Source organism: Enterobacter sp. RIT637 (assembly GCF_019718755.1).
Lineage (GTDB): Bacteria > Pseudomonadota > Gammaproteobacteria > Enterobacterales > Enterobacteriaceae > Enterobacter.
Genome location: NZ_JAIHAZ010000003.1, coordinates 172,089 through 212,667, shown reverse-complemented (window position 1 = coordinate 212,667; position 40,579 = coordinate 172,089). Strand labels below are relative to the sequence as shown.

Here is a 40,579-nt window from a genome sequence, read left to right as displayed (position 1 = left end):
TGGTGGGTCGTGCAGGATTCGAACCTGCGACCAATTGATTAAAAGTCAACTGCTCTACCAACTGAGCTAACGACCCGAGTGGTGGGTGATGACGGGCTCGAACCGCCGACCCCCTCCGTGTAAAGGAGATGCTCTACCAACTGAGCTAATCACCCACTCTGTACTACTGGTTTTGCGTTAAGTGGTGGGTCGTGCAGGATTCGAACCTGCGACCAATTGATTAAAAGTCAACTGCTCTACCAACTGAGCTAACGACCCACTTTTACGCTGTTTTCACGTTGTTTGATATCCCGTGGCAACGGCGGCATATATTACTGATTTAAGAATTCTGCGCAACAAAAATTTCGATGAAGATCACTTAACTGCTTACGAATCATGCTGCACGACCAGAAATAACACGATTTCTGGTCATGCGATAATCATCCCATCGAACTCAGACGTTTTTGCGCCTGTTTAGCACCTTCGGTACCTGGGAATTTTGTGACAACCTGCTGGTAAACCGCTTTGGCCTTCGCGGTGTCACCTTTGTCCTGCATGATTACGCCGACCTTATACATCGCATCCGGCGCTTTTGGCGATTTCGGGTAATTTTTCACCACTGAGGCAAAATAAAACGCCGCATCGTCCTTTTTACCCTTGTTGTAATTCAGCTGACCGAGCCAGTAGTTCGCATTTGGCTGGTAAGTGGAATCAGGGTACTTCTTCACGAAGTTCTGAAACGCAACGATAGCGTCGTCCTGGCGAGATTTGTCCTGCACCAGGGCGATAGCCGCGTTGTAGTCAGTATTCGCGTCACCGCTCTGTACAGGCGCGCCTGATGAGGCTGACGTATCTCCTGTCGGAGCAGGTGTCGCTGTTGCTGCACCGCTTTGGTCGCCCGCTGCAGGCTGTGCTGCTGCACCACCGCTACTCAGGCTATCCATCTGCAGCAAGATCTGCTTCTGGCGTTCCACAACCTGGTTCAACTGATACTGGCTTTCCTGGATCTGGCCGCGGAGGGAGTCAATATCGTTTTGGTTATCGGAAAGCTGCTGCTGGAGTTGGGTTAAAAGCTGACTGTGAGCGTTAGAAATACGCTCGAGTTGAGTGACCCGGTCTTCTACCGAGCCTGAGCCGACACTACTGATTGGTGCCTGAGCAAAAGCGGCCCAGGGGGCCGCTATTCCAACCAGTAACGACAGACTCATGAGATGATGTCTGAAGTTACTGCTCATGCCATTCTCTTAGTAAACCAGTACGGCACGACGGTTTTTGGAGTAAGCCGCTTCGTCGTGACCCAGTACTGCAGGTTTTTCTTTACCGTAAGAAACGATGGAGATCTGGTCAGCAGAAACGCCTTTACCCTGCAGGTACATTTTAACAGCGTTAGCACGACGTTCACCCAGGGAGATGTTGTACTCTGGAGTACCACGTTCGTCCGCGTGACCTTCTACGGTGACTTTGTAAGACGGGTTGCTACGCAGGAAGTTAGCGTGAGCATCCAGCATCGCAGCGAAGTCAGAACGGATGTCGTATTTATCCAGATCGAAGTAAACGATGTTGTTCTGCTGCAGCTGCTGCATCTGAAGACGCGCTTGCTCTTCAGAAGACATGTTGCCATTGCCGTTAGCGTCCATACCGGTGCCGGCACCCATCATGCCTTCACCGCTCTGGTCATTGCTTGCGTTCTTGTTAGAAGAACACGCTGCGATTGCCATTACAGGCAGAGCGATCATCAGCCCCTTCAGCACTTTGTTCAGTTGCATTTCTAAGATTCCTTTAGTAATCAATTAATTATTATTTACAGATACGGCGACCAGGCAGGTGATTTTACCTGTCCATCAGTTGCCGGAATACGCGCTTTGAAACGCCCATCTGTAGAAACCAGATTCAGCACAGATCCCATCCCCTGAGAAGAGCTGTAGATTACCATCGTGCCGTTAGGTGCCAGACTTGGCGTTTCATCCAGGAACGTTGACGAGAGAACTTGCACGCCACCCGTTACCAGATCTTGTTTGGCAATGTGCTGCTGCCCACCGTTGGAGCTGACCATTACCATCGTTTTACCATCGGCACTGACGTCAGCATCCTGGTTCTGAGAACCTTCCCAGGTAATACGCTGCGGCGCTCCGCCGTTGATATTCACTTTATAAACTTGTGGACGACCGGCCTGGTCGGACGTGAAGGCCAGGTTCTGGCTGTCCGGGAACCAGGTTGGTTCGGTGTTGTTGCTACGGCCATCCGTCACCTGGCGGATTTGACCAGAGCCGATATCCATCACGTACAGGTTCAGGCTACCGGTTTTAGACAGGGCAAAGGCCAGTTTTGAGCCATCCGGAGAGAACGCAGGTGCACCGTTGTGACGCGGGAACGACGCAACCTGACGCACGGCACCGTTAGACAGCGTCTGGATAACCAGCGCAGAACGACCGCTTTCGAAGGTTACGTAGGCCAGTTTGGAACCGTCAGGAGACCACGCCGGAGACATCAGCGGCTGTGGAGAACGGTGAACGGTGAACTGGTTGTAGCCGTCGTAGTCAGAGACGCGCAGCTCATACGGGAACTGACCGCCGTTGGTCTGAACCACGTAAGCGATACGGGTACGGAACGCACCTTTAATACCGGTCAGCTTCTCAAACACTTCGTCACTTGCGGTGTGACCCGCATAGCGCAGCCACTGCTTGTTCACTTTATAGGTGTTCTGAGCCAGAACGGTACCTGGCGCACCGCCGGTATCGACCAGCTGATAAGCCACGTTATAGCCACCGTCCGGGGCAGGCGTTACCTGACCAACCACGACCGCATCAATACCCAGCGCAGACCACGCCGCAGGCTGTACTTCCTGCGCTGTGCCCGGCTGCTGTGGCAGGCGAGAACGATCTAATGGGTTGAATTTGCCGCTGTTACGCAGGTCAGCGGCTACAATGCCGCCGATGTCTTCAGGCGCCGCACCCGGGCCAGCCCACTGGAACGGAACAACGCCGATTGGGCGCGCCGAGTCCACCCCCTGGGTGATCTCGATACGTACTTCTGCATGCAGCACAGCTGCCCACAGCATTAAAAAACTAAATGCTACACGTAATGCCTGCTTCATCATATCTCCCTTATCTGGGTAACCTTACCCACGATAATTTAGCAGAATGTTAACAAACTCAAATAGACAAAACTACCTGAACCCTGTGACTAAACCTGGTCTATTTTCTCCCGTTTGCACGGGAAAACTGTAACTTAAGGTTTGAAGTCCAGTGGCGCATTTTTAAAGACTTCATACACGGCCTGAGAAGGCGGTTTTGGCATCTTCGCCTGACGCGCTGCAGCCAGTGCAGCAGTACATAAGGCTGGATCGCCACCTTCAGACTGAATATCGAGCAGCATCCCATCCGGCGCCAGTTTTATACGCAGCGTACACGTTTTACCGGTGTAGGAAGACGCATCATAAAATCGGCTTTCGATAGCGGATTTAATCTGCGCGGCATAGCCGTTGATTTCAGCGCCTGATGCACCGTTACTCTTAGTGTTACCACTTCCAGACGGCGCTGCGTTGTTTCCTTTCGCTCCGCCACCCGTTTTCGGTGCATTCTTACCTGAACTGAGATCGCCCAGCAGATCGTCAACGCCTGCAGCAGCGGCAGCTTTTTCAGCGGCAGCAGCCTTTTTCGCCGCGGCTTTTTCGGCGGCTGCTTTCTTATCGGCAGCGGCCTTCGCGGCTGCAGCTTTTTTATCAGCTGCGGCTTTTTCTGCAGCAGCCGCTTTTTCAGCTGCGGCTTTCTCGGCGGCCGCCGCTTTCTTCGCAGCCTCGGCAGCAGCTTTCTTCTCTGCTTCCTGAGCGGCTTTCTTCGCGGCTTCCGCTTCTGCTTTCTTCTGAGCATCAGCAGCGGCTTTCTTCGCGGCTTCCGCTTCAGCTTTCTTCTGAGCATCGGCAGCGGCTTTCTTCGCGGCTTCCGCTTCAGCTTTTTTCTGGGCGTCAGCAGCGGCTTTCTTCGCGGCGTCTGCAGCTAATTTAGCCTGTGCATCTGCCTGTGCTTTCGCATCCGCAGCGGCTTTGGCCGCAGCCTCCTCCGCCTGTTTCTGCTGTTCTTGCGCTTTCTTCGCTGCTGCTTCAGCCTGTTTCTGCTGCTCAGCCTGCTCTTTCGCCGCTTCCTGAGCCTGCAAACGCTCTTTCTCAAGCTGTTTCAGACGCTCCTGCTCCGCGGCCTGCTTTTCACGCAGTTCTTCCGCTTGCTGTTGCGCCTGTTTTTCACGCTGCTCTTCAGCACGTTTTGCACTCGCCTGCTGCTGTTGCTGGCGATTATAGTTCTGCACTACCGCACCGGGATCCACCATGACGGCATCGATGGAAGATCCCCCACCGCCGCCAGCTGATGCATCAATGTGCTCGTCGAACGAACTCCAGATCAGCGCTGCAAAAAGAATAACGTGCAGCACTGCGGAGACGATTATCGCTCGCTTAAGCTTGTCGTTCTGTTCGGTTGCCTTTGACACTATCGGTTCCCAAAAACTACGCAGATGATCAAATAGGCTGAGTCATTAAGCCAACAGACTTAACGCCCGCACTATGTAGCAAGTTCAGCGCTTTAATAATTTCATCGTAAGGCACGTCTTTCGCGCCACCGATTAAGAAGACCGTTTTCGGATTTGACTCCAGGCGTCGTTGCGCTTCAGCAATAACCTGCTCGGGTGGCAGTTGATCCATACGATCTTTCTCTACCACGACGCTGTACTGCCCTACACCGGAAACCTCAATGATGACCGGAGGATCGTCATTGGTGCTTACCGCCTGTGATTCTGTCGCATCCGGCAGATCAACTTCCACGCTCTGGGTAATAATGGGCGCTGTCGCCATAAAGATCAGCAGCAGTACCAGCAGTACGTCCAGTAGTGGAACGATATTGATTTCGGACTTGAGCTCGCGACGACCTCGTCCACGCGATCTGGCCATGGTTTACCCCTTGTTGCTCTCGGTACTGGTAAACGCCTGACGGTGCAGAATCGCGGTGAACTCTTCCATAAAGTTGTCGTAGTTCAGTTCCAGTTTGTTCACGCGCTGGTTCAGACGGTTGTAAGCCATAACCGCCGGGATCGCCGCAAACAGACCGATAGCGGTCGCAATCAGTGCTTCAGCGATCCCCGGTGCAACCATCTGCAACGTCGCCTGCTTCACCGCGCCTAACGCGATAAAGGCGTGCATGATCCCCCACACGGTACCAAACAGACCGATATACGGGCTGATGGAACCTACTGTGCCGAGGAACGGAATGTGCGTCTCAAGGGTTTCCAGTTCGCGGTTCATGGAAATGCGCATCGCACGCGACGCACCTTCCACTACCGCTTCCGGCGCATGATTGTTTGCGCGATGTAAGCGGGCAAACTCTTTGAATCCGCTATAGAAAATTTGTTCGGAGCCTGAAAGATTATCACGGCGCCCCTGGCTTTCCTGGTACAGACGAGAAAGTTCGATACCAGACCAGAACTTGTCTTCAAACGCTTCGGCTTCACGGCCAGCGGCATTAAGAATACGCGTTCTCTGGATGATGATGGCCCAGGATGCGATTGAAAAACCAATCAAAATCAACATGATAAGTTTAACCAGAAGGCTAGCCTTCAGGAACAAATCAAGGATATTCATGTCAGTCACTGCTTAAACTCCGCGACAATAGACTTAGGAAGCGCACGAGGCTTCATTATGGTTGGATCAACACAGACAATCAGTACTTCAGCTGAGTTCAGTACGGTGTTCTCTGCATTGACTATCCGCTGCGTGAAAACCAGTGAGGTTCCGCGCATTGATGTAATTTCAGTTTGGACTTCGAGCATATCGTCGAGTCTGGCAGGCGCAAAATACTCAAGCGTCATCTTGCGTACCACGAAGGCAACTCGCTCAGCCAACAGCACCTGTTGACTAAAGTGATGATGGCGCAGCATCTCTGTGCGTGCCCGTTCATAAAAAGCAACGTAGCTGGCGTGGTAGACCACACCACCGGCATCGGTATCTTCGTAGTAGACACGAACCGGCCATCGAAACAGCGTTGTATTCACTTTACATCCCAGTAATGCAACAAAAGTTAGAGCTTTTAAACTTCGCTACTATACGCGCGGGAATGATGGTTTGGAATGGGAGAAAGTAAACGGAGAGTAAATTTTTATGGGCTCGGGTAAGCCCATATCGTTATAGGACATTTCTTATTCAGAAGAAGAAGAAAATCAAACCAGCGATGAGAACCAAATCGGCAATCAGCGGGCAGAAAATGCCCTGCCAGTGAACGGCTTTCGGACGAAAGCCCACGCCGTGGATCACACCTGCGCACACCGCCCACATGATGAGGAAGCCGTGCCAGATCTCGAGTTCGCTGGTCTTTGCCGCGAAGCGCGACGGGTCCCAGAAGATGCAGCCCGCCAGCAGTAATGCCATCACTAAAGAAAGCGCCCGTAACGGGCGCTTATCCATTACCGCATATAACGTTGCGATAATATTCATTAGTGTTTTTCTTCACCCGCTTTGGTCGCTTCGACGTGCTCCAGCGCCAGGGCAGTGATGACACCAAATGCACAGGCAAGAAGCGTCCCTAAAATCCATGCGAAATACCACATATTCAGCTCCTTACTTAGTACATAGATTGGGTGTTGCTTTCGATATGTTCTTTGGTGATACGACCGAACATTTTCCAGTAACACCAGGCGGTGTAGAGCAGAATAATCGGTACGAACACACAGGCAACATAGGTCATCAGGTTCAGCGTCAGCTGGCTGGAGGTTGCATCCCACATGGTCAGGCTAGCATTCAGCATGGTGCTGGACGGCATGACGAATGGGAACATCGCAATACCCGCCGTCAGGATGATGCACGCCAGGGTCAGTGAAGAGAACACAAACGCCAGAGCGCCTTTTTCCAGACGAGAGGTCAGCACGGTCAACAGTGGCAACAGTACGCCCAGCGCCGGGATAGCCCACAGAGCAGGGATATTGTTGAAGTTCACCAGCCAGGCACCCGCCTGACGCGCGACTTCTTTCGTCAGCGGGTTAGACGGCGCAACATGGTTGATCGCGGACGTCACCACGTAACCATCGATACCGTACACCACCCACACACCGGCCAGAGCGAAGCAAACCAGCGTGACCAGCGCCGCGACCTGAGCCGTTGCACGGGAACGCAGGTGCAGTTCACCCACGGTACGCATCTGCAGATAGGTCGCGCCCTGAGTAATGATCATCGCCACGCTCACAACGCCTGCCAGCAGACCAAACGGATTCAGCAGCTGGAAGAAGTTACCGGTGTAGTAAAGACGCATGTACTCATCAATGTGGAACGGTACGCCCTGCAGCAGGTTACCGAATGCCACGCCAATCACCAGCGGTGGAACGAAGCTACCGATAAAGATGCCCCAGTCCCACATGTTACGCCAGCGGGTGTCTTCAATCTTGGAACGGTAGTCGAAGCCTACCGGACGGAAGAATAAAGATGCCAACACCAGAATCATCGCCACGTAGAAGCCGGAGAACGCAGCCGCGTAGACCATCGGCCAGGCAGCGAACAGCGCGCCACCTGCGGTGATCAGCCACACCTGGTTACCGTCCCAGTGAGGGGCGATGGAGTTGATCATGATTCGACGCTCGGTGTCATTACGACCGAGGAAACGGGTGAGCATCCCCACCCCCATGTCGAAACCATCAGTGACCGCAAAACCGATCAGCAGAACGCCGATCAACAGCCACCAGATAAAACGCAATACTTCATAATCGATCATTTGATGACTCCTGTCTTAGCGTGCCGGCTGAGTAGTCGCGGTGGACTGCTCGTAGTGATAGCGACCGGTTTTCAGGCTGCTTGGGCCAAGGCGCGCGAACTTGAACATCAGGAACAGTTCAGCCACCAGGAACAGGGTGTACAGACCGCAAATCAGCAGCATGGAGAAGATCAGGTCACCCGCGGTCAGGGACGAGTTCGCTACTGCCGTTGGCAGCACCTCACCGATTGCCCATGGCTGACGGCCATACTCCGCAACAAACCAGCCGGACTCGATAGCGATCCACGGCAGTGGAATACCGTACAGCGCGGTGCGCAGCAGCCATTTTTTCTCACCGATACGGTTGCGAATCACGGACCAGAAGGACGCCGCGATAATCAGCAGCATGATGATGCCGCAGCCCACCATGATACGGAACGCGAAGTACAGCGGTGCAACGCGTGGAATCGAGTCTTTGGTTGCCATCTGAATCTGCGCTTCCGTCGCGTCGGAGACGTTCGGGGTATAGCGTTTCAGCAGGAGGCCGTAACCCAGGTCTTTCTTCACGTCGTTAAACTGATCGCGAACGGCCTGATCGGTTGAACCGGCACGCAGCTGTTCCAGCAGCGAGTAAGCTTTCATCCCGTTACGGATACGCTCTTCGTGCTGCACCATCAGATCTTTCAGGCCAGTCACCTGTTTGTCGACGGAGCGAGTGGCGATGATGCCCAGAGCATAAGGAATCTGAATGGCGAAGCGGTTTTCCTGCGCTTCCTGATCAGGAACACCGAACAGGGTAAATGCCGCCGGAGCCGGTTGGGTTTCCCATTCTGCTTCAATAGCGGCCAGCTTGGTTTTCTGCACGTCGCCCATTTCGTAACCGGATTCATCACCCAGAACAATAACAGACAGAATTGCCGCCATACCGAAGCTTGCTGCGATAGCAAAGGAGCGTTTTGCGAAGGCGAAGTCACGACCACGGAGCATGTAGTAAGAGCTGATGCCCAGTACGAACATCGCACCGCACACATAGCCAGATGCCACGGTGTGAACGAATTTAACCTGAGCAACCGGGTTCAGGACCAGCTCAGCAAAGCTGACCATCTCCATTCGCATGGTTTCGAAGTTGAAATCGGACGCGATTGGGTTCTGCATCCAGCCGTTCGCCACCAGGATCCACAGCGCGGACAGGTTAGAGCCTAATGCCACCAGCCAGGTTACCGCCATATGCTGGACTTTACCCAGACGGTCCCAACCGAAGAAGAACAGACCTACAAAGGTGGATTCGAGGAAGAAGGCCATCAGACCTTCAATGGCCAGCGGCGCACCGAAGATATCCCCTACATAGTGGGAATAGTAAGACCAGTTAGTCCCGAACTGGAACTCCATGGTCAGACCGGTTGCCACGCCCAGTGCAAAGTTGATACCAAACAACTTGCCCCAGAACTTGGTCATATCTTTATAAATCTGTTTGCCGGAGAGGACGTAAACCGTTTCCATGATGGCCAGCAGGAACGCCATACCGAGCGTCAGTGGCACAAACAGGAAGTGGTACATCGCGGTCAAGGCAAACTGTAAGCGCGACAGTTCGACTACGTCTAACATTATGACTCCTTGCTCATCGCATGAAGACTCCGAGAGTGAACCCCGTCAGAGAGAGATCCACACGCATGCCCCAATACAAATTATTCGCATCCTTGTCGTCGTTATTACCCTGAAGTAGGATAAAAACGATGACGTCAGGTTACAAATAGGTTAATAAAAAACTCAAATTGATCCCGCAAATATAATACGCTGCAAAACCCTTACAATAAACAGGTTTTTATTGAATCACATTTACGTTTTTCGACGACGATCAATTTATAGCAAAATTACCACTTTTCGGCCATTTTGATCCGGGACAATTTAGCGCCTTTTGATGGGTTTTTCCAAGGATTAAACTTTGATTTAAATCAAAAACAATCAGTGATGTTAACCATGTTTAATCATGGTGAGAATGGTAAAAACCATGTTAATGATATGTGCATGCAAAGATGAGATTGGTTATCGAAGACGGGAAAAAATATAAACAGAAGTGATTTTAATTAACGCGGAAGAAAGCGACATTTCAATGAGGGACAAACAATAAAGCGTAGTCGGGCCAGGTTATTTTTCCATTGCATTTATGCAACCCTTCGAAATTACATTTAATTTACTTTTAATGCCTCATAAGTTAACACCGCTGTGTGACTATTTAATGAAAAAAAGGCTGCCCTGACTGCAGCCTTTTTTCGTATCACAGTGCTCAGGCGATAAGAATGCTAAAGGTGCGCGACTGCCCCGGCCTGAATGCCCCGACAATGCCCTCTTCTTCACTCCGATCCATTATCCGTTCATTCATGTCCGTTTCGCGCCACCGTTTCACCGCCGGATTCATAGACACCGTTGTGTCACATGCGCTGGACGCCGAAGGGTTGAACAGGCGGAGAATGAGCTCATCACGATCTTCAGCCTTTTTGAGCGTACTGAGCACGCATCCCGTTGGTGAAAGCGCTAACAGACTGTAACTTTCCGGCGTGATAAACGACGCGCGATTCAGCTTCATCGCATCCCAGGGAATTTTGTTGTAGCACTGCACCGGCGTTAACCACGATTTAGCCTGCTGTGCGACGCCCGCGTTTTCTGGCGTACCGCTGAAGCTGAAGAGGCTAAAGCGACAGGCTAACGGCCCGCGCACCTGAGAGTCAGGAACAGGCATTTTGATCCCCGAAGGCCTGCCTGGACGCAACAGCAAATCTTCTTTCCCGAGCAGCCCCACGCCGCGCAGCAAGGTTAAGGCGAATGCTTTTTTGTCATCGCCCACCACTTCAAACTCACGCAGTCCCTCGGTGAAGAGCGCCAGTCCGTTGCGCTTTTCCTGCAGGACGGCATAGTTGAGTAAATTCCAGACGGGAACCGGCGCTTCTTTCCAGCCCTCCTCATGCCAGGTCGCCATCGCCGCGTCCTGCACCGGGCGAGTGAGCGAGCCAAACTGCGTATCCGCTAACACTTCCTCTGTCATAAACGGCGTAGGGATCAGCACGCGCACGCGGTGGTCGTCAGCCTGGTTATCCAGACGCACGGCCACATCAATACGCCTGCTGTTATGGCTAAGCGTGACGTCAAACTCCACGTTGAGTGAGCCGTTTCGCTGGCGCGCCGCGCGTTCGGCCAGATTTGCCGGAACGGCGATCCGATGGCGGATAGCCGCCCTGCTCTGCCAGCCTTCGTGCGTGACCTCAACCTCATGTTCGCCCTGAGCTGAAGTGAGTCTCCACTCTTCCCGGGAAGGCGAATAGTCGTACTCATCGCCATCGTCCGAACTCTCTTCGATTTCCAGTACGCGGTCATAAATAAGCCCGGTCTCTTTGTCGCGCAGGCGCAGCGTGCCGTCGCCATTTAAATCAATCTGCCAGAAGGCATTTTCAAGCAGGGATTCGGTGTTTTTCACCGCCGGGAGCACCTTCCCGGCCACGTTCGGTTCGATATACAGCGTACGGTAGCCCATCGACGGCAGTATCTGGCTGAGCTGAATATCAAACTCCATAAACGGCTCGTAATTGCCGTAATGGACAATCTGCCGGTCAATAAGACCAGGGTCGAGTTCGCGCGCACTGCGAATGAAATAGGGGATCTCGTTGCCTTTTTCATCCCGCAGTCTGAACTGGCTGGCCCGTAGCCGAATCGTGGTGTTCATCACCTCTTCGCGCGGCCAGGGCATCAGGTTGAACATCACCAGCTTATCGGCGTCGCTTTGCGGCATGTTGTCGACAATCTTGCGCATGTAGAAACGCACCAGGTTGTCAGCCATGTCCTCCGCCAGCTCAAAGCGGGAGACAATCTCGCGGTGCACCTTATCGCTGCAGCAGCAACCGATGCTGTCGTGAGCGTGGTTCTTGAGGATCTCTTTCCACATCTTCTCCAGCAGGCCGTGGTGGTAGTCGAAGCCCAGCGTCCAGGCAAGCGCTGCCAGCGGCTCGAGGATATTGACAATTTTGTTCTCGATACGCGCGTGGGCGATTTTAATGTCCATGCGCGTGGAGCCGATGGTCCGGTGAACGCGCATGTATTTCCCGTCGATAAACTCCCCTTTTAGCGTCGCCAGCTCATCGCGGTGCGCGTCGATATAATCAAACACCTCTTCGAACCGACTCATCACAAATTGACGCTGGGGATAGATTTCACGAAGCTTATCCATCACCGCGAAAATGTTCTGCTGCAGCGGCATCTGATCGTGGCCGTTGGGCAGCAAAATCTCTTTGGTGACGGAGGCGTTTTCCAGGACCTCGAAATAGCTGTCGAGCCGTTTTCGCAGCCCTGCTTCGTCCTCCGGTAAGTACTTACCAATCGCGTAGCCCAGCGGCAGTACCTGCGCCGTCACTTCACTGCCGTCCTGGCTCTGCCACAGAAACTCGGTTTTGTCGGTCCCGTGTCGTTCCGAGCAGCCGCGCCAGAACATCGTGCGGGTAATGCCAAACCCGTTATAGATATGCGGAAGCTGGCCGGACATACCAAACGAATCCGGCAGATAGCCGATCTTCATCGGCTCGCCGAACGCCATACAGTCACGCATACCGTACATCAGGTTGCGGACAATCGACTCGCCGCTCACAATCGTGGTATCGGTCTGGGTATACCAGGGGCCGATAATCAGCTTTCCGCGCTCTACAAGCGCTTTCACCCGCGAGCGGTTTTCAGGCACGACGGCAAAATAATCCTCCAGCACCGCCGTCTGTCCATCGAGGACATAATATTTATACTCGTCATCCTGCTCCAGACGGGTCAGGATCTCTTCCATATTATTGACCAGAAGAATACGCGACTCTTCGGTGGTGAAGTACCACTCACGGTCCCAGTGCATATGCGGCGTGATATGAACGCGAGATACAGCTTTCATCTTCGTTTCCTGTTTGTGCGTTGTTACGGTATGGCGTCTTCAGTGACGTAATTGCCCTTTTTCACCGCCTGGCGTCGCCAGAGCAGCAGAATGAAGGTGGAGATAGCGGTTCCCACCAGCGCCGCGCCAAACCAGCCCGCCGCCGCAACCACACCGCTCAACCCGGCATCGTGAAGTAAAAAGAGAGAGAAAATACCGGCCCCCGGCGTGGACAACCCGATCCCCATCGCGCCGACAATCGCGCCTGTTACCATAGAGCCGAGCACGAATGAACCAATGACGCGAAGCGGATCTTCAATCGCCATCGGAATCGCCCCTTCGGTGATGCCCGCGAGTCCAAGCAGCCAGGTGGATTTACCGGTTTCAATTTCAAACGGTTTAAACAGTTTCGGTGCCAGCAACGTTGACGCCGTAACGGTGAAGGCCGACACCATTTTGACGGAGGCAAAGATGGCATAGGGACCGTATACCCCGTTAGCCATCGCTCCCAGACAGAAAGCGTAAGAGGCTTTATTGACCGGGCCACCCAAATCGAATGAGCACATAAAGCCGAGGATCGCCCCCAGAAGCAGCGCATTCGCACCGGACAAACCGTTAAGCCAGGCAGTGAGCGTAGTATTAAGCCAGGCCACCGGCTCACCGACCACGAACAGCATCAGGCTGCCCGCCCCCAGCACACCAATAACCGGATAGAGATAAAAGGTTAAAAAGCCGTTGAAGCGGCTACTCAGGCGAATGTGATTTTTCACCCAGCGCATCAGGTAACCCGCGATCAGCCCGCCGATGATAGCCCCCAGAAAACCGGAGCCGATCATATTGGCCGCAAGACCGGCCGCAAAGCCCGGGGTCAGCGCGGGTTTATCCGCCAGCGAGTAAGCGGTATAGGCCGCCAGAACGGGGACCATCAGAATGCCGAGCATGCCGCCGCCAAGCTTGCGGTACATCCACAGCCATGAATTTTCCTGGTCGAACAGATGCTGCAGGCCGAGGATTTGCGCCAGCAGTACCGACACGGCGAGCACCGTCCCGCCGGCGACGATCAGCGGCACCGCAAAGGAGATACCGCTAAGGAGCGCCTGCTTTAGCTCAGTTTTAACGCTCTTTTTTTCTGCCTGTCCGGGCTGCGCTTCAGACGAAGACGGTAATGCCAGTGCACGCTCAATTAACGCTTCGGCATGGCGCAGCGGTTCCGCAACCGGTACCGAAAGTGTTGGAATGCCCTCGAATCGCTCGCTCTCTTTGATCGCCACTTCTGCCGCAAAGATGCACGCTTTGGCCTCCTGCAACTGCTGCGCGGTGATGCGCCCCTCAATGCCATTCGCCCCCTGCTTTTCGACCACAACGTTGATGCCCAGCTTACGTCCCGCTTTTTCCAGGTACTCAGCTGCCATATAGGTATGGGCAATTCCGGCCGGACAGGCGGTGACGCAGACAACCGTTGGCGCATTCACCAGGACGGTAACCTCTTCCTGCTGGGGCGCATCCTCCAGCGCAGCAAGCAGCCCCTCCGCTGTGGTTGCCGCCATCACGCGTGCCCGAAGGGCGTCATCCGCCAGGCGAGACGTCAGCTCTGTTAATATCTGAATATGCGTGGATCCTGCTTCGGCAGGTGGAATGGCAAGCAGGAAAATGAGTTCAACATTTTCCGGGCCGTCCACGCCCTCCCACTCCAGCGGTTTGCTCAATGTGGCCACCGCAAAAGCCGCTTCTTTCACTACGGTCGATTTACCATGCGGGACAGCCAGCCCTTCGCCCAGCGCGGTAGGCCCGAGAGATTCACGGTGGAAAACTTCCGTTAAAAATGCATCGCCGTCTGTGATGTTACCCAGCGCCACCAGCCGCATCGTAAGCTGGCGAATTGCCTCATCACGACTGGCATAGTGCGCCTGCACGCAGACAGCACTGGAGTGGGTCAGAGTCGTCAGGTTCATAAGATCCTCACACGTAAGTTGTTATTGTCTGGCGGCAATTGTGGCAGGCAATACAATACATTTATGTGATCATTTTCACTAACAATGTAAATTTGTATCTAAATTGTATTGTTTACAAATTTTACGCTGAAGGCATAATTCCGTGAAAAGGTATTAGAAAGGCAGATTCTATGGGTAACAAACCGATGTACCGGCAGATAGCCGATGCGCTTCGCGAGAAAATCAATGCCGGTGAGTTAAAACCCGGCGATGCGCTACCGACGGAATCCAGCCTTCAGGAGGCGTTCAACGTTAGCCGTGTAACGGTGAGACAGGCGCTGAAGCTGCTTACGGAAGAGCAGATCGTCGAGAGCATTCAGGGCAGCGGCACCTACGTAAAAGAAGAGCGCGTTAACTACGACATTTACCAGCTCACCGGCTTTTACGAAAAGCTGGCCGACCGAAACGTCGACACGCACAGCGACGTCAGCGTCTTCGAAGTGGTGAAAGCCGATGAAAGGCTCGCAGCAAGGCTGGCAATCAACCCGGAAGATAAAGTCTGGCACGTCAAACGCGTCCGCTTTATCAAACAAAAACCGGTGAATCTGGAAGAAACGTGGATGCCGCTGGCGATGTTCCCCGACCTCACCTGGGAAGTGATGGAGAATTCGAAATACCACTACGTTGAGCAGATCAAGAAGCTGGTTATCGATCGCAGCGAGCAGGAGCTGGTGCCGATCATGCCATCAGAAGAGGCGATTGCCGCGCTGTCGCTCGATCCGGCGAAACCGATCCTGGAAAAAGTCTCCCGCGGGTTTCTGAAGGACGGACGGGTATTTGAATACAGCCGCAACGTGTTCAATACCGACGATTACAAGTTCACTCTCGTTGCCAAACGCAGGCAATAAAAAAGGCCGCTTTACAGCGGCCAACCATGTCGAAACGGACATTTTTTTATTTCAACGCGCCCCATCCAGGGCGCAGAGAGGACTTACTTAATGATGGATTTCAGTGCTTCGCCGATATCCGCCAGGCTGCGAACGGTTTTCACGCCTGCGGCTTCCAGCGCTGCGAATTTCTCATCAGCCGTACCTTTACCACCGGCGATGATCGCGCCTGCGTGACCCATACGCTTGCCTTTCGGCGCGGTCACACCTGCGATATAGCCCACAACCGGCTTGGTCACGTGCTCTTTGATATAAGCAGCCGCTTCTTCTTCCGCGCTACCGCCGATCTCACCGATCATGACAATCGCTTCGGTCTGCGGATCTTCCTGGAACAGCTTCAGGATGTCGATGAAGTTAGAGCCCGGGATCGGGTCACCGCCGATGCCCACACAGGTGGACTGGCCGAAACCGTAGTCGGTGGTCTGCTTAACGGCTTCATAGGTCAGGGTACCGGAACGGGACACGATGCCCACTTTACCCGGCTTGTGAATATGGCCCGGCATGATGCCGATTTTGCACTCGCCCGGGGTGATAACACCTGGGCAGTTCGGGCCGATCATGCGCACGCCTGCTTCATCCAGCTTCACCTTCACGGTCAGCATATCCAGCGTCGGGATACCTTCGGTAATGGTGATGATCAGTTTGATGCCTGCGTCGATCGCTTCCAGAATGGAGTCTTTGCAGAACGGCGCTGGAACGTAGATCACGGTCGCGGTTGCGCCCGTCGCTTCTACCGCTTCACGCACGGTGTTGAACACCGGCAGGCCCAGGTGCGTGGTGCCGCCTTTACCTGGCGTTACGCCGCCAACCATCTGCGTACCGTAGGCAATCGCCTGTTCGGAGTGGAATGTCCCCTGGCTACCGGTGAAGCCCTGGCAGATAACCTTGGTATCTTTATTAATTAAAACTGACATTATTTCCCCTCCACTGCGGCAACAACCTGCTGAGCTGCATCCGTCAGACTTTTCGCTGCAATAATATTCAGGCCGCTGTCAGCCAGTTTTTTCGCGCCGAGTTCAGCGTTGTTACCTTCCAGACGCACAACCACCGGAACGTTAACACCCACTTCTTCTACCGCACCGATGATGCCGTCGGCAATCAGGTCGCAACGGACGATGCCGCCGAAGATGTTCACCAGAACAGCTTTTACGTTGTCGTCAGAGAGGATGATTTTGAACGCTTCAGTTACGCGCTCTTTGGTTGCGCCACCGCCTACGTCGAGGAAGTTTGCTGGCTCACCGCCGTGCAGCTTAACGATGTCCATGGTACCCATTGCCAGGCCCGCGCCGTTAACCATGCAGCCGATGTTGCCATCCAGCGCCACGTAGTTCAGTTCCCACTGTGCAGCCTGCGCTTCACGCGGGTCTTCCTGAGACTGGTCGCGCATTTCACGCAGATCGGACTGGCGGAACAGCGCGTTGCCGTCAGCGCCCAGCTTGCCGTCGAGGCAGATCAGGTCGCCCTGGGTGGTGATCACCAGCGGGTTGATCTCGATCAGCGCCAGATCGCGCTCCAGGAAGATGTTCGCCAGGCCCATGAAGATCTTGGTGAACTGCTGTACCAGCTTGCCTTCCAGACCCAGTTTGAACGCCAGCTCACGACCCTGGTAAGGCATTGGGCCCGCCAGCGGATCGATTGCCACTTTGTGGATCAGGTGCGGGGTCTCTTCCGCCACTTTTTCGATTTCCACGCCGCCTTCGGTAGACGCCATGAACACCACGCGACGGGAGCTACGGTCAACAACCGCGCCCAGGTACAGTTCTTTTGCGATGTCGGTTGCCGCTTCCACCAGGATCTGGTTAACCGGCTGGCCGTTTGCATCTGTCTGGTAGGTTACCAGACGCTTACCGAGCCAATGTTCAGCAAACGCACGAATCTCTTCTTTGCTCTTAACAACCTTCACACCGCCCGCTTTACCACGGCCACCAGCGTGAACCTGACACTTAACTACCCACGGGCCGGCACCGATTTTAGATGCAGCTTCTTCTGCTTCACGCGGGGTAGTACAGGCATAACCCACCGGAGCCGGTAAGCCATACCGGGCAAACAGCTGTTTGGCCTGATATTCATGTAAGTTCATGTGTTCTATCCATCCTTCAGGGTAATCGTTATCTTCAAACCTGTAGACCGGCGCGGTGTGTGCCGGATGGCGCTACGCTTATCCGGCCTACAGGGCAGGTGACGCTAAAACGTTACTAGACGTCCAGCAGCAGACGCGTTGGATCTTCCAGCAGCTCTTTAATCGCGACCAGGAAGCCCACGGACTCGCGGCCGTCGATCAGGCGGTGATCGTAAGAGAGCGCCAGATACATCATTGGCAGGATCTCAACTTTACCGTCTACCGCCATCGGGCGATCTTTAATGGCATGCATACCCAGGATCGCGCTCTGCGGCGGGTTAATGATCGGGGTAGACATCAGCGAACCGAATACGCCGCCGTTGGTAATGGTGAAGTTACCGCCGGTCAGGTCGTCTACGGTCAGCTTGCCGTCGCGGCCTTTCACAGCCAGTTCTTTGATGTTTTTCTCGATGTCAGCCATGCCCAGGGTGTCTACGTCACGCAGAACCGGGGTCACCAGGCCACGCGGGGTAGAAACCGCCATGCTGACGTCGAAGTAGTTGTGGTAAACCACGTCATCGCCGTCAATAGACGCGTTCACTTCCGGGTAGCGTTTCAGCGCTTCAACAACCGCTTTCACGTAGAAGGACATAAAGCCCAGACGGATACCGTGACGTTTTTCAAACGCGTCACCGTACTGCTTACGCAGGTCCATGATTGGCTTCATGTTCACTTCGTTGAAGGTGGTCAGCATCGCGGTGGAGTTTTTCGCTTCCAGCAGACGCTCGGCCACACGCTTACGCAGGCGAGTCATCGGCACGCGTTTTTCGCTGCGTGCGCCCAGAGCAGGCTGCGCTGCCGGTGCTGCCGCAGGGGCTTTGGCTTCTGCTTTCGCAGGCGCTTTCGCCAGGTGCTTCTCGATATCTTCGCGCGTCAGACGACCGCCCACACCGGTGCCTTTAATGGCTGCCGCGTCCAGGTTGTGCTCAGCCAGCAGACGGCGGATCGCCGGGCTCAGTGCGTCGTTGGTTTGCTCTTCCAGAGACGCCTGCTGGCGCTGCGCTGGGGTAGAGGCTTTCTCATCAGACTTGGCGCTGGACTCTTTGCCCGCGCTGTTGCCTTCACGCAGGCGACCCAAGATCTGACGAGAGGTAACGGTGGTACCTTCATCTTCCAGCACCGCGTCCAGAACGCCATCCGCCGAAGCCGGTACTTCCAGTACCACTTTGTCAGTTTCGATTTCTACCAGCACTTCATCGCGCTTAACGGCATCGCCCGGTTTTTTGTGCCAGGTGGCGACGGTCGCATCTGCTACGGACTCAGGCAGGTCGGGAACAAGAATATCTACGCTACTCATTATGTATCCTTTAATTAATCGACGTTCAGCGCGTCATTGACCAGATCTTGTTGCTGCTTCTGGTGAACGGACATATACCCTACCGCCGGAGAGGCGGAGGCCGGGCGACCTGCATAACGCAGAGCAGACCCAAATGGAATCACTTCACGGAAATGATGCTGGCTGCAGTACCATGCGCCCTGGTTAAGCGGCTCTTCCTGGCACCAGACAAAATCATGTACGTGAGCATATTGTTTCAGCACGTCCTGCATCGCCTGATGCGGGAACGGATAAAGCTGCTCGATACGCACGATGGCGACATCTTTCTGATCGTTCTTGCGGCGCTGTTCCAGCAGGTCGTAATAAACCTTACCAGAACACATCACGACACGCTTCACGCCCTTCGGATCCAGTTCGTCAATCTCGCCGATGGCAGGCAGGAAGGTGCCGTTGGCCAGTTCATCCAGGCTTGAAACAGCCAGCGGATGACGCAGCAGAGATTTTGGTGACATCACCACCAGCGGACGGCGCATACCGCGCAGCGCCTGACGACGCAGCATGTGGTACACCTGAGCCGGGGTAGACGGCACGCAAACCTGCATGTTCTGCTCGGCGCAGAGCTGCAGATAGCGTTCCAGACGCGCGGAGGAGTGCTCCGGCCCCTGCCCTTCATAGCCGTGCGGCAGGAGCATCACCAGACCACACATGCGGCCCCACTTCTGCTCGCCGGAGGAGATGAACTGGTCGATAACCACCTGCGCACCGTTGGCGAAGTCACCGAACTGGGCTTCCCAGATGGTCAGGGTGCGTGGTTCTGCGGTGGCGTAGCCGTATTCGAAGGCCAGTACCGCTTCTTCAGACAGCACGGAGTCCCAGACCTTGAACTGGCCCTGACCGTTGTGCACGTGCTGCAGCGGAGTGTAGGTTGAACCGTTGGACTGGTTGTGAACCACCGCGTGGCGGTGGAAGAAGGTACCACGGCCCGCATCTTCACCGGACAGACGAACAGGAATACCTTCGTCAACCAGCGTTGCGTAGGCCAGGGTTTCAGCACCACCCCAGTCGAACAGCTTCTCGCCTGCCGCCATGGCCTGACGGTCACCGTAGATTTTCGCTACGCGAGACTGCATTTCGATAGCGTCCGGTACGGTGCTGATGCGTTTAGCCAGTTCCTGCAGGCGCTTCATCTCGACCTTGTTCGGGTAGCTCTCATCCCACTCGTGGTTGAGGTACGGCGACCAGGTAAAGGAGTGCATGTTCATTGGGCGCAGCTCTTTCACTACGCATTCACCCGCATCCAGCGCGTCGCGGTAAAGATTGACCAGCTCGGTCGCATCTTCCAGCGTCGCCACTTTGTCCGCTTCCAGCTTGTCAGCATAGATTTTGCGCGGCGTTGGGTGTTTTTTGATTTTCTGGTACATCAACGGCTGGGTTGCACTTGGCTCGTCAGCTTCGTTGTGGCCGTGACGGCGGTAGCAGAACAGGTCGATCAGCACGTCACGTTTAAAGGTGTTACGGAAGTCGAGCGCCAGACGGGTGACGAAAGCAACCGCCTCCGGGTCATCCGCATTCACGTGGAAGATTGGCGCCTGCACCATCTTACCGATGTCGGTGCAGTATGGGGTAGAACGCGCGTCCAGCGGGTTAGAGGTGGTGAAGCCCACCTGGTTGTTGATCACGATGCGAACGGTACCGCCCACTTCGTAACCACGCGCTTTCGACATGTTCAGGGTTTCCTGAACCACGCCCTGACCGGTAATTGCCGCATCACCGTGAATGGTGATTGGCAGAACTTTGTTGCTGCTCGGCTCGTCCAGACGATCCAGACGCGCACGCACGGAACCGATCACCACCGGGCTAACAATCTCAAGGTGAGACGGGTTAAACGCCAGCGCCAGGTGAACCAGACCGCCTTCGGTTTCGATATCCGACGAGAAGCCCATGTGGTACTTCACGTCGCCGGTGCCGAGGTGTTCTTTGTGTTTGCCCGCGAATTCGTCGAACAGGTCCTGCGGCTTTTTACCCAGCACGTTGACCAGCACGTTCAGACGACCGCGGTGCGCCATGCCCAGCACCACTTCGCGGGTACCGCTGTTGCCCGCGTGGCGAATCAGCTCTTTCAGCATTGGCACTAACGCGTCACCGCCTTCCAGCGAGAAGCGTTTTGCGCCCGGGAATTTCGCGCCCAGATAGCGCTCAAGGCCTTCTGCTGCGGTCAGTTCGCTGAGGAAACGTTTTTTCTCGTCAGCCGAGAATGTCGCGTGGCCCGCCACGGATTCGATACGCTGCTGGATCCAGCGTTTCTCTTCGGTAGAGGTGATGTGCATGTATTCCGCACCGATGGAGCCGCAGTAGGTTTGCTTGAGCGCGTTAATCAGTTCGCCCAGCTTCATCGTGTCTTTGCCGATGGCAAAGGAACCTACGTTAAAGCTTTCCTGGAAATCGGCCTCGGTCAGATCGTGATACGCCGGATCGAGATCGGCCACACGTTCCTGCTGCCACAGTCCCAGCGGATCGAGATTCGCATGCTGGTGACCGCGGAAGCGATAAGCGTTGATAAGCTGCAGGACTTTAACCTGCTTCGCATTGGTGTCAGGGTCGGAAATCGCAGAAGAGTAACGTGAGGCATCCTTCGCCAGACGGCGGAAATAATCACGTGTTTTAGAGTGGAATTGATCCGGTTTGACTCCCGTGCCAGGCAACTCCTGGAACATGGAACGCCAGTTTGCGTCCACTGAGTCAGGATCGGTTAAGAAGTCTTCATAGAGCTGTTCAATCCAGCTCTGGTTCGCACCAGAAAGGAAAGAAGAGTCCAGCCAGGCTTTCATTGCGCCGTTCTGCATCGTGATCCCTTAAGCATTTTTATGCTTACTTTCGCCGTAGAAACTACCACGCACACCACGTGTACGTGCCGGGGTTCACCTGCGAGCTCTTATTGGCCCGCGAAGGAACCTTTAGAAACTGTCTAAATAATCTTCGTCGTTCCGGCTGCGACTGCGTTGCGGCTTTCACTCACCCCAGTCACATAGTTAACTATGCTCCAGGGGATTCGTTCAGCCGCGCCTTGTCTCGCGCTGAACGTCTCGATTATTTACTTAACTGGCAGTTTTTAAAGGTTTCTGCAATCTGTCCCCTCTCCCTTCGGGAGAGGGTTAGGGTGAGGGGAACAGCGCTCCCCTCTCACTACTTACGCACTGCGCTGCAGCAGCATCGACTTAATATGGCCGATGGCGCGCGTCGGGTTCAGCCCCTTAGGACACACACTGACGCAGTTCATGATGCTATGGCAGCGGAATACGCTGAAAGCGTCACTCAGTCCTTCCAGACGGCTATCGGTTTCGGTGTCGCGGCTATCGATCAGGAAGCGATAGGCAGCCAGCAGACCGGCCGGGCCGATAAACTTGTCCGGGTTCCACCAGAACGACGGGCAGGACGTAGAACAGCATGCGCAGAGAATACACTCGTACAGACCATCGAGTTTTTCACGCTGCTCAGGAGACTGTAAGTGCTCGCGAGCCGGTGGATTTTGCCCATTATTCAATAAGTAAGGCTTAATCTTCTCATATTGTGCATAGAATTGCCCCATGTCTACCACCAAATCACGCACGACCGGCAGACCTGGCAGAGGACGGATAACAATTTTCTGACCAGGACGCTGCAACGCTGAAATTGGCGTGATGCAGGCCAGACCATTTTTGCCGTTCATGTTCACACCGTCAGAGCCACAGACCCCTTCACGGCAGGAGCGGCGGAACGACAGCGTTGGATCTTTTTCTTTCAGCTGCATTAAGGCATCCAGCAGCATCATGTCGCGACCTTCTTCCGCTTCCAGGGTGTAATCCTGCATATGCGGAGCGTCGTCTACATCCGGGTTATAACGATAAACTGAGAATTCGAGTTTCATTATCCTGTCTCCGCATTAATAAGTACGAATCTTCGGCGGGAACGCCGGACGCAGTTTCGGTTCCATGTTGACGCTACGACGCGTCATGGATTCCGACTCTGGCAGATACAGGGAATGGCACAGCCAGTTTTCGTCATCACGATCCGGGAAGTCGAAGCGGCTATGCGCGCCACGGCTTTCGGTACGGAAGTTTGCCGACACCGCAGTGGCGTAAGCGGTTTCCATCAGGTTATCCAGCTCCAGGCACTCAACGCGCTGGGTGTTGAACTCGCTTGAGGTATCGTCCAGACGGGCATTTTTCAGACGCTCGCGGATCGCTTTCAGCTGCTCAAGACCTTTGGCCATCGCGTCGCCTTCGCGGAATACCGAGAAGTTGTGCTGCATGCATTCCTGCAGCGCTTTACGGATTTCCACCGGATCTTCTCCGTTACGGTTACCGTTCCAGCGGTTGAGGCGCGCAAGAGAGGCATCAATTTCGTCGTCGGTCGCGTCACGCAGCGCGCCCTGCTCGGCAATGGATTCCTGCAGATGCAGACCCACTGCACGACCAAACACCACCAGGTCCAGCAGGGAGTTGCCGCCCAGACGGTTTGCACCGTGTACGGATACGCAGGCAATTTCGCCTACCGCGAACAGGCCAGGAATAACCACGTCTTCGCCCTGCTCGTTCACGGTCAGCGCCTGACCGGTCACTTTGGTCGGAATACCGCCCATCATGTAGTGGCAGGTTGGGATAACCGGAATCGGCTCTTTCACCGGGTCGACGTGTGCGAAGGTGCGGGAGAGTTCGAGGATGCCCGGCAGACGGGATTCCAGAACCTCTTTACCCAGGTGGTCAAGTTTGAGCTTCGCGTGTGGACCCCATGGGCCGTCACAGCCGCGGCCTTCACGGATTTCGATCATGATGGAACGCGCCACCACGTCACGACCCGCCAGGTCTTTCGCATTCGGGGCATAACGCTCCATGAAGCGCTCGCCGTGTTTGTTCAGCAGGTAACCACCTTCACCACGACAGCCTTCCGTTACCAGAACGCCCGCGCCGGCGATACCGGTTGGGTGGAACTGCCACATTTCCATATCCTGCACCGGCACGCCCGCGCGGATAGCCATACCGACGCCGTCACCGGTGTTGATGTGGGCGTTAGTGGTGGACTGATAGATACGGCCTGCGCCGCCGGTCGCCAGCACGGTAGCGCGGGCTTTGAAGTAAACCACTTCACCGGTTTCGATGCACAGCGCGGTACAGCCGACGATTGCGCCATCGGCATTTTTCACCAGATCCAGCGCATACCACTCGGAGAAGATGGTGGTGTGGTTTTTCAGGTTTTGCTGATAGAGCGTGTGCAGCAGCGCGTGGCCGGTACGGTCAGCCGCTGCCGCAGTACGTGCCGCCTGCTCACCGCCGAAATCTTTCGACTGGCCGCCAAACGGACGTTGATAGATGGTGCCATTTTCCAGACGGGAGAACGGCAGCCCCATGTGGTCCAGCTCCAGAATCGCTTCCGGGCCGGTTTTACACATATATTCGATGGCATCCTGGTCACCGATGTAGTCGGAACCTTTTACCGTGTCATACATGTGCCATTCCCAGTTATCTTCATGGGAGTTACCCAGCGCAACGGTGATACCGCCCTGCGCAGACACAGTGTGGGAACGGGTCGGGAAAACTTTAGAGAGCAGCGCACAGGTCTGGCCGCTCTGGGAAATTTGCAGTGCGGCACGCATACCTGCGCCACCGGCACCAATCACAACAGCATCAAATTCTCTGACTGGCAGTTTCATTACACACCCCACACCACAACGAATCCATAAATAACGTAAACCACCAGGGCAACAACAATAACCAGTTGCAGAGGAAGGCGAACGCCTAACGGTTTTACGTAATCGGTCAACACCTGCCACATGCCAATCCAGGCATGAATAAGGATGGAGAACAGCGCCAGCAGGGTGAACACTTTGGTGAAGGCGGATCCGAAGAACCCACTCCAGATTTCCCACGTCAGCGTGCCGCTGGTCGCGAAGAAACCGATCATATAGATGATGTAAAGGGTGAGAACGATGGCGGTAGCACGGACAAGGATGAAGTCATGTACGCCGTTGCGTCCTAATGCGGAGGCGTTGCTTACCATACGAGAACTCCTGCGAGAAGTGAAAGCACGACAGTGATCACAAATGAAATGTTAGCGGAGCGTTTCCCGGCTTCGAAAGTCTCTTCCAGGTAGCCAAAGTCCATCAGCATATGGCGAACACCCACGACAACGTGGTACGCCAGCGCGGTCAGAATGCCCCACATGATGAATTTCACGAAGAAGCTGTTCATGATGGCAGAGGCCTGGAGGAATCCTTCAGGAGAAGAGAGGCTGGTTCCCAGCAACCACAGCAGAATACCGACCGCCACAAACGTAATCACACCGGACACACGGTGCAGAATGGACGCTATTGCTGTTACAGGGAACCGGATCGTTTTGAGATCCAGATTGACAGGTCTTTGTTTTTTCACATTTCTTATCATGAATAACGCCCACATGCTGTTCTTATTGTTTCCTTCCTCCGGACTGCGATGCGGGTCAAGCAGCGTTCCTTTTCTATAACTGCGCGTCATGCAAAACATTGCTTCCAGATGCTAAAACGACACGTTACAACGCTGGGTGGCTCGGGATTGCAGGGTGTTCCGGAGACCTGGCGGCAGTATAGGCCGTTCACAAAATCATTACAATTAACCTACATACAGTTTGTCGGGTTTTCTCTGGAACAGTGATCAGGGTCACGATAACAACATCTTTTTAATTTTTAATCATCTGATTTGACAAATGTTAAACAATATTGTTACAAACGTCATCAGAAAAGGCATATAATGCGCAAAAGTTATGAGGTCTCTCTTTCACCTGACAAATAGTTATGTAACAGTGTGATGGTATTGACCGAAGTTATCAGGACAGTTATTAGTGATATACAGGTTTGAATAATTCGGACTGCAAAAACGCTGATTTGCTGTTGTTTCACTGATATTTCATTCGTTTACCTGCAAGGCGCCATAGCTCTGTACCCTGGTTTGTCCTCGTGAGCTGAGCGGTAAGCCAAATAACAATCTGGTAACGGTGATTAACAGCTGAAAGCAAATCCGGTAAAGCGCAGTCTTAAGCATAAGGCGCTAAGGAGACCGTAAATGGCTGATACAAAGGCAAAGCTCACCCTGGGTGGTGACACTGCTATTGAACTGGATGTGCTAAAAGGCACGCTCGGTCAGGATGTTATTGATATCCGTACGCTGGGTTCTAAAGGTGTGTTCACCTTTGACCCTGGATTTACCTCTACCGCATCTTGCGAATCCAAAATCACCTACATTGACGGTGACGAAGGTATCCTGCTCCATCGCGGCTTCCCCATCGATCAGTTAGCCACCGAATCCAACTATCTGGAAGTGTGCTACATCCTGCTGAACGGCGAAAAACCGACGCAGGCGCAGTACGATGAATTCAAAACCACCGTGACCCGTCACACCATGATCCATGAGCAGATTACCCGTCTGTTCCATGCGTTCCGTCGTGACTCTCACCCAATGGCGGTGATGTGCGGGATTACCGGTGCGCTGGCGGCGTTCTACCACGACTCCCTTGACGTGAATAACCCGCGTCACCGTGATATCGCGGCGTTCCGCCTGCTGTCCAAAATGCCGACCATGGCGGCGATGTGCTACAAATACTCTATCGGCCAGCCGTTTGTGTATCCGCGCAACGACCTCTCCTACGCGGGTAACTTCCTGCGCATGATGTTCTCCACCCCGTGCGAAGAGTACGAAGTGAACCCGGTGCTGGAACGCGCGATGGACCGTATTCTGATCCTGCACGCTGACCACGAACAGAACGCCTCTACCTCTACCGTCCGTACCGCGGGCTCTTCAGGCGCGAACCCGTTCGCCTGTATCGCTGCGGGCATCGCCTCCCTGTGGGGACCGGCGCACGGCGGCGCGAACGAAGCGGCGCTGAAGATGCTGGAAGAGATCAGCACCGTTGAGCACATTCCTGAGTTCGTGCGTCGTGCGAAAGACAAGAATGACTCCTTCCGCCTGATGGGCTTCGGTCACCGTGTTTACAAAAACTACGACCCACGCGCCACCGTGATGCGTGAAACCTGCCACGAAGTGCTGAAAGAGCTGGGTACCAAAGATGACCTGCTGGAAGTGGCGATGGAGCTGGAACACATCGCGCTGAACGACCCGTACTTCATCGAGAAGAAACTCTACCCGAACGTCGATTTCTACTCTGGCATTATTCTGAAAGCGATGGGCATTCCGTCTTCCATGTTCACCGTAATCTTCGCCATGGCCCGTACCGTAGGCTGGATTGCGCACTGGAACGAAATGCACAGCGAAGGCATGAAAATCGCCCGTCCTCGTCAGCTGTATACCGGCTACGAGCAGCGTGATTTTAAGTCTGACCTGAAGCGCTAAAAGACAAGCCCGGTGGCGCTAACGCTTACCGGGCCTACAAATAAATGCGAAACGTAGGCCGGGTAAGGCGTAGCCGCCACCCGGCTTTTTTACGTCTGACACCGAGGACACCAGTAAAACGGTCTGGAAGAGATCGTAGCCTTCTCAATCACCCCGCCGCACCGCTCGCACTTCTTCCCCGCCCGATGAAACACCTTGAACCGGAACAGCGCCCCGTGATGCTTATTATCATCCACCACGCCGCGCGTGTTGTAGGACAGCCGCGGAATATCCAGCAGCGCGTGGGATAGCGCCTCCAGCTGTTCATCATTCAACTGAGACGCTTTATGCTGCGCCGCCAGCCCGACCTCCCAGAGGATCTCTACCCGCAGGTAGTTGCCCAGCCCGGCCAAAAAGGCCTGGTCGAGGAACAGGCCGGAAAACTGTCGGTTACGGAATTTAGGTGATAACAGCCGGGCCTTTACGTCGCTTGCCGTCAGGCGCATGTCCAGCACATCCGGCCCGACCCGCTGCAGAAACGGGTGCGTCAGCAGCTGCTCCGGCGTTAACATTTCGATTTCCGACGCGCTGTAGAGCAGGATCGCCTTATCCGCCGTTTGCAGCCTGACGCGCAACACGCGGGTGGTTTGCGGCTGCTCGTCCGCCTCCACCACTCGCCAGACGCCATAAAGCTGGTTATGGCTATATAACGTCAGGTTATGGGAAAAGTGCGTGAGTAAGGCCTTGCCGCGCGTCTCAATATGGGTCACCGTCTGCCCCACCAGCTGTGATTCAAACGGTTTTAGCTGAGGAAAAGCAAACCAGACATCCGTCAACGGTTTGCCCTTTATCGCCGCCTCCAGGCTATCCGCCGCGCGGCGGATCTCCGGACCTTCTGGCATGTTATTGTCCTTTCATGATTATTCTGCGCTGACCAGAATGCCCTCTTCAGAGAACGCTGCCCGCAGGCGGCGCGCGAACTGGAGCGCATGCTCGCCGTCGCCGTGTAAACAGACCGTATCGGCCTGCACGTTTGCTGGTGTTCCGTCCACGGCGGTCACCCGCCCGGCACGCACCATCTCCAGCGTCTGCGCCAGCGCTTTAGCTTCGTCGGTAATCAACGCCCCGGCCTGCGTACGTGGAACCAGGCTGCCGTCCGGCAGGTATCCCCGATCGGCAAACACTTCCTGACGCGTGGTCAGGCCCAGCCGCTGTCCGGCACGAATAAGCTCGCTGCCCGCAAGGCCAACCAGAATCAGCTGCGGATTACAGTCCCGCACCGCGCGGGCAATCGCCTCCGCCAGCGCCGGAGCTTTCGCCGCCTGGTTATAGAGCATGCCGTGCGGCTTCACGTGGCGCATCAAACCGTTCCCGGCGCGCACCATCGCCTCCAGCGCGCCGATCTGGTAGAGCACCTGAGCGTAGACCGTCTCAGGCGGCAGATCCATCGCCGTGCGGCCAAAGTTTTCCCGGTCGGGAAAGCTCGGATGAGCGCCAATCGCGACGCCATTTTTAATGGCATTACGCACGCTCTCCAGCATGGTTTGCGCATCGCCCGCGTGAAAGCCACAGGCGATGTTGACCGAGGTGACCAGCGTCATCAGCGTTGCGTCGGCGCTCCCGCCCTCCCCCAGATCGGCATTTAAATCAATCTTTACCATCAAGCCTCCACGCCAGCTGTTCGAGGTAACGCTGCTGATCCTGCCGCGCCTTAAGCGCCTCCTCCAGCGAACACTGCACGAAGTGAATCGGCTGCCCAAGAGGAATTTGCGCCAGATGGTAGCGATCGGCTTCAATGATGCAGGCAATGCGCGGGTAACCGCCGGTAGTTTGCGCGTCGTTCATTAACACGATGGGCTGACCGTTGCCCGGCACCTGTATCACGCCCGGCAGCAGGCCGTGAGAAAGCAGTTCCCGGTCCGTCGTGCGGGTCAGAGGCTGTCCCTGCAGGCGATAGCCCATACGGTTACTCTGCGGGCTGAGCTTCCACGGCGAGCGCCAGAAGGACTCTTTAGACGCCTCGTCAAACTCATGATATTCCGGCCCCGGTAAGGCGCGGATCTGGTTTCCCCACAACAGTTGCTTCACACCCTGCGTGGTCGAGAAATGGCGCGCTGAAGGTTTAATAGCCAGCCGATCGCCGTCGCGCAGCAGACGCCCTTCATGCCCGCCGATGCCCGCCTTCTGATCGGTACTGGATGAGCCAAGCACCTCCGGCACGTCGATGCCGCCCGCCACCGCAAGATAGCTGCGCACACCGTGTAGCGGACGTTTGAGCGTCAAACGCTGCCCGGCTTTCGCCCGCAGCCGCCAGCCCGTCCACACCGCTTTGCCATCCAGTGTGGCCTCACAGCCTGCGCCGGTTAAGGCAAACCAGGTCTCCTGACCAAACTCAATCACGCACTGGCCCAGGGTAATTTCTAACGCCGCCGTGCTGCCGGGGTTCCCCACCAGGACGTTGGCAATTTCCAGTGATGGCCTGTCCAGCGCACCACAATAGCTCACGCCGGACTGACGCATGCCAAAGCGGCCTGCATCCTGCACAGAGGTGTAAAGCCCTGCGCGAATAAGCGTTAACATACCCCCTCCTTTTGCGGGATAAAGCGAAGGGTATCGCCGGGACGCAGGAGTATTGGCGTCTCCAGGCCGGGTTCAAATAACGGCGTAGCCGTGTGCCCAATAAGCTGCCAGCCGCCGGGCGATGCCAGAGGATAGACACCCGTTTGCTCGCCGCCGATAGCTACCGTTCCCGCCGGTACGCTCAGGCGCGGCTCGGCACGGCGTGGCGTATGCAACTGGGGAGACAATCCGCCCAGATACGGGAAGCCGGGCTGAAACCCGAGAAACCAGACCACGTAGTTAACCGAACTGTGCAGCTCAACCACCTGCTTCTCCGTTAACCCGCAGTGCGCTGCCACAACGCCAAGATCCGGCCCCCCCGTGCCGCCATAGACGACCGGGATCTCAATGGCACGCGATTCTGGCTCCAGCGCTTCGCTCTCTTCCCACCAGCGCTGCAGGCGTTCGATGGCATCCAGTGCTTTCGTGTGCGGGTTGCGCAGCACGACGGTGATATTGTTCATGCCCGGAATGGTTTCAACCACTTCAGGTATATCGGCCAGACGCTGCGTCAGCCGCCAGATACGCTTTTGCGTGGCGAGCGTGACCGGAGGTTCAAGCTCCAGTACGACGGCGGTTTCACCCAAAAGATAACAACGCGCTCTCTGCACTCGGGCACCTCTCATCAGGCCGGATTGGGGATATCAATAAAGGTCACATCCAGATCGGTATTTTCCGTCAGCCACTCGCTGAGGGCGCGAATGCCGCCGCGTTCGGTTGCATGGTGACCAGCCGCGTAAAAATGAAGCCCCTGTTCACGGGCGGAGTGAACCGTCTGCTCAGACACTTCCCCCGTGATAAAGGCATCGACGCCGAAACGCGCGGCGCTGTCGATAAAGCCTTGCCCGCCCCCGGTACACCAGGCCACACGCTTCACGGTATCTGGCCCCGTGTCGCCACACCACAGCGGACGACGTCCGAGACGCGCTTCGATCCACGACGCCAGCTCCAGACCCGGCACCGGCATCGCCAGCTCGCCCCACGGCACCAGCGGTTCGATTTCCCCCATCACGGTAATACCCAGCAGTTGCGCTAGCTGCACGTTGTTCCCCAGTTCCGGGTGCGCATCCAGCGGCAGGTGGTAACCGTACAGGTTGATGTCATTTGCCAGCAGCGTTTTCAGGCGGTTGCGCTTCATGCCGCGAATAATGGGGGATTCATTCTTCCAGAAATAACCGTGGTGAACGATGACCGCATCGGCTTCCTGACGCACGGCTTCATCCAGCAGCGCCTGGCTCGCCGTCACGCCGGTGATAATTTTCTGCACCGTTTCGCGCCCTTCCACCTGCAGCCCGTTCGGGCCGTAGTCGCTGAAGGAGGCGCTGTTCAGTTTTTCGTTAATCAGGCTTTCCAGTTCGCTGTTTTTCATCATTGCTCTCTCATACTTTTCGCGCGGCTTCGTACGCCGCCAGCGTGGCGACGCGTGCCTGTTTGTGGTCGACAATCGGACGGGGATAATCGAGCTTTACGCCCTGTTTATCCGCCCATGCCCACGGGTCGTGGATCGCTTTCGCGGGGACATCGTTAAGTTCAGGTACCCACTGGCGGATAAACTCGCCGTCCGCATCAAATTTTTGTCCCTGCGTCGTCGGATTAAAAATCCGAAAATAGGGAGCCGCATCGGTGCCGGTGGAGGCCGCCCACTGCCAGCCACCGTTATTCGCCGCGAGATCGCCATCGATCAGCTGAGAAATAAAATAGCGCTCTCCGATACGCCAGTCGATAAGCAGATCTTTCACCAGAAAGCTGGCGGTAATCATCCGCAGGCGGTTGTGCATCCATCCGGTTTCATTGAGCTGACGCATGGCGGCATCAACAATTGGGAAACCCGTCTGTCCGGATTGCCAGGCGCTGAGCTGCTTATCATTCGACTGCCACCCTACATTATCAGTCCATCGAATGAATGGGCGATGTTTACATAAATCAGGGTGATACGTCATCAGGTGGCGATAGAACTCGCGCCAGATAAGTTCATTGAGCCAGACAGCCCCTGCGCCACCGTCCAGCGCCTGCGGCTGTTCCGCCAGCAGGCGATGCAGACACTGGCGCGGTGAGATCGCGCCCAGCGCAAGGCAGGCCGACAGGCGGCTGGTACCTTCAACCGCGGGGAAATCCCGACGCGCATCGTAATCTGCCGCATTCTGTTTACAGAACTGCCGGAGTTGGGCAATAGCCGCTTTCTCATCGGCGGGGAACAGCGTTTCATCAAACGTCAGCTGAGGGTAATCAAACGTCAGTTCAGGCAGATCCTTTATGGCTTCGCCTCTCACGGCAGGCGCGGCAACGCACTCCGGCAGCGCCTCCTTCAGACGTTTAATAAAGGCGTTTTTAAACGGCGTAAAAACTTTATACATCTCATGGTTGCCGGTCATCACGCTGCCCGGTGCCAGCATCACGCTGTCGTCAAACCCTTCACAGACGACCCCTTCCAGCACGTTCTCCAGCTGACGATCCCGCTGCTGCTCGTTAAATTCGTACTGATAATTGTAAAAAAGATGCGTGACGTCGTGCTGCTTACAGATCTCCTGCACCGTCTGAAGCTGTGCGGCAAAATCACTCACCTCTTTATAGAGAAGCGGTATGCCTTTTCCGGCAAGCGAGTGCTGCAGATCGTTCAGATACGCCCGGAGCAAGGCCGCCTGTCGGGGGGCCATATCGTGTTGCCGCCACTGCTCGGGCGTGGCCATAAACAGTGCCAGTACTTTAGCGTCTTTGGCGCGGCAGGCCGCCGCAAGGGCGATGTTGTCATGTACGCGCAGGTCCGCGCGAAACCAAACCAGATGGGTGGGCATAAAACTCCAGGCAATTGTCCATTATGTCCGTAAGGGCATGCCGTAAAAGGAAAAAGCATGCATTGAACTACTTTGCCATGAAGTGTAGACGGGATGAAATAAAAAAGGCCGCCCGAGGCGGCCTTAACGCTACTTGTCCTGCGCTATCGTGGTAAATGCAACAAACACAGATGGTTCATCACTTTTCACAACGAGTACGCTGGCGACAATGAACGCGATGCAAAAATAGCGTTTCATTATGCGGTCCCTGCAGCTAACCGCTCCACCGTTCACCACCGGTGATAAGTCGGTGGACACAAGCCCGGGTAGGCGGGCTGCTTTACGGATGTGAATACACCTTTCCCAGGACCGATGCCCATTTGCGAGATGGCGGAAAGGGACACAGCATCATAATTAACATCCACTGCAAAGGTAAGATACTCAAATAAAATTAGGATTTTATAAAGGCTTCGAGGGATTGCCATCTGCTTGCAGGAGGGTATGATAAAAATCCCGGGTAGGGGCTGCAAGACCACCCAACGGACCGCGAATCCCGAGGGACAAAAAAACCGCCACATTGCTGTTGGCGGTTTTTTTATTGCTGTATGTAGTCTTCGTATCAGTAGAAATCGCAGGTCGCTTTCTCGGCCTGATCCATCCACACCGGCTTCTCGCTGGTTTTCGCCCAGACGCGGTGCAGATAGCTGTAAAAACGTGCACGATCTTTCCAGAACAGCATTACCGGCAGTGCCAGCACGCCAGCCACTACGGCGAAAGTGCGACGCATGAAAACGATATGAGCCGGAAACTCTTTATAAAGATCCATATTTTTCTCCCCTATAGTTGGCCGGAAACGTCATCCGGAAAATTTAAAATCTGTGACCTGGCTAAAATAATATCGCTTTGTTTGTAATTTTACTACTCATCCGACCACTTATTTTTATCCATTTAGTGAATATTTACATTCACGCCGTAATTAAGTTACAAAAAAGTTAACGATTTACTTATCAATAGTTAAATTGTGGGTATCTCCATTTTTATACTTTTTTTACACCCTCCCGCCTGATTTTTGCGAAATCTTTGCGTCGTAAATCCTACCTTTAGCACAAATACAAATGTCACCCGGAGGTGGATTGTGAGTGCAGGTTTGATTGCCGGCATTGTGCTGGTGTTCCTGTTATTGGGTTATCTGGTCTACGCCCTGATTAATGCGGAGGCATTCTGATGGCTGCTCAGGCGTTTTTGCTTATCGCGAGCTTTTTACTGGTGTTGTTCGTACTGGCAAGGCCATTGGGAACAGGACTGGCACGGCTGCTCAACAACGTAGCCTTACCGGGCACGGGAAGCATTGAAAAAGGGATCTGGCGCGTACTGGGAATAGACGATCGGGAGATGAACTGGCGACAGTATCTGATGGCCATTCTGCTGCTAAACATCGTCGGGCTGGTTGTTCTCTTCGCCATGCTGATGCTGCAGGGGAGCCTGCCGCTTAATCCGCAGCAGCTGCCGGGCCTGTCCTGGCATCTGGCGCTGAACACAGCGGTAAGCTTTGTGACCAACACCAACTGGCAATCTTATGCCGGTGAAACCACGCTGAGCTATTTCAGTCAGATGGCTGGCTTAACCGTGCAAAACTTCCTCTCTGCGGCAAGCGGGATAGCGGTAATCTTCGCCCTGACGCGTGCGTTTGCCCGTCAAAATATTGGCACTTTAGGCAACGCCTGGGTCGATCTGACGCGCATCATCCTGTGGGTTCTGGTGCCTGTGGCACTGTTGATCGCGCTGTTCTTTATCCAGCAAGGTTCCCTGCAAAACCTGCTGCCTTATGCCCCATATACCTCACTGGAAGGCACAAAAGAACTCCTGCCGATGGGTCCTGTGGCCTCGCAGGAAGCGATTAAAATGCTTGGTACTAACGGCGGCGGGTTCTTCAATGCCAACTCATCGCATCCCTTTGAAAACCCAACGGCGCTGACCAACATGGTGCAAATGCTGGCGATCTTCCTGATCCCCGCCGCGCTGTGTTTTGCCTTTGGCGATGTGGTTAACGATCGCCGTCAGGGGCGCACCCTGCTGTGGGCGATGTCGCTAATCTTCGTGGTTTGCGTGGCGCTAGTGATGTGGGCCGAATGGAACGGAAATAGCCACTTCATGCAGTTGGGTGCCAACAGCAACATCAATATGGAAGGCAAAGAGAGCCGCTTTGGCATTCTCGCCAGCAGCCTGTATGCGGTGGTCACCACGGCGGCTTCGTGCGGGGCGGTTAATGCGATGCACGACTCCTTTACCGCACTCGGCGGCATGATCCCAATGTGGCTGATGCAAATTGGCGAAGTGGTCTTTGGCGGCGTCGGCTCCGGGCTGTACGGCATGCTGCTGTTCGTTCTCCTCGCCGTATTCATCGCCGGTTTGATGATTGGTCGTACTCCGGAATATCTGGGTAAAAAAATCGACGTCCGTGAGATGAAATTAACCGCTCTGGCGATTCTGGTCACCCCTGCCCTCGTTCTGATCGGCACCGCGCTGGCGCTGATGACCGACGCCGGACGCAGCGGCATCTTTAACCCAGGCATTCACGGTTTTAGCGAAGTGCTTTACGCCGTCTCGTCTGCCGCCAACAACAACGGCAGCGCCTTTGCGGGCCTGAGCGCTAACTCACCTTTCTGGAACTGCCTGCTGGCGTTTTGCATGTTCGTGGGTCGTTTCGGCGTGATTGTGCCAGTGATGGCGATCGCGGGAGCGCTGGTAAGTAAAAAAATCCAACCGACCTCCTCCGGTACGTTACCGACACACGGCGCGCTGTTTATCGGCCTGCTGATCGGTACCGTACTGCTGGTCGGAGCCCTGACCTTTATCCCCGCCCTCGCGTTAGGCCCGGTCGCGGAAACCCTCTCTTTACGCTGATTTTGCGGAGAATTTGTCATGAGTCGTAAACAACTGGCCCTGCTCGAACCGACGTTAGTTCGTCAGGCCCTCATGGATGCGGTGAAAAAACTGAGCCCACGCGTGCAGTGGCACAACCCGGTGATGTTTATCGTCTGGATAGGGAGTTTACTCACCACCGCGCTGGCAATTGCGATGGGAACGGGACATCTGCCGGGTGATGCAGTCTTTACCGGTGCCATCAGCCTGTGGCTGTGGTTTACCGTGCTGTTTGCCAACTTCGCGGAAGCGCTGGCGGAAGGCCGCAGTAAAGCACAGGCAAACAGTCTGAAAGGGGTCAAAAAAACCGCCTTCGCGCGCAAATTACGTGAACCTAAACACGGCGCGCAAATGGACCACGTTCCGGCGGATGAACTGCGTAAAGGCGATGTGGTGCTGGTCGAGGCCGGTGACATTATTCCCTGCGACGGAGAAGTCATTGAAGGGGGCGCATCGGTGGATGAAAGCGCCATTACCGGGGAATCCGCGCCGGTTATTCGTGAATCGGGCGGCGATTTCGCCTCCGTGACGGGCGGGACGCGCATCCTCTCCGACTGGCTGGTGATCCAGTGCAGCGTTAACCCGGGCGAGACCTTCCTTGACCGGATGATTGCCATGGTGGAGGGCGCGCAGCGCCGTAAAACGCCGAACGAGATTGCCCTGACCATACTGCTGGTCGCCCTGACTATCGTTTTCCTGCTGGCAACCGCGACGCTGTGGCCATTCTCCGCCTACGGCGGCACGGCGGTCAGCATCACCGTACTGGTGGCGCTGCTGGTATGCCTGATCCCAACCACCATCGGCGGCCTGCTGTCCGCTATCGGTGTCGCCGGGATGAGCCGTATGCTGGGTGCGAACGTTATCGCCACCAGCGGACGTGCCGTTGAAGCCGCCGGTGACGTCGACGTGCTGCTGCTGGATAAAACCGGGACCATCACCCTCGGCAACCGCCAGGCCTCTGATATCTTGCCGGCACCGGGCGTGGATGAAAAAACGCTCGCGGATGCCGCACAACTCTCCTCTCTGGCGGATGAAACCCCGGAAGGCCGCAGCATCGTGATTCTGGCTAAGCAGCGTTTTAACCTGCGCCAGCGTGACGTGCAAAGCCTGCATGCCACTTTCGTCCCCTTCACCGCGCAGACCCGCATGAGTGGGATTAACATTCAGGACCGAATGATCCGTAAAGGCTCCGTTGACGCCATCCGTCGTCATATCGAAGCCAACAACGGTCACTTCCCGCCCGAGGTAGACAAACTGGTCGAAAGCGTGGCCCGACAGGGAGCCACGCCGCTGGTAGTGGCGGAAGGCTCGAACGTGCTGGGCGTGATTGCCCTGAAGGATATCGTTAAGGGTGGCATCAAGGAACGTTTTGCTCAGATGCGCAAAATGGGCATCAAAACGGTGATGATCACCGGGGATAACCGCCTGACCGCTGCCGCCATTGCTGCCGAAGCAGGCGTGGACGATTTCCTCTCTGAAGCGACGCCGGAAGCGAAGCTGGCGCTGATCCGCCAGTATCAGGCGGAAGGCCGTCTGGTGGCGATGACCGGTGACGGCACCAACGATGCCCCTGCCCTTGCGCAGGCCGACGTAGCGGTGGCGATGAACTCCGGCACGCAGGCGGCAAAAGAGGCGGGTAACATGGTTGACCTCGACTCTAACCCGACCAAGCTGATTGAGGTAGTCCATATCGGGAAACAGATGCTGATGACGCGCGGTTCGCTGACCACGTTCAGTATCGCCAATGACGTGGCGAAATACTTCGCCATTATCCCGGCGGCGTTTGCGGCGACCTACCCACAGTTGAATGCGCTGAACGTGATGCACCTGCACTCCCCGGCCTCGGCCATTCTGAGCGCGGTGATTTTCAACGCCCTGATCATTGTCTTCCTTATTCCGCTGGCGCTGAAAGGGGTGAGCTATAAGCCGCTGACGGCGGCCGCCATGCTGCGCCGCAACCTGTGGATTTACGGTCTGGGCGGGCTGGTTGTGCCCTTTATTGGTATCAAGGTTATCGACGTGCTCCTGACGCTGTTCGGGCTGGTCTAAAAGGTGAATCAAATGACGATGTTACGTCCCGCTATACTGTTATTTATTCTGCTGTCTCTCATTACCGGCGGGCTGTACCCGCTGGTGACCACCGCGCTGGGTCAGTGGTGGTTTAAGGATCAGGCCAACGGCTCGCTGATTATGCAAAGCGGTGAAAACCGCGGTTCACGCCTGATTGGTCAGAACTTTACGGATGCCCGTTACTTCCAGGGCCGCCCTTCCGCCACCGCGGAAAGCCCGTATAATCCGATGGCCTCAGGCGGCAGTAACCTGGCGGGCAGCAACCCGGAGCTGGATAAAGCAGTTGCCGAACGCGTTGCCGCCCTGCGCGCCGCCAACCCGCAGGCCAGCCGTGAAGTCCCTGTTGAACTGGTCACCGCCTCTGCCAGCGGGCTGGACTACAGCCTGACGCCACAGGCGGTGGCATGGCAAATTCCGCGCGTCGCTGCGGCCCGCCAGTTGACTGTTGATCAGGTGAGCCAGCTGGTGGCTGAGCATACGCAAAAGCCGCTGGTCAGCTTCATCGGCATGCCGGTAGTGAATATTGTTGAGCTGAATCTGGCGCTGGACGCGCTAAGGAAAAACTAAATGACCGACGAGCCCATGCGCCCGGATCCGGACAGGCTGCTTGAACAGACGGCTGAAGCCCATCGCGGCAAACTGAAAATTTTCTTTGGCGCCTGCGCAGGCGTCGGGAAAACCTTCTCCATGCTGACGGAAGCCCAGCGGCTTCGGGCGCAGGGGCTCGATATTCTCATCGGCGTGGTGGAAACCCACGGCCGTAAAGAGACGGCGGCGCTGTTGAAAGGACTTGCCACGCAGCCGCCACGCCGTATTAGCCATCGCGGACGGCTGGTTACAGAGTTCGATCTCGACGCCGCCCTCGCCCGTCGTCCTGCCCTTATCCTGATGGACGAACTGGCGCACAGCAATGCGCCAGGCTCCCGTCACCCAAAGCGCTGGCAGGATGTCGAGGAGCTGCTTGAGGCCGGCATTGATGTTTTCACCACCGTGAACGTTCAGCATCTGGAAAGCCTGAATGACGTGGTGAGCGGCGTCACCGGCATTCAGGTGCGAGAGACGGTGCCCGATCCCTTCTTTGATTCAGCAGATGAAGTGGTGCTGGTCGACCTTCCGCCGGACGATCTTCGCCAGCGCCTGCATGAAGGCAAAGTCTACATCGCCGGCCAGGCCGAACGCGCCATCGAACATTTCTTCCGCAAAGGCAACCTGATTGCCCTGCGCGAACTCGCCCTGCGCCGTACCGCCGATCGCGTTGATGACCAGATGCGCGCCTGGCGCGACCTGCAGGGACAAGAACGCGTCTGGCACACCCGCGATGCCATCCTGCTGTGCATCGGTCACAGTAGCGGCAATGAGAAATTGATCCGTACCGCCGCGCGGCTCGCGGCGAAATTTGGCAGCGTCTGGCATGCGGTATATGTCGAAACGCCGCAGCTTCACGCCCTGCCGGAAAATCAGCGGCGCGCCATCCTCAGCTCGCTGCGGCTGGCGCAGGAGCTGGGGGCGGAAACCGCCACCCTTTCCGATCCGGCAGAAGATAAAGCTATCCTGCGCTACGCGCGCGAGCATAACCTCGGGAAAATTGTCATTGGTCGTCGCCAGCACCGCCGCTGGTTTAGCCGTGAATCCTTTGCCGATAAGCTGGCCCGCCGCGCGCCGGACCTGGATCTGGTGATCGTGGCGCTGGATGACAAGCCCACGCCCCTGCCCAACCGTGCGCCGGACGCACGCGCCTTTAGTGAAAAATGGCGGATCCAGATCCGCGGCTGCCTTGTCGCACTCGTGCTCTGCGCCCTGATTACCGTGATTGCCAGTCAGTGGCTGATCGCCTTCGACGCCGCCAACCTGGTGATGATTTACCTGCTGGGCGTGGTGGTGGTGGCGCTCTTTTACGGACGCTGGCCCTCTGTACTGGCGACGGTGATTAACGTCCTCAGTTTTGATCTGTTCTTTATTGCCCCGCGCGGGACGCTTGCCGTGTCCGACGTACAATACATTCTCACCTTTGGCGTGATGCTCACCGTCGGGCTGGTTATTGGTAACCTGACGGCGGGCGTTCGCTATCAGGCGCGTATTGCACGCTATCGCGAGCAGCGCACGCGCCATCTCTATGAGATGTCCAAATCGCTGGCGGTCGGCCGCACGCCGCAGGATATTGTCCAGACCAGCGAGCAATTCATTCGCTCTACGTTTAACGCCAGTAACCTTGTCCTTCTCCCGGACGAGCATGGCAATCTTCGCCCGCTCACCTCCGCCTCCGGCATGACACCCTGGGATGAAGCCATCGCGCGCTGGAGTTTTGACAAAGGGCTTCCCGCAGGCGCAGGAACGGACACCCTGCCTGGCGTGCCTTATCAGATCCTGCCGCTACGCAGTGCGGATAAAAATCAGGGGCTGGTTATCGTTGAGCCAAACAATTTGCGCCAGCTGATGATCCCCGAGCAGCAACGTTTGCTGGAAACCTTCACCCTGCTGGTTGCCAGCGCGCTGGAACGACTGGCACTCACCGCCAGCGAAGAGCAGGCGCGGCTGGCGAGCGAGCGGGAAAGCATCCGTAATTCCTTACTGGCGGCGCTCTCTCACGACCTGCGCACGCCCCTCACCGTGCTGTTTGGTCAGTCTGAGATCCTGACGCTGGATCTGGCTGCTGAAGGCTCAAAACATGCGATACAGGCCAGCGAAATCCGCCAGCATGTGCTGAATACCACGCGGCTGGTAAATAACCTGCTGGATATGGCGCGCATTCAGTCGGGCGGGTTTAATCTCAAAAAAGAGTGGCTCACGCTGGAGGAGGTCGTCGGAAGCTCGCTGAAGATGCTGGAGCCGGGCCTGGGCGGTCGCCATATCGCGTTAAACATGCCTGAACCGCTGACGTTAATTCACGTGGATGGTCCCCTGTTCGAGCGTGTGCTGATTAACCTGCTCGAAAATGCCGCTAAATATGCAGGGGCAAAAGCACAGATTGGCATTAATGCCACGGTGAGCGCACAAACG

The 40,579-nt window shown here is 55.6% G+C and carries 35 protein-coding genes and 3 tRNA genes (1 of these 38 running past the window's edge); 7 read left to right on the top strand and 31 right to left on the bottom strand.

The annotated features are described in order from the left end of the window. The 16 genes from K5E19_RS07905 to mngA form a co-directional block, all read right to left on the bottom strand. Nucleotides 1-76: transfer RNA gene (locus K5E19_RS07905), tRNA-Lys, on the bottom strand. Between the two features lie 3 nt (nucleotides 77-79). After that, a tRNA-Val gene (locus K5E19_RS07900) sits at nucleotides 80-155 on the bottom strand. Between the two features lie 27 nt (nucleotides 156-182). Continuing rightward, a tRNA-Lys gene (locus K5E19_RS07895) sits at nucleotides 183-258 on the bottom strand. A gap of 161 nt (nucleotides 259-419) precedes the next feature. Next, nucleotides 420-1,214: a cell division protein CpoB gene (gene cpoB / locus K5E19_RS07890; protein WP_221550699.1), complete on the bottom strand. Its 795-nt coding sequence runs from the start codon at nucleotides 1,212-1,214 to the stop codon at nucleotides 420-422. 9 nt (nucleotides 1,215-1,223) lie between these two features. Beyond that, a complete protein-coding gene (pal, locus tag K5E19_RS07885) occupies nucleotides 1,224-1,745 on the bottom strand; it encodes a peptidoglycan-associated lipoprotein Pal (RefSeq protein WP_003858578.1) in 522 nt (173 codons plus the stop codon). Between the two features lie 35 nt (nucleotides 1,746-1,780). Then, nucleotides 1,781-3,073 (bottom strand): Tol-Pal system beta propeller repeat protein TolB, encoded by a 1,293-nt coding sequence (gene tolB, locus K5E19_RS07880; RefSeq protein ID WP_221550855.1) that lies wholly within the window; start codon nucleotides 3,071-3,073, stop codon nucleotides 1,781-1,783. 134 nt (nucleotides 3,074-3,207) lie between these two features. After that, nucleotides 3,208-4,461 (bottom strand): cell envelope integrity protein TolA, encoded by a 1,254-nt coding sequence (gene tolA / locus K5E19_RS07875; protein ID WP_221550698.1) that lies wholly within the window; start codon nucleotides 4,459-4,461, stop codon nucleotides 3,208-3,210. A gap of 28 nt (nucleotides 4,462-4,489) precedes the next feature. Next, a complete protein-coding gene (tolR, locus tag K5E19_RS07870) occupies nucleotides 4,490-4,918 on the bottom strand; it encodes a colicin uptake protein TolR (RefSeq protein ID WP_003858589.1) in 429 nt (142 codons plus the stop codon). Nucleotides 4,919-4,921: 3 nt separating this feature from the next. Beyond that, nucleotides 4,922-5,614 (bottom strand): Tol-Pal system protein TolQ, encoded by a 693-nt coding sequence (tolQ, locus tag K5E19_RS07865; RefSeq protein ID WP_089598919.1) that lies wholly within the window; start codon nucleotides 5,612-5,614, stop codon nucleotides 4,922-4,924. Beyond that, nucleotides 5,611-6,015 carry a tol-pal system-associated acyl-CoA thioesterase gene (gene ybgC, locus K5E19_RS07860; RefSeq protein WP_003858593.1) on the bottom strand — a complete coding sequence of 135 codons (405 nt, stop codon included), beginning with the start codon at nucleotides 6,013-6,015 and terminating at the stop codon, nucleotides 5,611-5,613. Before ybgC ends, tolQ begins: the two co-directional genes overlap by 4 nt. A 148-nt stretch (nucleotides 6,016-6,163) precedes the next feature. Beyond that, nucleotides 6,164-6,454, bottom strand: coding sequence for a cyd operon protein YbgE (ybgE, locus tag K5E19_RS07855; RefSeq protein WP_221550697.1), 291 nt, complete (start codon nucleotides 6,452-6,454; stop codon nucleotides 6,164-6,166). Further along, entirely contained in the window at nucleotides 6,454-6,567 is a 114-nt protein-coding gene (gene cydX, locus K5E19_RS07850) for a cytochrome bd-I oxidase subunit CydX (RefSeq protein WP_003858598.1), read from the bottom strand. The genes ybgE and cydX overlap by 1 nt, the downstream gene beginning before the upstream one ends. A 14-nt stretch (nucleotides 6,568-6,581) precedes the next feature. Next, nucleotides 6,582-7,721 (bottom strand): cytochrome d ubiquinol oxidase subunit II, encoded by a 1,140-nt coding sequence (cydB, locus tag K5E19_RS07845; protein WP_221550696.1) that lies wholly within the window; start codon nucleotides 7,719-7,721, stop codon nucleotides 6,582-6,584. 15 nt (nucleotides 7,722-7,736) lie between these two features. Further along, nucleotides 7,737-9,305, bottom strand: a complete 1,569-nt coding sequence (gene cydA / locus K5E19_RS07840; RefSeq protein ID WP_108415875.1) for a cytochrome ubiquinol oxidase subunit I — start codon at nucleotides 9,303-9,305, stop codon at nucleotides 7,737-7,739. A 679-nt stretch (nucleotides 9,306-9,984) separates the two neighbouring features. Continuing rightward, complete coding sequence (mngB, locus tag K5E19_RS07835; RefSeq protein ID WP_221550695.1) at nucleotides 9,985-12,615, bottom strand: mannosylglycerate hydrolase; 2,631 nt, start codon at nucleotides 12,613-12,615, stop codon at nucleotides 9,985-9,987. A gap of 23 nt (nucleotides 12,616-12,638) precedes the next feature. After that, nucleotides 12,639-14,546, bottom strand: a complete 1,908-nt coding sequence (gene mngA, locus K5E19_RS07830; RefSeq protein WP_221550693.1) for a PTS 2-O-a-mannosyl-D-glycerate transporter subunit IIABC — start codon at nucleotides 14,544-14,546, stop codon at nucleotides 12,639-12,641. Nucleotides 14,547-14,716: 170 nt separating this feature from the next. On the opposite strand from mngA, the gene K5E19_RS07825 reads away from it, so the two are divergent. Continuing rightward, on the top strand, nucleotides 14,717-15,433 hold the full coding sequence (locus K5E19_RS07825; protein WP_221550691.1) for a GntR family transcriptional regulator: 717 nt from the start codon (nucleotides 14,717-14,719) through the stop codon (nucleotides 15,431-15,433). Nucleotides 15,434-15,516: 83 nt separating this feature from the next. On the opposite strand, the gene sucD is transcribed toward K5E19_RS07825, so the two are convergent. The 8 genes from sucD to sdhC all read right to left on the bottom strand — a co-directional run bounded on the left by sucD (nucleotide 15,517) and on the right by sdhC (nucleotide 25,298). Further along, complete coding sequence (gene sucD, locus K5E19_RS07820; protein WP_008501094.1) at nucleotides 15,517-16,386, bottom strand: succinate--CoA ligase subunit alpha; 870 nt, start codon at nucleotides 16,384-16,386, stop codon at nucleotides 15,517-15,519. After that, complete coding sequence (gene sucC / locus K5E19_RS07815; RefSeq protein WP_047347067.1) at nucleotides 16,386-17,552, bottom strand: ADP-forming succinate--CoA ligase subunit beta; 1,167 nt, start codon at nucleotides 17,550-17,552, stop codon at nucleotides 16,386-16,388. The genes sucD and sucC overlap by 1 nt, the downstream gene beginning before the upstream one ends. A gap of 115 nt (nucleotides 17,553-17,667) precedes the next feature. Next, nucleotides 17,668-18,888 (bottom strand): 2-oxoglutarate dehydrogenase complex dihydrolipoyllysine-residue succinyltransferase, encoded by a 1,221-nt coding sequence (gene odhB / locus K5E19_RS07810; RefSeq protein ID WP_089598913.1) that lies wholly within the window; start codon nucleotides 18,886-18,888, stop codon nucleotides 17,668-17,670. 14 nt (nucleotides 18,889-18,902) lie between these two features. Further along, complete coding sequence (sucA, locus tag K5E19_RS07805) at nucleotides 18,903-21,710, bottom strand: 2-oxoglutarate dehydrogenase E1 component (RefSeq protein WP_089598912.1); 2,808 nt, start codon at nucleotides 21,708-21,710, stop codon at nucleotides 18,903-18,905. Nucleotides 21,711-22,054: 344 nt separating this feature from the next. After that, a complete protein-coding gene (gene sdhB, locus K5E19_RS07800) occupies nucleotides 22,055-22,771 on the bottom strand; it encodes a succinate dehydrogenase iron-sulfur subunit SdhB (RefSeq protein WP_182060056.1) in 717 nt (238 codons plus the stop codon). Nucleotides 22,772-22,786: 15 nt separating this feature from the next. Then, a complete protein-coding gene (gene sdhA / locus K5E19_RS07795; protein WP_100165270.1) occupies nucleotides 22,787-24,553 on the bottom strand; it encodes a succinate dehydrogenase flavoprotein subunit in 1,767 nt (588 codons plus the stop codon). Beyond that, a complete protein-coding gene (gene sdhD / locus K5E19_RS07790; RefSeq protein ID WP_221550689.1) occupies nucleotides 24,553-24,900 on the bottom strand; it encodes a succinate dehydrogenase membrane anchor subunit in 348 nt (115 codons plus the stop codon). Before sdhD ends, sdhA begins: the two co-directional genes overlap by 1 nt. After that, complete coding sequence (gene sdhC, locus K5E19_RS07785) at nucleotides 24,894-25,298, bottom strand: succinate dehydrogenase cytochrome b556 subunit (protein ID WP_020684965.1); 405 nt, start codon at nucleotides 25,296-25,298, stop codon at nucleotides 24,894-24,896. The genes sdhD and sdhC overlap by 7 nt, the downstream gene beginning before the upstream one ends. 639 nt (nucleotides 25,299-25,937) lie before the next feature. Between sdhC and K5E19_RS07780 the strand changes: the two genes are divergently transcribed. Continuing rightward, nucleotides 25,938-27,221 carry a citrate synthase gene (locus K5E19_RS07780; RefSeq protein WP_100165271.1) on the top strand — a complete coding sequence of 428 codons (1,284 nt, stop codon included), beginning with the start codon at nucleotides 25,938-25,940 and terminating at the stop codon, nucleotides 27,219-27,221. Between the two features lie 89 nt (nucleotides 27,222-27,310). Here K5E19_RS07780 and nei read toward each other — a convergent pair whose 3' ends face one another. From nei to K5E19_RS07745, 7 genes are all read right to left on the bottom strand, one after another. Then, nucleotides 27,311-28,102, bottom strand: a complete 792-nt coding sequence (gene nei / locus K5E19_RS07775; RefSeq protein WP_221550688.1) for an endonuclease VIII — start codon at nucleotides 28,100-28,102, stop codon at nucleotides 27,311-27,313. Nucleotides 28,103-28,120: 18 nt separating this feature from the next. Next, a complete protein-coding gene (gene pxpA / locus K5E19_RS07770) occupies nucleotides 28,121-28,861 on the bottom strand; it encodes a 5-oxoprolinase subunit PxpA (RefSeq protein WP_221550687.1) in 741 nt (246 codons plus the stop codon). After that, nucleotides 28,848-29,780, bottom strand: coding sequence for a 5-oxoprolinase subunit PxpC (gene pxpC / locus K5E19_RS07765; protein ID WP_221550686.1), 933 nt, complete (start codon nucleotides 29,778-29,780; stop codon nucleotides 28,848-28,850). The genes pxpA and pxpC overlap by 14 nt, the downstream gene beginning before the upstream one ends. Continuing rightward, a complete protein-coding gene (gene pxpB / locus K5E19_RS07760; protein WP_221550685.1) occupies nucleotides 29,774-30,430 on the bottom strand; it encodes a 5-oxoprolinase subunit PxpB in 657 nt (218 codons plus the stop codon). Before pxpB ends, pxpC begins: the two co-directional genes overlap by 7 nt. Before the next feature lie 14 nt (nucleotides 30,431-30,444). After that, nucleotides 30,445-31,188, bottom strand: a complete 744-nt coding sequence (locus K5E19_RS07755) for a type 2 GTP cyclohydrolase I (protein ID WP_120159168.1) — start codon at nucleotides 31,186-31,188, stop codon at nucleotides 30,445-30,447. Between the two features lie 10 nt (nucleotides 31,189-31,198). Then, a complete protein-coding gene (gene phrB / locus K5E19_RS07750; RefSeq protein ID WP_221550684.1) occupies nucleotides 31,199-32,611 on the bottom strand; it encodes a deoxyribodipyrimidine photo-lyase in 1,413 nt (470 codons plus the stop codon). 598 nt (nucleotides 32,612-33,209) lie between these two features. Continuing rightward, nucleotides 33,210-33,416, bottom strand: coding sequence for a YbfA family protein (locus K5E19_RS07745; protein ID WP_028019445.1), 207 nt, complete (start codon nucleotides 33,414-33,416; stop codon nucleotides 33,210-33,212). A gap of 309 nt (nucleotides 33,417-33,725) precedes the next feature. Here K5E19_RS07745 and kdpF point away from each other — a divergent pair, with 309 nt between their 5' ends. The 5 genes in view from kdpF to kdpD are tightly spaced (at most 18 nt apart) and all read left to right on the top strand, a layout consistent with a single transcriptional unit that may run on beyond the window. Beyond that, entirely contained in the window at nucleotides 33,726-33,815 is a 90-nt protein-coding gene (kdpF, locus tag K5E19_RS07740; RefSeq protein ID WP_014069365.1) for a K(+)-transporting ATPase subunit F, read from the top strand. Next, nucleotides 33,815-35,494: a potassium-transporting ATPase subunit KdpA gene (gene kdpA / locus K5E19_RS07735; RefSeq protein WP_221550683.1), complete on the top strand. Its 1,680-nt coding sequence runs from the start codon at nucleotides 33,815-33,817 to the stop codon at nucleotides 35,492-35,494. The genes kdpF and kdpA overlap by 1 nt, the downstream gene beginning before the upstream one ends. 18 nt (nucleotides 35,495-35,512) lie before the next feature. Beyond that, complete coding sequence (kdpB, locus tag K5E19_RS07730; protein ID WP_221550682.1) at nucleotides 35,513-37,561, top strand: potassium-transporting ATPase subunit KdpB; 2,049 nt, start codon at nucleotides 35,513-35,515, stop codon at nucleotides 37,559-37,561. Nucleotides 37,562-37,573: 12 nt separating this feature from the next. Next, the gene (gene kdpC / locus K5E19_RS07725; RefSeq protein ID WP_221550680.1) at nucleotides 37,574-38,149 is read left to right on the top strand and encodes a potassium-transporting ATPase subunit KdpC; all 576 of its coding nucleotides are present in this window, start codon (nucleotides 37,574-37,576) and stop codon (nucleotides 38,147-38,149) included. After that, on the top strand, nucleotides 38,150-40,579 hold the 5' portion of the coding sequence (gene kdpD / locus K5E19_RS07720; protein WP_221550678.1) for a two-component system sensor histidine kinase KdpD. The gene runs 258 nt beyond the window's last position; only the first 2,430 of its 2,688 coding nucleotides appear in the window; it begins with the start codon at nucleotides 38,150-38,152; its stop codon lies beyond the right edge, outside the window.

Bases quoted from the DNA above. Each gene is read 5' to 3' on its own strand.
- cpoB (WP_221550699.1), bottom strand. From the start codon at position 1,214: ATGAGCAGTAACTTCAGACATCATCTCATGAGTCTGTCGTTACTGGTT.
- pal (WP_003858578.1), bottom strand. From the start codon at position 1,745: ATGCAACTGAACAAAGTGCTGAAGGGGCTGATGATCGCTCTGCCTGTA.
- tolB (WP_221550855.1), bottom strand. From the start codon at position 3,073: ATGAAGCAGGCATTACGTGTAGCATTTAGTTTTTTAATGCTGTGGGCA.
- tolR (WP_003858589.1), bottom strand. From the start codon at position 4,918: ATGGCCAGATCGCGTGGACGAGGTCGTCGCGAGCTCAAGTCCGAAATC.
- ybgE (WP_221550697.1), bottom strand. From the start codon at position 6,454: ATGAATATTATCGCAACGTTATATGCGGTAATGGATAAGCGCCCGTTA.
- cydX (WP_003858598.1), bottom strand. From the start codon at position 6,567: ATGTGGTATTTCGCATGGATTTTAGGGACGCTTCTTGCCTGTGCATTT.
- cydB (WP_221550696.1), bottom strand. From the start codon at position 7,721: ATGATCGATTATGAAGTATTGCGTTTTATCTGGTGGCTGTTGATCGGC.
- cydA (WP_108415875.1), bottom strand. From the start codon at position 9,305: ATGTTAGACGTAGTCGAACTGTCGCGCTTACAGTTTGCCTTGACCGCG.
- mngB (WP_221550695.1), bottom strand. From the start codon at position 12,615: ATGAAAGCTGTATCTCGCGTTCATATCACGCCGCATATGCACTGGGAC.
- mngA (WP_221550693.1), bottom strand. From the start codon at position 14,546: ATGAACCTGACGACTCTGACCCACTCCAGTGCTGTCTGCGTGCAGGCG.
- K5E19_RS07825 (WP_221550691.1), top strand. From the start codon at position 14,717: ATGGGTAACAAACCGATGTACCGGCAGATAGCCGATGCGCTTCGCGAG.
- sucD (WP_008501094.1), bottom strand. From the start codon at position 16,386: ATGTCAGTTTTAATTAATAAAGATACCAAGGTTATCTGCCAGGGCTTC.
- sucC (WP_047347067.1), bottom strand. From the start codon at position 17,552: ATGAACTTACATGAATATCAGGCCAAACAGCTGTTTGCCCGGTATGGC.
- odhB (WP_089598913.1), bottom strand. From the start codon at position 18,888: ATGAGTAGCGTAGATATTCTTGTTCCCGACCTGCCTGAGTCCGTAGCA.
- sucA (WP_089598912.1), bottom strand. From the start codon at position 21,710: ATGCAGAACGGCGCAATGAAAGCCTGGCTGGACTCTTCTTTCCTTTCT.
- sdhB (WP_182060056.1), bottom strand. From the start codon at position 22,771: ATGAAACTCGAATTCTCAGTTTATCGTTATAACCCGGATGTAGACGAC.
- sdhA (WP_100165270.1), bottom strand. From the start codon at position 24,553: ATGAAACTGCCAGTCAGAGAATTTGATGCTGTTGTGATTGGTGCCGGT.
- sdhD (WP_221550689.1), bottom strand. From the start codon at position 24,900: ATGGTAAGCAACGCCTCCGCATTAGGACGCAACGGCGTACATGACTTC.
- sdhC (WP_020684965.1), bottom strand. From the start codon at position 25,298: ATGTGGGCGTTATTCATGATAAGAAATGTGAAAAAACAAAGACCTGTC.
- K5E19_RS07780 (WP_100165271.1), top strand. From the start codon at position 25,938: ATGGCTGATACAAAGGCAAAGCTCACCCTGGGTGGTGACACTGCTATT.
- nei (WP_221550688.1), bottom strand. From the start codon at position 28,102: ATGCCAGAAGGTCCGGAGATCCGCCGCGCGGCGGATAGCCTGGAGGCG.
- pxpA (WP_221550687.1), bottom strand. From the start codon at position 28,861: ATGGTAAAGATTGATTTAAATGCCGATCTGGGGGAGGGCGGGAGCGCC.
- pxpC (WP_221550686.1), bottom strand. From the start codon at position 29,780: ATGTTAACGCTTATTCGCGCAGGGCTTTACACCTCTGTGCAGGATGCA.
- K5E19_RS07755 (WP_120159168.1), bottom strand. From the start codon at position 31,188: ATGAAAAACAGCGAACTGGAAAGCCTGATTAACGAAAAACTGAACAGC.
- phrB (WP_221550684.1), bottom strand. From the start codon at position 32,611: ATGCCCACCCATCTGGTTTGGTTTCGCGCGGACCTGCGCGTACATGAC.
- K5E19_RS07745 (WP_028019445.1), bottom strand. From the start codon at position 33,416: ATGGATCTTTATAAAGAGTTTCCGGCTCATATCGTTTTCATGCGTCGC.
- kdpA (WP_221550683.1), top strand. From the start codon at position 33,815: ATGGCTGCTCAGGCGTTTTTGCTTATCGCGAGCTTTTTACTGGTGTTG.
- kdpB (WP_221550682.1), top strand. From the start codon at position 35,513: ATGAGTCGTAAACAACTGGCCCTGCTCGAACCGACGTTAGTTCGTCAG.
- kdpC (WP_221550680.1), top strand. From the start codon at position 37,574: ATGACGATGTTACGTCCCGCTATACTGTTATTTATTCTGCTGTCTCTC.